The sequence below is a fragment of the Bacteroides clarus genome (assembly GCF_015555825.1).
Lineage (GTDB): Bacteria > Bacteroidota > Bacteroidia > Bacteroidales > Bacteroidaceae > Bacteroides > Bacteroides clarus.
On the sequence record NZ_JADNLF010000005.1, the window covers coordinates 230,687 to 273,618 of the forward strand.

At 43.8% G+C, this 42,932-nt stretch carries 25 protein-coding genes (1 of these 25 cut by a window edge); 18 read left to right on the forward strand and 7 right to left on the reverse strand.

From position 1 onward, the window contains the following. From I2F54_RS07880 to lpxA, 3 genes are all read left to right on the forward strand, one after another. Positions 1-2,828, forward strand: partial view of an efflux RND transporter permease subunit gene (locus I2F54_RS07880; protein ID WP_148360078.1) — the 3' portion only. The gene continues 589 nt to the left of window position 1, outside the view; the window shows 2,828 of its 3,417 coding nt (coding positions 590-3,417); its start codon lies beyond the left edge, outside the window; its stop codon occupies positions 2,826-2,828. 103 nt (positions 2,829-2,931) lie between these two features. After that, entirely contained in the window at positions 2,932-4,314 is a 1,383-nt protein-coding gene (locus I2F54_RS07885) for a TolC family protein (protein ID WP_009120241.1), read from the forward strand. Positions 4,315-4,413: 99 nt separating this feature from the next. After that, positions 4,414-5,181 (forward strand): acyl-ACP--UDP-N-acetylglucosamine O-acyltransferase, encoded by a 768-nt coding sequence (gene lpxA, locus I2F54_RS07890; RefSeq protein ID WP_009120240.1) that lies wholly within the window; start codon positions 4,414-4,416, stop codon positions 5,179-5,181. A gap of 310 nt (positions 5,182-5,491) precedes the next feature. Here lpxA and I2F54_RS07895 read toward each other — a convergent pair whose 3' ends face one another. After that, a complete protein-coding gene (locus I2F54_RS07895) occupies positions 5,492-6,193 on the reverse strand; it encodes a carbohydrate-binding family 9-like protein (protein WP_410518263.1) in 702 nt (233 codons plus the stop codon). 23 nt (positions 6,194-6,216) lie between these two features. Then, on the reverse strand, positions 6,217-7,299 hold the full coding sequence (locus I2F54_RS07900; RefSeq protein ID WP_195500911.1) for a phosphotransferase enzyme family protein: 1,083 nt from the start codon (positions 7,297-7,299) through the stop codon (positions 6,217-6,219). A 188-nt stretch (positions 7,300-7,487) separates the two neighbouring features. On the opposite strand from I2F54_RS07900, the gene I2F54_RS07905 reads away from it, so the two are divergent. The 6 genes from I2F54_RS07905 (at position 7,488) to I2F54_RS07930 (ending at position 20,301) form a co-directional block, all read left to right on the forward strand. Next, positions 7,488-11,558, forward strand: coding sequence for a hybrid sensor histidine kinase/response regulator transcription factor (locus I2F54_RS07905; protein ID WP_195500912.1), 4,071 nt, complete (start codon positions 7,488-7,490; stop codon positions 11,556-11,558). A 112-nt stretch (positions 11,559-11,670) separates the two neighbouring features. Further along, entirely contained in the window at positions 11,671-13,230 is a 1,560-nt protein-coding gene (locus I2F54_RS07910; RefSeq protein WP_087426136.1) for a sulfatase-like hydrolase/transferase, read from the forward strand. A gap of 171 nt (positions 13,231-13,401) precedes the next feature. Next, complete coding sequence (locus I2F54_RS07915) at positions 13,402-16,494, forward strand: SusC/RagA family TonB-linked outer membrane protein (protein WP_195500913.1); 3,093 nt, start codon at positions 13,402-13,404, stop codon at positions 16,492-16,494. 26 nt (positions 16,495-16,520) lie between these two features. Then, positions 16,521-18,056, forward strand: coding sequence for a RagB/SusD family nutrient uptake outer membrane protein (locus tag I2F54_RS07920; RefSeq protein WP_195500914.1), 1,536 nt, complete (start codon positions 16,521-16,523; stop codon positions 18,054-18,056). A gap of 142 nt (positions 18,057-18,198) precedes the next feature. Continuing rightward, the gene (locus tag I2F54_RS07925) at positions 18,199-19,332 is read left to right on the forward strand and encodes a glycoside hydrolase family protein (RefSeq protein ID WP_195500915.1); all 1,134 of its coding nucleotides are present in this window, start codon (positions 18,199-18,201) and stop codon (positions 19,330-19,332) included. A gap of 18 nt (positions 19,333-19,350) precedes the next feature. Beyond that, the gene (locus tag I2F54_RS07930) at positions 19,351-20,301 is read left to right on the forward strand and encodes a tRNA-dihydrouridine synthase family protein (protein ID WP_195500916.1); all 951 of its coding nucleotides are present in this window, start codon (positions 19,351-19,353) and stop codon (positions 20,299-20,301) included. A gap of 63 nt (positions 20,302-20,364) precedes the next feature. On the opposite strand, the gene I2F54_RS07935 is transcribed toward I2F54_RS07930, so the two are convergent. The 4 genes from I2F54_RS07935 to I2F54_RS07950 all read right to left on the reverse strand — a co-directional run bounded on the left by I2F54_RS07935 (position 20,365) and on the right by I2F54_RS07950 (position 26,867). Continuing rightward, positions 20,365-21,723: a sulfatase family protein gene (locus tag I2F54_RS07935; protein ID WP_195500917.1), complete on the reverse strand. Its 1,359-nt coding sequence runs from the start codon at positions 21,721-21,723 to the stop codon at positions 20,365-20,367. Positions 21,724-21,744: 21 nt separating this feature from the next. Then, positions 21,745-24,831 (reverse strand): chondroitinase family polysaccharide lyase, encoded by a 3,087-nt coding sequence (locus I2F54_RS07940; RefSeq protein ID WP_195500918.1) that lies wholly within the window; start codon positions 24,829-24,831, stop codon positions 21,745-21,747. A 165-nt stretch (positions 24,832-24,996) separates the two neighbouring features. Further along, the gene (locus I2F54_RS07945) at positions 24,997-25,506 is read right to left on the reverse strand and encodes a DUF4348 domain-containing protein (RefSeq protein ID WP_195500919.1); all 510 of its coding nucleotides are present in this window, start codon (positions 25,504-25,506) and stop codon (positions 24,997-24,999) included. Between the two features lie 86 nt (positions 25,507-25,592). Further along, positions 25,593-26,867, reverse strand: coding sequence for a DUF2851 family protein (locus I2F54_RS07950; RefSeq protein ID WP_195500920.1), 1,275 nt, complete (start codon positions 26,865-26,867; stop codon positions 25,593-25,595). A 96-nt stretch (positions 26,868-26,963) separates the two neighbouring features. On the opposite strand from I2F54_RS07950, the gene dapB reads away from it, so the two are divergent. Genes dapB through I2F54_RS07970 form a run of 4 tightly spaced genes read left to right on the forward strand, consistent with a single transcriptional unit; the run spans position 26,964 to position 30,859 of the window. Next, on the forward strand, positions 26,964-27,728 hold the full coding sequence (gene dapB / locus I2F54_RS07955) for a 4-hydroxy-tetrahydrodipicolinate reductase (RefSeq protein WP_009120227.1): 765 nt from the start codon (positions 26,964-26,966) through the stop codon (positions 27,726-27,728). A gap of 6 nt (positions 27,729-27,734) precedes the next feature. Then, positions 27,735-29,219, forward strand: a complete 1,485-nt coding sequence (locus tag I2F54_RS07960) for a S26 family signal peptidase (protein WP_195500921.1) — start codon at positions 27,735-27,737, stop codon at positions 29,217-29,219. Between the two features lie 34 nt (positions 29,220-29,253). Further along, positions 29,254-30,192 carry a signal peptidase I gene (gene lepB / locus I2F54_RS07965; protein WP_087426146.1) on the forward strand — a complete coding sequence of 313 codons (939 nt, stop codon included), beginning with the start codon at positions 29,254-29,256 and terminating at the stop codon, positions 30,190-30,192. A gap of 34 nt (positions 30,193-30,226) precedes the next feature. After that, positions 30,227-30,859: a WbqC family protein gene (locus I2F54_RS07970; protein ID WP_195500922.1), complete on the forward strand. Its 633-nt coding sequence runs from the start codon at positions 30,227-30,229 to the stop codon at positions 30,857-30,859. Between the two features lie 4 nt (positions 30,860-30,863). Here I2F54_RS07970 and I2F54_RS07975 read toward each other — a convergent pair whose 3' ends face one another. Beyond that, positions 30,864-33,713 carry a ligand-binding sensor domain-containing protein gene (locus tag I2F54_RS07975; RefSeq protein WP_229097153.1) on the reverse strand — a complete coding sequence of 950 codons (2,850 nt, stop codon included), beginning with the start codon at positions 33,711-33,713 and terminating at the stop codon, positions 30,864-30,866. 296 nt (positions 33,714-34,009) lie between these two features. Between I2F54_RS07975 and I2F54_RS07980 the strand changes: the two genes are divergently transcribed. The 5 genes from I2F54_RS07980 to I2F54_RS08000 all read left to right on the forward strand — a co-directional run bounded on the left by I2F54_RS07980 (position 34,010) and on the right by I2F54_RS08000 (position 42,879). Then, positions 34,010-37,138, forward strand: coding sequence for a SusC/RagA family TonB-linked outer membrane protein (locus tag I2F54_RS07980; protein ID WP_118045469.1), 3,129 nt, complete (start codon positions 34,010-34,012; stop codon positions 37,136-37,138). A 25-nt stretch (positions 37,139-37,163) separates the two neighbouring features. After that, positions 37,164-38,837: a RagB/SusD family nutrient uptake outer membrane protein gene (locus I2F54_RS07985; protein WP_118045472.1), complete on the forward strand. Its 1,674-nt coding sequence runs from the start codon at positions 37,164-37,166 to the stop codon at positions 38,835-38,837. Between the two features lie 20 nt (positions 38,838-38,857). Continuing rightward, positions 38,858-39,427: a hypothetical protein gene (locus I2F54_RS07990; RefSeq protein ID WP_009120220.1), complete on the forward strand. Its 570-nt coding sequence runs from the start codon at positions 38,858-38,860 to the stop codon at positions 39,425-39,427. Positions 39,428-39,623: 196 nt separating this feature from the next. Continuing rightward, a complete protein-coding gene (locus tag I2F54_RS07995) occupies positions 39,624-41,999 on the forward strand; it encodes an alginate lyase family protein (protein WP_195500923.1) in 2,376 nt (791 codons plus the stop codon). Between the two features lie 70 nt (positions 42,000-42,069). Then, positions 42,070-42,879, forward strand: coding sequence for an SDR family oxidoreductase (locus tag I2F54_RS08000; protein ID WP_118467575.1), 810 nt, complete (start codon positions 42,070-42,072; stop codon positions 42,877-42,879). The last annotated feature ends 53 nt before the right edge of the window (positions 42,880-42,932 follow it).

Below are 42,932 nucleotides of genomic sequence, written 5' to 3' on the forward strand. Positions count from 1 at the left end.
ACAAGTTGATACCTAATGACATAGCCGGTGCATTGGCCGAGCAGAACATTGAAGCCGCTCCCGGTCAGTTCGGTGAACGCGGAAACCAGAGCTTCCAATACACAATCCGTTATAAAGGCCGTCTCCAACAACCGGAGGAATTTGAGAACATCGTTATCAAAGCCCTTGAAAACGGTGAAGTACTTCGTATGAAAGACATCGCCGACATCGAACTCGGACGTCTGTCATACAACTTCAACAATAAGGTAAACGGGCACAAGGCTGTATCTTGTATCGTATACCAGATGGCCGGAACCAATGCCACACAGACCATCAGTGACTTGGAAAAAGTACTTGACGAGGCTTCCGAAACGTTGCCTTCCGGTTTGAAAATCAATATCGCGCAAAGCGCCAATGACTTCTTGTTCGCTTCTATCCACGAAGTTATCAAGACCTTAATCGAGGCGTTTATCCTTGTGTTCATCGTAGTATACATCTTCTTGCAGGATATGCGTTCTACGTTGATTCCCGCCATCGCCATTCCGGTAGCGTTGATCGCGACGTTCTTCGTGCTGAAACTGATCGGATTCAGTATCAACCTGCTGACCCTCTCGGCCATGGTACTTGCCATCGCGATTGTGGTGGACGATGCCATAGTCGTCGTCGAGGGTGTCCATGCCAAGCTCGACCAGGGATATAAATCGGCAAGGACGGCATCTATCGACGCCATGAGTGAATTGGGCGGCGCCATCATCTCCATTACGTTAGTGATGATGTCTGTGTTCGTGCCGGTAAGCTTCATGGGCGGTACCGCAGGTACGTTCTATCGCCAATTCGGTCTGACAATGGCCATCGCCATCGGTTTCTCCGCACTGAACGCCTTGACGTTGAGTCCGGCTTTGTGCGCCATCTTCCTGAAACCGCATAACAGTGATGCCGGCATAAAAGAGCGGATAGGCGTTGCCACGAAAGAGGCCCGTAAAATCATGGTGGCCCGCTATGCCGATTCCATCGGTAAAATGATGCGACCCGGTCTGACACTGCTCTTTACCGCAATTGCCATTTTAGGTATGATTTTCGGTTTGTTCAGCTTCGAGAATCATCCCGTACTTTGCCTGGTTATGATTGTAATCAGCGTATTGGCACTGGCCGGTATGACGACAGACAAGTTCAAACACTCTTTCAATGCATCTTACGACTCCATTCTGGGTAAATATAAGAAACAGGTACTTCGCTTCATCCAGAAGAAATGGCTGTCCGGCGGCATCGTCGCAGGTTCCATTGTACTGTTGATAGTCTTTATGAACATCACGCCCACAGGTATGGTGCCCAATGAAGACACCGGTACCATCATGGGTGTAGTGACACTTCCTCCGGGTACTTCGCAAGAACGTGCCATGGAAATATTAGACCGCGTAGACAGCCTTGTGGCGGCCGACCCTGCGGTAGAATCGCGTACGGTGATTTCCGGTTTCAGTTTTATCGGCGGTCAGGGACCTTCTTACGGTTCGCTCATTATCAAGCTGAAGAACTGGGAAGAACGTTCCACGATGCAGAATTCAACGGTGGTTTACGCCACGCTTTTCATGCGTGCGCAAAAAATCATCAAGGAAGCGCAGGTATTGTTCTTTGCTCCGCCTATGATTCCGGGTTACTCCGCATCCAGCGATATCGAATTGAACATGCAGGATAAAACCGGCGGTGACCTCAGTCACTTCTTCGATGTGGTGAACAACTATACCGCCGCTTTGGAAGCACGTCCGGAAATCAACTCCGCAAAGACCAGTTTCAACCCCAACTTCCCGCAGTATATGCTGGATATCGATGCGGCCGCCTGTAAGAAAGCAGGTCTCAGCCCGAGTGACATCCTCAGTACCATGCAGGGATATTTCGGCGGTCTGTATGCTTCCAACTTCAACAGCTTCGGTAAGATGTACCGTGTCATGATTCAAGCCGAACCGGACGCAACCAAGAACCTGGAATCGCTCTCCAGCATCAAGGTGCGCAACGGCAACGAGATGGCTCCCATCACTCAGTTCGTATCTATCAAGAAGGTATACGGCCCGGATATCATCAGCCGTTTCAACCTTTACACATCCATGAAGGTGATGGTAGCTCCCGCCAGCGGTTACACATCCGGTCAGGCATTGGCTGCCATCGCGGAGGTTGCCAAAGAAAATCTGCCGACAGGTTTTGCTTACGAGCTCGGCGGTATGGCGCGTGAAGAGGCTGAAACCAGCGGCAGCACCACAGGCTTGATTTTCATACTCTGCTTCGTATTCGTCTACCTGTTGTTGAGCGCGCAATATGAAAGTTACATCCTTCCGCTCTCCGTACTGCTCTCCGTGCCGTTCGGTTTGCTGGGTAGCTTCCTGTTTGTCAGCGGTATAGGTTCCTTAGGCAACATACCTGCACTGAAAATGATTCTGGGTACCATGTCCAATGACATCTACATGCAGATTGCCCTTATCATGTTGATGGGTCTGTTGGCCAAGAACGCCATTCTGATTGTAGAGTTTGCCCTCGACCGCCGCAGGATGGGTATGAGTATCACATGGGCTGCCGTACTGGGTGCCGCCGCCCGTTTGCGTCCTATCCTGATGACATCTCTGGCTATGATTGTCGGTTTGCTTCCGCTGATGTTTGCTTCCGGCGCAGGCGCCAACGGTAACCGTACATTGGGAACTTCGGCCATCGGCGGTATGTTAATCGGTATGATATTGCAGATATTCATCGTACCCGCTCTGTTCGTTGCCTTCCAATACCTGCAAGAAAAGGTGAAACCGATGGAATGGGAAGATGTGGATAACTCGGATGCAGAACCTGAGATTGAACAATACACTAAATAAATGCAGAATGAAGAATGATGAATGAAGAATTTTGGCTGCGACAAGCACGCTGCAAGGTAATTCTTCATTCTTCATTCATCATTCTTCATTAAAAAAAACGATTATGAAGAAAGAAATAATAACTCTGATGTGCGCAACTGCTTTATTGAGCAGCTGCCATATCTACAAATCATACGACAGACCCGAAGATATTACTGTGGAAGGTCTGTATCGCGACACCGTCGCCGGTGGCGATACGCTTGCCGCAGATACCGCCAATTTCGGTAATCTACCCTGGAAGGAAGTGTTTACAGACGCCCGGTTGCAGGCGCTTATCGAACAGGCGTTAATCAACAATCCCGACTTGCGCAGTGCGGCACTGACCGTAAAACAGGCTCAGGCTGCATTGATGTCCGCACGTTTGGCTTATGCTCCGATGCTGTCTCTCTCTCCGCAAGGAACGGTCAGCAGCTGGGATAAGGGTAAGGCTACGCAAACCTATTCGCTTCCGGTTACTGCAAGCTGGCAGATAGACCTGTTCGGCCAGTTATTGAATCCCAAGCGCAAGGCGCAGGTTTCCCTGAAACAGACGCAGTTCTATGAGCAAGCCGTACAGACGCAGGTGATTGCCAACGTAGCCAACATGTACTATACATTGCTGATGCTCGACCGTCAGCTGCAAATCAGCGAAGCGACTTGTGACATTCTGAAACGTAACCTCGAGACCGTAGAAGCAATGAAAGAGGCCGCTATGGCAAACAGCGCGGCCGTAGAGCAAAGCCGTACCGCCTATGCGCAAGTACTGGCTTCCCTGCCCGATATACGCCAAAGCATTCGCGAAACGGAGAACGCACTATGCCTGATGCTGAACCAACCGGCGCAAAGCATTGCACGCGGCGCATTGGAGGAACAACAACTGCCGTCTGAATTTTCCACAGGCATTCCCTTGCAACTGTTGTCCAACCGCCCTGATGTGAAGGCCGCCGAAATGTCGTTGGCCGCAAGCTATTACGACACCAACAGCGCACGCGCCGCATTCTATCCGCAGATTACTTTAAGCGGTTCCGCCGGCTGGACCAACAGTGCCGGTTCCGCCATCGTCAATCCGGGCAAGCTGCTGGCATCCGCCATCGGTTCGCTGACGCAGCCTTTATTCTACCGCGGCGCCAACATCGCCCGTCTGAAACAGGCCAAAGCACAGGAAGAACAAGCTAAAATCCAATTCCAAACCACACTGCTCCAAGCCGGAAATGAGGTAAGCAACGCCTTGTATCAATACCAGATGACTTCGGATAAAGCGGTTTCACGCGAAATTCAAGTGAATTCTGCCCGTAAAGCTGCGGAAGATACAAAAGAATTGTTTAACTTAGGCACGTCAACCTATTTGGAAGTCCTGTCCGCCGAGCAGTCCTACCTCAGCGCGCAGCTTTCGGAAGTGGCCGACACCTTCGACCGCATGCAGTCTGTAATCAGCCTGTATCAAGCGTTGGGCGGTGGGAGAGAATAATATCAGTTATGAGTTATGGGTTATAAGTTATTCTTGACGGCTCATCTCCCATAACTCATAGCTAATAACTCATAACTTATAACTCATAACTAATTACTTATGATTAGTCCATTAGCATCTGTAGATTCTGCCGCAAAAATCGGTAAGAATGTAACCATTCAGCCTTTCGCTTACATCGAAGGAGATGTGGAAATCGGTGATGACTGCGTGATTATGTCAAATGCAAGTATCCTCAAGGGTACTCGCTTAGGTAAAGGAAATAAGGTACATCATGGCGCCGTACTGGGTAGTGAACCGCAAGATTTTCATTACACAGGCGAAGCAAGCCGGTTGATTATCGGTGACAACAACGACATTCGTGAAAATGTGGTTATCAGCCGTGCCACGCACGAAAGCGGATGTACGCGCATTGGCGATAATAACTATCTAATGGACGGTGTTCACCTCTGCCACGACGTGCAAATAGGCAATCACTGCGTACTGGGAATTAAGAGCACGGTGGCAGGCGACTGCCGCATAGACGACTGTACAATCCTGAGCAGTAACGTTATCCTGCATCAGAATTGCCACATCGGCAGTTGGGTATTGATTCAGGCAGGTTGCCGCATCTCGAAAGACGTACCGCCTTATGTTATTATGAACGGTAATCCGGCAGAATATCACGGTATCAATGCGGTGGTACTCCAACACAAGCATCAGGTTACCGAGCGTATCCTGCGTCATATCGTAAATGCGTACCGCCTGGTGTATCAGGGAAACTTCAGCATACAGGACGCTTTGCAGAAAATCGAAGATCAGGTTCCGATGAGCGACGAAATACATAACATCATCAACTTTATCCGCGACTCGAAAGGTATTGTAAAGTAGCCTCCGGTACATAAGGAAAGAACATACAGAGTGTAGCGAACGCCGTTCCCCGGCGAATTCGCTACACTCTTTTTTTATTGGGATGCGACCGGGTAAAAGTATATTTCCCCATATCGCAAAGTACTTATGGCTGCTACGCAATCTTAGAATAAAAGTTTCATTTATAAAAACCAAAGCTTTATTCTTATAAACCAAAGTCTAATTTATAAGAATAAAAGCTTTGTTTTAAGATTGCATGGCATCGGAACGGACTTTCCATCCCGGTACGGCAAGTTCTTAACAGGGAAAGTGGCGATTGCCACCTTATACTTTATTCAAAGCGTAACGCTCCAAAAAATTCCGGACAGTGGAAGTTCGGTTTTTCCAAATCAATGGGATTCCATGACAGAAAATGGGGAGTTTGCAACTTATCACCGCATTTATAGAAATTGGCACGGATAGTCTTACCGTCCAATGAGGTAATGTTATGCATAAAGAAAGCGGAATAAGGTATTACCAAGGCCACCTCCCAGCTGCATTCTCCTACCCGTTCCTCAAAATCCTCACGCCCCAAGGAAGACCAACGTTGCACTTTATCAAGAATTTCCTGCGACGCATGCCGGCGATCGGAGCGTCCGGCTCCCGCGCCGACAAGCAGCCGCCCCGCACAGTTACATTCCATATTGTAATATACTCCGTCTCCGGCAGGAATGGAGAAGAACTCCACACAGGCATCTTCCCAAACCGGTCCGTTGTCTTTGCCCGCGACCGCGCGTACGCTGGCCTCTTTCACTTTATAGTGAATCAGGATAGCATTGTCCGTATGGGCAATACGGAATTTAACGTCCGGGCAATATGGATATGCCGCCCAGTTCACCGTACTAATCGGCTGAAAAGCCACTTTTTCTTCATCCAACAGAGCAGGCACCGCTTCTACCGGTATATTTGCCATACTCACTTTCTTGACATCCAGTTCTTTCATTGTCTTATTTTTGGGAGTTAACGCGAATAAGGGCAAGACACAGCAGCCCATCATCGCCGCCATTATATACCTCTTTAAATGCATGAAGCTATGAATTTCTGCATTTCCGGAGTATGTTCCTCTACGCTTTGAAGCAGTTTGAATTGCGCCTTCGTGCGTACCAGGTTATGTTCCGGATATTGAATCTTATAATATGTATCGCCGTTGATATAATCGGCAAGGAAGCGTACGCACTGCATATAGGGGAACAGAGCGGCAGCATAGGGCAAGTTCTCTATCTCTATCGGCAGCAGGAAAGATTTGGCCGACTCCAGATAACCTTTTGTGAACGCCTTGAATATTTCCATATCGAAGTTCACATTCGCGAGGTCTTTATCATCTTCCAGTCCTGTATTGGCTCCCGAACGCAGGAAATCGCCAAAATCAGAAAAGACAAAGCTGGGCATTACGGTATCGAGGTCGATGACGCAAAGGACATTGCCGTTTTCATCAAACATCATATTATTGACTTTCGTATCGCAATGGCAAACGCGTTTGGGCAGCTTGCCTTCGCGATGCAGGCGTTCCGCCTTGCACATTTCATCGGCACGACGCTCTATCTCATCCAGAAAATACCGTACTTCCTTTACACGTCCGGCAGCGTCGGCCGCCACGGCATCGCGAAGTTGTTTCAGGCGGAATTCCATATTATGGAAATCGGGAATCGTCTCGCCCAGCTCATCGGGAATATCGGCAAGCATGGCCTGGAAATTGCCGAAAGCTACACCTGCATAATACGAATATTCGGGGTCGACCGTTTCGTATGTCCTGGCATTGGGAATAAACGCCATGACACGCCAATAATTCTCTCCGTCATGCCAATAAGTTTTTCCGGTATCGGCGGGAAGGAAACGCAACACTTTACGTTCAATGTCCTTCTCGCCTTTCTCTTCCAGTTTCTTACGGATATGAGTGGTTACGGCATCGATATTGGCCTGCAACATTTCCACATTTTGGAAGATGGCATGATTGATACGCTGCAATACGTAATCGGGGGTATCGGTTCCGAGCGTGCTTACTTTATAGGTGTCATTAATAAGGCCAGCCCCTAAAGGCTTGATTTCTTGAACTGTACCCTGCAATTGAAAATGAGATACGATAGATAAAAGGTCTTTCATGATAATAAATAGATTAATTTATGATACAAATATACGTTCTTTGCCACATATAATAAGTTTATTATTGTTCGATGAACATCCAAAAATATACATTTAAGCAGACATAACCGCAAAATCCAAATAATAAATGAGAATCTTTGTATAAAATATTCTTATATTTGTGACTGAAACCTTAAAAACAACTCAACGTGCAGAAGCTTATCATCAGATTATTCTTCATTTTAGCGAGCGCGGCTTTCGCAAATGTACATGGGCAGAACATCACCTTCAATCATCTTACCACCGACGACGGACTATCGCAGTTCTCTGTAAACAGCCTGTATGTCGATGAAAACGGAATTTTATGGATTGGTACGCGCGAAGGGTTGAACCGCTACAACGGAGAAGATATAAAAACCTACAAGCTACGGAAGAATGACCCCAACAGCCTTTTCTGTAATACGGTATCGCGCATTGTAGGCAATCACAACGAAAGAATCTATCTGCTCTGCACCGAGGGGGTGGCCGAATTCAACCTTTCCACCCAGAAATTCACAACTTTGCTGCAAGGTAATATCAGCAGCATTTACTACAATAACGGCCTTTTCATCGGTAAGAAAAATGAAGTCTACCGCTATAACGAGGAGACGGGCAATTTCGACCTTTACTATCAATTGCCCGGCGAAAACCTGGAAATCATTTGCATGCACATCTATAAAGGTTACTTATGGATGGGCACTACCACCAACGGCGTGTATCGCTTGGACATAGATAAAAAAGAACTGACACACCCCATTAAAAAAGGGAATATCACCAGTTTCTATCGCGACAGCGAAGGAGAACTTTGGATTGGCAGTTGGGAGGAAGGATTGTTCCATGTAAAAACAGACGGGAAAATCGAGAACTTCAGGTACGACGCCAAGAATCCGCACAGCCTTTCTTCCAACTTCGTACGAGCTTGTTGTGAGGACAATCTGGGCAATATATGGATAGGTACTTTCAACGGACTGAACCGCTACAACAAGAGTACCGGATTATTCCAGAACCACACCGCCAATGACATACAGACCGATGGCCTCACCCACTCTTCCATCTGGTGCATCGTAAAGGATAATCAAGGTACGCTCTGGCTGGGAACTTACTTCGGCGGTGTAAACTACTTCAATCCGGAATATGAAATCTACACCCGCTACTCCTATTCCTCCAACGAAAAGAAAGGGTTGAGCAATCCGGTTGTAGGACGTACCATCGAAGATAAAAACGGTAATCTGTGGATAGGTACCGAGGGCGGCGGACTGAATTATTACAACCGCCGCACACGCGAATTCAAATGGTACCGTCCTCAGGAAGGGCGCAACAGCATTTCGCATAATAATGTGAAAGCGCTTTATTATGACGCCGATAAAGAAATTATATGGATAGGTACTCATCTGGGCGGTCTTAACAAACTGGATATACGTTCAGGACATTTTACCCATTACCGCATGGAAGGGAACAATCCGCAATCACTCCCGTCGGATATTATCCGCGACATCACCCCCTACAAAGACCTTCTGATTATTGCCACGCAAAACGGCGTATGCCTCTTTAATCCCGCCAACGGGCAATGCCGGCAACTGTTTAAAGACAGTAAAGAGGGAAAATCCATTAAAATGGTAGCGGATGTCGTATTCGACTCGGAAGGTACATTATGGATTGCCGCCACCGGAGAGGGAGTATTCAGCTATCGTTTCGATACCCGCAAACTGACGAACTACCGTCATGATGCCGCCAATCCGAACAGCCTCAGCAATAATAATGTGAACAACATAACACAAGACAGCAAAGGAAACCTATGGTTTTCCACCTCCGGTAGCGGCCTCGATTTATACCGCCCTGAAACCAATGACTTCGAGAATTTCGACAAGGGGAAAAACGGCCTGGCCAGCGACTGTATCTATGAAACGCAGGAATCTCCCACCAGCGGTAAATTGCTGCTCATCACAAACGAAGGTTTTTCCATCTTTGATTACCGGAATAAAGATTTTAACAATTACAGCGCCGAGAACGGCTTCCCGCTGACAGCCGTCAATGAGAACGCGCTCTGCGTAACCCGTGACGGTGAGATTTTTCTGGGTGGTGTACAGGGTATGATTTCTTTCCACGAAATGGAGCTGAACTTCACCCCGAAACCCTATAAGATTATCCTCTCACGCCTCATCGTCAACGGGCAGGAAATCCATGTAGGAGACGAAACCGGCATCCTGCAACGCTCCTTGTGCCATACCGAAGAGATAACTCTCGATGCAGACCAGACCATGTTCAGCATAGAGTTCGCCACATCCAATTACATTCCGGCCAACAAAGACGATATTATTTACAAACTGGAAGGTTTTTCCAATGAATGGACAAGCACGCGCGGACTGCATACCATTACTTACACCAACTTGAATGCGGGCACCTACAAACTGCTCATTAAACCGGAAGGAAAAGATGAAAGCCTTTGTCCGCAAGTACCGCTTATCATCCATGTATTACCGCCATACTATAAAACAACGCTCGCCTACTTTATATATTTTATCATAACGGGAGTGGTTTTATGGTATTCGGTGCGCGCCTACAAGTCAAGAATCAAGCTGCGTGAGTCTTTGAAATACGAACAGAAGCATATTCAGGATGTAGAAGCGCTGAACCAGTCCAAATTGCGCTTCTTCACCAACATCTCGCATGAGTTCCGCACTCCGCTGACTCTTATCGTGGCTCAGGTGGAGACTTTGCTGCAATTACAGAACTTCACCCCCGCTATCTATAATAAAATATTGGGTATCTATAAGAACAGTATCCAGCTACGTGAGCTAATCACCGAATTGCTCGATTTCCGCAAGCAGGAACAAGGGCATATGAAAATTAAAGTCGGCCCGCACAATATCGTGAATTTCTTGTATGAAAACTATTTATTGTTCCTTGAATATGCCAGCGCAAAGCAAATTAACTTCAATTTCGAGAAAGGAACCGATGAACTGGAAGTGTGGTACGACCAAAAGCAGATGCAGAAAGTCATCAATAACCTCTTATCCAACGCCATCAAGCATACGGAAGCGGAAGATACCATTACGCTCAGCGTGAAGAAAGAAGAGAACAACGTCGTAATCCGCGTGAAAGATACGGGAAGCGGTATCGATGCCAAGGAAATCGATAAGATATTCGACCGTTTTTATCAGATAGACCCGATTAACTCCACCGATGCCGGCAAGAGCGGTACAGGTATAGGACTGGCTTTGACCAAAGGTATTGTGGAATTACATCATGGTACTATTCGTGTGGAAAGCGAGCTGGGTAAGGGCACGAGTTTCATCGTTACACTTCGCTTAGGCAATGAGCTCTTTACGGAAGAACAAATCAGCCGGAACCCGGATTGTGTGCGTCAGATTGAAATTCCCAAGCCGGAAACAGATGCCTTCCTGAAAACAGAACTGGAAGAAAATGCGCCCATCACACGCATTCCGGATGCCAAAATGTTGATTGTAGAAGACAATGAGTCCATTCGCGAGATGCTCGCCAATATCTTTAAGCCATTCTACCAGATATTGACGGCCGCCAACGGAGAAGAAGGCTGGCAGCTGGTACGCAGTGAGATGCCTTGCATTGTGGTGAGCGATGTGGTTATGCCCAAAATGTCGGGAACAGAGTTGTGCAAGCTCATAAAGAGCGATTTTAACACCTGTCACATCCCTGTGGTATTGCTCACCGCACGTACCGCCGTCGAGTTGAATATCGAGGGCTTGCGTATCGGCGCGGACGATTATATCACCAAACCGTTCCACACGAACTTACTGATATCCCGTTGCAACAATCTGGTGAACTCCCGCATCCTCTTGCAGGAAAAGTTCAGCAAACAGCCGCAAACAGCCGCACAAATGCTTGCCACCAATCCGATTGACAAAGACATTCTGGACCGTGCCATGGCTATCATCGAGCAGCATCTGGACGATACGGAATTTAATGTCAACGTCTTTGCCAGGGAAATGGCTATGGCGCGCACCAATTTGTTCACCAAGCTAAAAGCGATTACAGGACAGACCCCGAACGACTTTATACTGACTATCCGCTTGAAAAAAGGCGCTCTGATGCTGCGCAACAATCCCGAGCTGAACATTACGGAAATTTCCGATAAGATAGGATTCAGTTCCTCACGCTACTTCAGTAAGTGCTTTAAGGACATCTATCATGTCAGTCCGCTGGCTTATCGTAAGGGGGAAGAATCCGATAAAGACGAGGAAGAAGTAACAAGCGGAAGGTAAGGAGCGTATCTTTTTGTACTTTTTATGCTTCCGTGTGTACTCCTTTATACACACAGACCGGAAGATAGCGCATATCTTTGGACACAGAATCAAACTTTAAAGTCCAAAGGCTATGAAACATTTATCTAATCTTTTACCGTATCTTCCAAGTACGGTCCTTCTGATAGGATGTGGCAGCCCATCCAAACAGGAGGCGAAGAACGACCAACCCCAAAAGCCTAATGTTATCTATCTTATCGCTGACGACTTAGGCATCGGCGACCTTAGCTGTTATGGCGCCACTAAAGTAAGTACTCCGAATATCGACCGCCTTGCCGGTCAAGGCATGCAGTTTACCAATGCGTATGCCACCTCTTCCACAAGTACCCCCTCACGCTTCGGACTGCTGACAGGCATGTATCCCTGGAGACAGGAAAATACAGGTATTGCCCCCGGTAACTCCGAACTGATTATTGATACAGCCTGTGTCACAATGGCCGATATGTTCAAAGAAGAAGGCTATTACACCGGAGCCGTAGGCAAATGGCACTTGGGATTAGGCCCTAAGGGCGGAACGGATTTCAACCATGAAATCAAGCCGAACACGCAGGATATCGGCTTCAACTATGAGTTTATTATCCCGGCTACGGTAGACCGGGTTCCCTGTGTTTTTGTAGAAAACGCGCATGTTGTAGGACTTGACCCCAAAGATCCCATCACCGTCAATTATGACCATAAAGTAGGCGACTGGCCCACCGGACTTGAAAACCCCGAATTGGTAAAGATGAAACCCAGTCAGGGACATAATAACACCATTGTCAACGGTATCCCCCGCATTGGCTGGATGACCGGTGGAAAATCCGCTCTTTGGGTGGATGAGGATATTGCGGATGTCATTACCGGTAAAGCAAAAGATTTCATCGTTTCACATAAAAACGAACCGTTCTTCCTGTATATGGGCACGCAGGATGTGCACGTTCCCCGCGTTCCTCATCCGCGTTTTGCCGGAAAGAGCGGCTTAGGTCCGCGCGGTGACGTTATTCTGCAACTGGATTGGACTGTCGGAGAAATTATGCATACCCTCGACAGCCTGAATATTGCCGACAATACAATCTTCGTATTATGCAGCGACAATGGCCCTGTCATCGACGACGGCTATCAAGACCAAGCCTTTGAGCTCCTGAACGGACATACCCCCATGAAGCATTATCGCGGCGGCAAGTACAGCGCGTTCGATGCCGGAACCCGTATTCCGTTTATCGTCCGCTGGCCGAATGGAATCAAACCGGGCAAACAACAAGCGCTATTCTCCATGATTGATGTGTATGCCTCATTCGCAGCCCTGTTAAATCATGAACTTCCCGCAGGTGTAGCTCCCGACAGCCGTGACCAGCTAAACAACTTCCTCGGCACAGATACCATCGGATGTGACTATGTGGTACAACAAAACCTGAATAACACCCTATCCATCATTCAAAATAATTGGAAGTACATCGAGCCAAGCGATAAACCCGCTTTGGAATATTGGACAAAAATGGAAATGGGGAATAGTCCTAAGCCTCAGCTCTATAATCTATCTACCGATCCTTCAGAAAAGGAGAATATAGCCGAAGCTCATCCGGATAAGGTGAAAGAACTGTCCGCTTTGTTGAATGAAGTAAAAGGTGCGAAGGAACAGCAGGACAGCAAATAACAGGAATTCAATCTGTCCGTAGATAATGTACGAAATCAGATTATTTGCGGACAATTAGTGAATGTTTTCGCCTCAAATACTCTATACATTTGCGAGGTGATTTTCACTTTGATTCGAGTAAATCCAACTAAAAAAACAACCTTTTTTCAATAACCAATTAAATTAATATTTATGAAACAGAAATCTAAGCTACTAAAGACATTAGGTATTATGTTACTTTTTGTATTATTTGCCACCCAAGCAAATGCGCAAAATATTACAGTAACAGGTACAGTAAGTGACAATCTGGGCCCGGTCATCGGCGCCTCTATACAAGTGGAAGGAACCAGCAACGGATGTATCACGGACATTGACGGTAATTATAGCTTACCCAATGTTCCTTCCAACGCAACTCTGGTATTTTCGTATATCGGTTATCAGACACAAAAAGTGGCAGTAGCCGGAAAAACAAAAATCAATGTAAAACTGAGTGAAGACAGCCAATTACTGCAGGAAGTTGTAGTAGTAGGTTACGGCGTTCAGCGCAAGAGCGACTTGACAGGCGCGGTAGCTTCCGTGAAAACTGCAGATGCGTTAAAGAGTACTCCGACAGGTAACGTATCCGATGCCCTCCAAGGACGTATGGCCGGTGTGTCTGTTCTCTCCGGTTCCGGTGACCCGAGCGGTGACAATACAATCCGTGTCCGTGGTATTAACTCTATTACCGCAGAAACCGGTCCGTTGGTTGTTATCGACGGTTTCATCGGTGGTTCCCTTCAATCATTGAATCCTGCGGATATTGCTTCCATAGAAGTATTGAAGGATGCTTCCGCAACAGCTGTTTATGGTTCGCGCGGTGCCAACGGTGTTATTTTAGTAACCACCAAAAATCCTGAAAAAGATAAACTGACCGTATCTTTCAATGCATTCGCCAATATCAAAACCGTTGCCAAATATCCGGACAACCTATCTCCCTATGAATATGCCAACTTAGTAAATGATTACGGAAAAGAATATTTCGGTAAGGGAGATAATTATTATTACAGTCCGGAACAACTTGCGGCTTTCAAGTCCGGAAAAGCAGGCTTTGACTACTCGAAAGAAATATTCCGCAGTCCTGCCGTTACTCAAAACTATGAACTTTCTATTGCCGGCGGTGGTGAAAAAACAACATTTCTCGCCTCTCTCCGTTACCAAGACGATCAAGGTATCATTAAAGAATCAAGCAGCCAAATCTATAGCTGGCGTTTAAAAGTAGATACCAAAATTAAGAAATGGTTGAAAGCGGGTTTGAATATGTATGGTCACTACCGCGAAACAAGCAAGCCCCGTATCAGTGAATATGATGGATTGATACAACAAAGTATGTATTTTCCAAGTACCATCGAACCTAAAAATGAAGAGGGAGAATATAACAACAACTTCTTTGATGGCGGTAAAGCATATAATCCGATGGGGTACATATGGGAAGCCGACAATTCCAACAAAACTATAAATAACCGCATACAAGGCTATGTTCATTTTGACATTATAGATGGCTTGAGCTTCCGTTCTCAATTGGGTGTACTCTTCGACAACAGACTGAACACATCAGTAGAAAACGAACAAGGCTATTATTCTTACAAGAATAGTCTGACGCAAGGACAGGCACGCAGTTACTGGAATACTTCATGGTTAAACACCAACACGCTAAGCTATGTAAAAGAGTTTAATGAAAACCATCGTATCAACGCTACGGCGGTATTTGAACAATCGTATGATAACAACTACAACCACACCGGTACAGCCTACAATTTAGACTATATCGATATGATTGGCATCAACAATCTGGCATGGTCCGCATCAGATTTGGCAGCTATTGCATCCGACCGTACAATCAACACCTTGATGTCCGGTATGTTGCGCGTCAACTATGTATTCATGAACCGTTACATGCTTACCGCCTCTATCCGCGCCGACGGTTCTTCACGCTTGAAAGACAAGTGGAGTTATTTCCCCTCTGCCGCATTGGCTTGGGATCTAAAACAAGAAAGCTTCTTGAAAGACAATAGTTTTATCGACCAATTGAAACTTCGTTTAGGCTATGGTTCTGTAGGAAACCAGGCGGTAGAAGCGTACCGTATTTATTCCAAAATGGCTCCGGTGACTGTAACAAATGCAAGTGGAAACTCTGCCACAGCTTATAAAATAGACCGCCCGGCCGCTTCTTTCCTCAAATGGGAACGTAACGACCAATTCAATGTAGGAATTGATTTCGGAATTCTCAACGGCCGCATACGCTTAACCGCAGATTGGTACAGCAAATTATCCAAAGATATTCTGCTGGAAGTAGCGCGTCCTTCTCACATGGGTTATACTTCTATTCTTGACAACGCGGGAGAAATCAAAAACACCGGTGTTGAATTTACAATCAGTGCAGATCCGTTTACCGGTAAAGAATTCAATTGGCACACTGACTTAACTTTGTCTCACAACAAAGGTACATTCAATAAGATTCCGACAGCCAACCACCGCCAACAACAAGCCGGAAACTATCAAAACCAGATATTCCAGATGATTGAGGGAGAAAAATTAGGTTCGTTCTGGGGCTATACATTCGCAGGTATATGGCAGGAAGATGAAGTAAACGCTCCTTTCGTAGACGCCAACGGACAAACAAACGGTAAGACCAACGGTGAAGTTTATAAAGTAAAACCGGGTAACTCCAAATATGTAGACATCAACAAAGACGGAGTTTACAACGACGCAGACCAAGGAATTATAGGTTGCGGACAACCGACCTTTAACTGGGGTTGGAACAATACGTTCAATTATAAGAACTTTGACTTCTCGTTCTTCGTTGTAGGTTTCCACGGATTCGATATTTATAATGCCACTCACCAAATGGGATATAACTTAATTAAGAGCCAACAAGTAGCCGGGGTAACGCCTATGCGCGAATTATTGAATCGTTGGACACCTACCAATACCAACACCAACATACCGGGTTTCGTCAACGGCGGAACAGAAAATAAAGATTTCTTCAGCACACGCTTTGTTGAAAACGGCAGTTTCATCAAAATGAAAAGTATCACTTTGGGTTATACTCTCCCGGAAACAGCTTGCCGTGCATTAGGTATCACAAACCTGCGTGTATATGCTTCCGTACAAAACCCATTCCATATTACCAATTACTCAGGACTGGATCCGGAAGCTACTATGGGCAGTCCTTTGGTACAAGGTGTCGATTGGGGTTCCTATCCTAACAGCCGTAACTATTTGATCGGTCTGAATTTCTCATTCTAATGATTAACCTACTAAATAAGACTAATATGAAGAAATTAATATATTTAACAGCAATCACAGGTAGTTTGCTATTGACGACTTCTTGTGTAGACCTTACCCAAGAACCAGAATCATTTATCACAGAAGAACAATATTGGACTGCAATAGACCAAGCAAGTCTTCAAAAAGCCGCAGATGCTCTTTATAGCGATTTATGGCAAGGTAACTACGGATTTAACAGCCGCCTGCAACGTCTTAACGTATGTGCGGACGACATTACGTACCGTGCGGCCAAAGCCAATAACGAATTGGCATATTACGGAAGATTAACTCCTAATCTTACGGCCAATGATGCTGATTTCTCAACCACCTGGACACTGTTCTATAAAGTTATCAGCAGTTCCAATAAAATCATTAAAGGAACAACAATTCCGACAACAGAAGAGGAAGCCAAAGCATTCAAAGAGATTTTAGGTGAAGCCTACTTTATGCGCGGTCTTTCTTATTTCTATTTAACCCGTTTGTATGGTGACGTACCTTTGTTGATGGAAAACGATGAAATAACCATTACCATGCCACGAACTGCCGTTGCCGAAATCTATGACAAAGCCATTGTTCCCAGTCTTAAAACTGCAGCGGAATGGTTGCCTAACAAAGGACGCAGTAACAACTCCACACCTTCCAAATGGGCTGCAAAAGCTTGCTTGGCCGACGTCTATATGACAATGGCCGGATGGCCCTTGAACAAAGGAACCGAATATTACGGTCTGGCAGCAACCGAGGCCAAAGATATCATAGACAACGCCAATACCGCCGGTCTTAAACTGACAACCGAATATTCCGATTTATGGCTGGAAGCCAACAAAACGAAGAGTAACGAAGTAATGTTTGCCTTGCAACACAGCTCTAAGCATAAAATAGCAAGTAATTACGGTAAATCTTATTATCCGAGTGATTATGCTCCCAACGCCGGTTGGTCTGACTACTACGGTGACGAAGATTTCTTCCTGAGTTATCCCGAGGATGCACGCAAGGATTGGAACTATATGACGGAATGGCCCGTAAAAAGCGGGAAAAAAGATCCGGATGGCAAAGACATTCTTAAAACAATTCCTTATACTGAAAGCGCAGATAAGCTACCCGCTATCTCCAAATACTACAATTATGACGAAGGAGATCCCGGCAAAAGCGCGCAGGCAAACGGTATAACCTGTATCTACCGTTATGCCGAAGTACTCCTGATGTACGCCGAAGCTTCTACACGCGCAACCAATACGGTTAGTACAGATGCTTTGAATGCGATTCAGGAAGTACAGAAACGCGCAGACTATCCGGACAGAGGGATAGCATTAACTACGACTACCGATGCGGCTACCTTCCTGACAGCCGTATCCAATGAACGTGGTTGGGAATTCTTCGCTGAAATGAAACGCTGGTTCGAACTGGTTCGTCTGGAGAAAGTAAAAGACGTGCGTGCCGAGGAATGGGATGCTTCTCTTTTCAATGCGAATCATCATTATTACTTCCCTGTACCTTACCAGCAAATAGACCTTGCCGGTTGGACAAACAATGCAGGATACTAATTATACCACAAAACTTCTAACCTTATTTTTTATATCGGTAATCAAAAAAACAGACCTTAATTAATTTAACATGCAGAAAGGGAAGAGTTGTGAAATTCTTCCCTTTTTTCTAACTTTACATCCTCACTAACAATACACATTTATGAAAAAATACGGTTTATCCCTTCTTTGCTGTATATGTATATCTATAACAGCAATTGCGCAAAAAATAGAAAACCTGGTGGAATTAAAAAAAGAATCCGGCAACTGCTTATTTCATCACTTGGATAAGGCATCCCGCACACCGGCTTTCGAGTCTGAAGACTATTGGGTTTGGGGAAGTTCGGTGGTAAAAGGTGATGACGGAAAATACCACATGTTTGTATCTCGCTTTCCTAAAACATTGCCATTCCATCCGGGATGGATGGTAGCCTCCGAGATTGTACATGCGGTATCCGATGTACCACAGGGACCCTACCACTTTAGCGATGTAGCTCTGCCCGCACGCGGCGCACAATATTGGGATGGACATTCTACACACAACCCGCGTATCTTAAAACAAAACGGCAAATATTACCTTATTTACATGGGTTCCACTCATCCGTTTGCAGAGCCGGAATATGACCAACTTACCCTGGACAGCCCTTGGTGTACGGTCGCCCGCGCCAATAAACGGATAGGGCTGGCTATTTCCGATTCTCCTTATGGACCATGGAAACGTTTGGACGAACCAATCCTAAAGACCCAACCCGGTACATTCTACAGTTTTCTTACCTCAAATCCCTCTCCTATCATACAGGAAGACGGATCGATAATCATGATTTTCAAAGGGCGCCGCTACATCAACGGCTATCAACATTCAGCGATGAGCCTTGGAATAGCTTATGCTCCTCAAATAGAAGGTCCGTACAAAGTATTGAATAATAACCAGCCTATCTTTGAAGTAAACGGCCAAGGTGAGGCCGAAGACCCTTTTCTTTGGAAAGATTCTAACGGTTATCATATCATCTTCAAAGACCACGTAGCCAAATTTACAGGTGAACAAGGCGGTGGAGTCATGGCACATTCCAAGGATGGCATCCAATGGACCGTGGATAAAGCTCCCAAAGCCTATTCCCGCAGTGTGGAATGGGAAGATGGAAAGATAGAGATGCAAGGGCAATTGGAACGTCCTTTTATCCTTTTCGAAGACGGGAAACCCATTTATATCTTTTTCGCCACCATGGATGGTCCCGGTGGATTCGAAAATGCATCGCGCTCCTGGAATATGGTTATTCCTATTAAAGATAAGGAATAAAAGCGTATCTTTGCCCTTATGAACAATTTATTACCCATTCATTTCGCTCCGCTTCAAGGCTACACAGACGCAGCCTATCGGCAAGCCCATGCCCGCATTTTCGGTGGAATAGACACCTATTATTCCCCTTTCGTACGTGTGGAGCACGGTGAAATACGCCGGAAAGACGCACGTGATATACATCCGGAAAATAACCGGAACATACACTTGATTCCCCAACTGATTGCGTCGTGTCCCAATAAGTTAGAGCAGATAATGTCTCTTCTTACCGAGCATAATTATCAAGAAGCAGATATCAATCTGGGATGTCCTTTCCCCATGTTAGCCAAACGACATAACGGTGCCGGCATGCTGCCATATCCCGAAGAAGTAAAAGACCTGCTTACCGCCGCAATTGAACAATATCCCCAGATCCGTTTCTCCGTCAAACTTAGATTAGGTTGGGAAAATGCCAGCGAATGTATTGCGCTCTTACCGTTATTGAACGCACTCCCTCTGGCCCACATCATTCTGCACCCGCGTTTGGGAAAACAACAATATAAAGGAGAGGTGGATTTAAACGGATTTGAGGCTTTTTATGACGGATGCGACAAACCCTTGCTATATAATGGGGACTTGCATACAATAGAAGATATACAGATTATTACCGAACGTTTCCCGAAGCTGGCAGGGCTTGTAATCGGACGCGGCTTGCTCGCCAACCCGGCCTTGGCATGGGAATATCGACAAGGAAAGAAACTTTCTCCCGGCGAAATGGCAGCTAAAGTAAAACAGCTGCATACAGCAGTGTATAATAGCTATGAAGAGCAACTGCAAGGCGGTGAAATGCAGTTATTAATGAAAATGAAAAGCTTTTGGGAATATTTGCTACCCGATGGTGATCGCAAAGCGAAGAAAGTCATACACAAGACCGGTAAATTGGCCAACTACCAGGCGGCAGTAGACAGTTTACTCGCCTCATACAAATAAAACGAACAGAATCAGCAATGAACCCTAAAAGTTTTTATCCGGCTTTTAGGGTTCATTACCGATTTACATGCCCGGAATCAAATGTACCTCAGGACGAATTTGGGCTACACGATGCAGCTTCATCCACTCATTCAAATAAACGCGATGTTGTAATAGAATCTTCTGATACTTTTTTTCTATGGCTAAATTCCGCATTTCTCCGCGGTCATTGACCATATCATAAAGTTGCTCACGATAGAGCCCCTTATCATATAATACATATTTATAACGTGAAGTACGCAAAGCCCAACCACGGGCAATACCTTTATCGAATGTTGTTTCAGTAACTACGTAAGGCTGGTGTGCTTGCTGAGGATCAGCACTTTCAACTAAAGACTTAAAAGAAACGCCATGTAAGTTTCCGGGAAGAGAGATACCTGCCCAATCACATACGGAAGCGAAGAAATCAACGCCGCCATTAATGAGTTGGGGCATCTCTTTACCTGCATTTTGCTTTCCGGGAAGAGTCACTATCAAAGGTATATTCACCACTTCTTCATATAAGGCCGACTTCTGATTCCAATGATGCGCCCCTACGCCGTCACCATGATCGCTCGTAAAGATAACCACGGTGTTCTTCCACAATCCCAGCCTATCAATAGCATCAACAATCTTACCAATCTCGGCATCTACTTTCTCTACCAACCGAAAGTAAAGACTACGGTAACGCCGCCAATCATCAGGAGAATAGTGGCGGGTAGGATAAGCCGGATAATTCAATGTTTGCTCATAGTCGATGACATCGGCATCATAAGGATTACGGGCAAAATTAAGCGGTAGCCCGGGCCATTCATCTTGAGGAAGCTCAGGCAAGTTACCGAATGGCAGATTCTGACTACGTGCATATTCACAGATGTTATGAGGATTATCAAAACCTACCACCAAAAAGAAAGGTTTGGAATGTTTCTGTCCAAGAAAAGAAACGGCAGCCTCCGCCAGTCCATTATCATTATGCGGATGAATAGTAGAAAATCCGAACTCTTTATCAGGCATAGAAGGAGTATGTACGTACCATTTCCCGGCATAAGCACATTCATAACCGGCATGTTGCATCAACCAGCCTAAACTATTGGTACGCAAGGAGTCGGCCATAGGTACATTGTTGCGGGACAGACCAACCTCATGAGATGTATACCCTGTAAACATAGATGCTCTGGAAGGTCCGCTCAAAGGAGCGGAACAATAAGCATTCCTAAACAGAACTCCCGACTGTGCCAAGCAATCCATATTAGGTGTATGCAAATCCGTATTCCCCACACAGCTCATGGCGGAAGCAGTCTGCTGGTCGGTTACAATATAGATGATATTCGGCAAGTCCTTTGCCCCTACCAGAGAAGGGGCAAAGGCGGTTGCACACAACATGATATTTTTTAATTCTGTCATAGTAAAGAAACCGATTAAAGTTTATTTACGTAATAACTCTACATCAAAACTTGCCGCATCCTTACATGTAAAACGTAGCACGGTTTGTTTTTTATCTGCTGAAACAAGTTTGCAATACGGCGTTTCCGCTACTTGCCACAAGCCTTTCAATGTAACGGTTACAGGAATTTCTCCACTCTCATCATCAATCCACGGACGTGAATAGATGCTCCGTTCAATCCGTTTGCCGTCTTTATCAAAGGCCTCATCACTCGGACCACGGTACAATGCCAAGTCCGGTTGAGAAACAGTCAGTAACAATTTCTCTTTATTCTCACGAATCATGACCAAGCAGGAAGTATCCGCCTTTTGTAACAAACCGTCCGCTGGAAGCATTTGGGGAGTTTCAAACAAAACATAAGAAGTAAGATTATCCGTCAGTGAACGAACGATATGCGCATTACGGTCTTGCTGAAGAACTTTATAAGAAGGTTTCTTCGCAAATGCTTTCAAAGAAACGGCATCCGTACGAGGTAATACGGCATATTCGTAAGAAGCGCCCTTCGGAGCCTTGCCATGTTGCAACGTCAAAGAAACCCAATCGCCTGAAGTAGGCTTCGTACTGCGTTCTCCTACGGTAACTTGCGGAAAATTCTTTTCATATTTCGCGCTTGCCACAGAGGCTTTGGCAAGGTAATACCCTACCCCGTTCGGATCAATATAAGTCTGCCCGTCACTCTTGTAATTATTCCAGTATTGATGGTTTTCGGGAGTAATAGCCGCTAACTGGAAAACGGTAGTCTCTGTAGGAAACTCTGCATTCGTATTCTCAATGTCTGTACCCAAACATACTATCGTACCATCAAAAAAGTGGAAAGACTTACGAGCACGATGCGAACCATTGTACTTGTCATGCTCGTGCAATTTCATACCGAAGTTACCGTTCAAGCGCGCTTGGGACAAGCCACCGGCAAAAGCCTCATCGGAATAGAGCATTTCTTCCATACCCGAATAGATGTCCACGTTCAATACGTTGGCGCGCAACTGTTCAAAAGGCAGATGAATACTCGTCGTACCCGGAATACGGTTCCAATCAAAACCATTCTCCTGCCAACCACCGGTAGCAAAAGTCACCATTTCATCGGGTTTGCCTGTCAGTATCTGCATACTGCCATGCGCCAGATAACGACCGTAAAAATTGGCAGGAAGATAATGCTCGGCAGCCCACAAATAGCGGGAATGTCCACGTACGACAGCCGCCCAATTATCCCGGCGCTGTACAGAAACACAACCGTAGCCTAATGCAAGATTACCCTGCGGGTCAGGTTCAGGACGAAAACCTTGCGCTTCAAGTAATTCTTTCATCTTCAACTCCTGCCGGGTAGAAGCCTTTGGCAAATAATCGGGGGCATCCTTATCCGACGTATTGGAATAAGCCGTCAAACGCAGATAGGCAGCCGCCATATCGGCATCGTATTTCTGCTTGCCATCCGGTGTACCGGCAATAGCCATAGTGGCATACTGAATAGGTATCAGCTCTCCTTTTCCGTTAGGGTGACGACCGGACATAGAAAGAGACCATTGCTTCAAATTACAATAAAACCGCATCGTGAGCAATACATTCTTGACCGTGGAGTGTGCCAGTTCGGAAACCTTGAACTCAGTTCCGCTCAACAGATAAATCATATTCGTAGCCCCGTCCAAGCCGCCAACAGCATAGGCAGGATAGTTGTTACGATGATGGAAACAAGCCCCATCTTTCTTGAAAGAACCGGACAAACCTTGAGCCGGCCGGCATCCATAATCCAACCAGCGCGAGAAAGAACGCAGATATTGCAGTTTTTCCGGGGTATCTTCCATAATCAGAATACTTGCCATACGTCCTTGAGTCTGCGTATTGAAAGAGTCTATATCTATACCGTTTACGGTAGGTTTAGGATAAACCTCGTTAGTGATGGCATACCAGCGCAGGGTACGTTCGGCTTCATTCAACTTACCGGCCTCATTCAATACCTCTTTCATCAAGAAATAGGCCACATACAGACCGCGCATGCTGTAACCGTAGTGGTGGATATTTCCCCAGCAACTGCCGTAGGCCACACCCTGGTCGGTAATATGATCGTACATAGCGAGGAACTTTTGCTTCAACTCATTCTGTATAGCGACATCCGTCGCATTGTTATAAGCAACGGCTATGCGCTTCATCAGTTTGAAGTATTCATCCATTTCCATGCCCAGTTTGGTAAACATATCCTTATCCCAATCCGGTATCATACGTTCGTAAGCTTCCGACTGACGTACCATGAAGATAGGCAGACCGCTCACCTTACCGTTTCTATATGTAATCTTGTAGAAGTCGTATTGCTTACGAATAGCCGCCATTTCCTTATCCGACAACTTGCCGGGTGTATAAAGCATATCTCTGAAGCGTTTCTCTATCACCCTCATTTCCTGTTTCTGCACATCGCTTACCGGAGTCAAGGCTATATCCGGTTTCCATAAAGAATGTTCGTAAATAACAAGCCAATGATTGGTAGTTCCCTTATTCACAAAAGGGACTTGCACGTCAGCCGTCTGCTGGCGGGCATCCACCTTGCTGGCGGGTATGATATGATCCAAATACAGCTTCCCTTCACTATCGGGAGCAATAATACGGATTTCGTTCATCCCCTCTTCCGGTGTCCCCACCATATCACGTTCATAACATACCCACGCTGCACGCCAACCGGTAAAGTTGATTCCGAACGGGAAAGAAGTGCATTTCTTTCCGTCCTTTAAAAACTCAAACTCTATCTTTTTGTCTTGTGCCTGTTCATTGTACACCCATACAATGAAAGCGGAGAGATAGGTATCCTTCCCGGTAGGATCTTTCTTCTCGAACTTCAAATCCTTTTTGATAGAGAGCACAGCCCCCGGATTAAATGTCCAGCTCAAACTATGCAAACCGTCTTTATAATGTTCGTCACTGATTTCTAAACGGGATTCCGTTCCCGAAATAAACACCGGTATTTGCCGGTCTTCAAAAGAAAGTAGTTTTTCGTTCTTTACTACCTGAGCTTCTACACTTACCGGCAATAAAGTTCCAAGGAGCATCCCCACTCCCATTGTCCATTTACTAAATTGCATCATATTTATTCATTTAAGGTTACTATAATACCGTTTACAAAGAAAACCCTCTTTCAGGAAAAAGAGGGGCATAAATCGTACAGAAGAGGTCTAAAAATGTTATAGCCTCTCCCTGCAAAGTACAGAACAGCGATTACTGTTCTGTGTACAAAAGCAAAAATTAATCAGTTAGGGATGAAGTTCCTCGAAGCTTTTATTTTCTTCCTGCATTGTGCGGACAGTTTCTTCCAGTTCGCTGACAGGCAAATCAAAGTTATACCAATCGTTATAGCAGTCGGTGACGTACCATTTACCACCTATCAATTCAAAAACAACACGAAGCGAAGGTTCCGACTCATCATACCCCGCTTCAAACTCTTTATGGGCCGGTTCATCACGGGTGAAACGGGAAATATAGATTCCCCCTTCCTCCTCCGTAATCCTTCCCTCTTGCAGAGTTTCGCTATCCAGCAATGCCCATTTATCGCGGGTAAAAGGAAATGTTTGCTCCGTCTCACCATCGTCTTTCAACAAAACAATAGGAGATTTTAAAGGAAACTTAATGCGGGAGTACTGAAATGAAGCGCTGGACGTGAATTTCCGGAGAAACGTCTTGAAATCCTCTCCGCCCGCCAGACTGTTGGCAGTCGAGAACATAAGCGCCGTACACAGACAAAAAACAAAGTAAATTGCCTTCATATAGATACGAATTATTTCGATTCAGGGTACAAATATACAACAAGTCAGGAATTTACAATGAAAAGCCGACAGGAATTTATATCATGCTACCGCTGACTCTTTAAATACTCATATCCGAAACGGCAATGCAGGCAATCTTTCTTGTCACAGTACTCCTTTTGGAGCTGAAGCAATGCTTGCGAGTCCGCCGCTGTATAGACGGGCAACCCTGCACCGCTCCATAAGCGGGTAACATGATTATTCTCCGCTTTCAACGTTTCAAGGAAACGGGTAGCACGTTCGCAAAGTTCCTTATCCACCTTATGCATTCCGTAAGTATAAAGAAAAGGTATGACGGTGTTGATAAGAATAAGGTTCAAGGCATTCTCCCCCAACCGTTTTTCCCGGTGAGGCGAAGCCTTTTTAAATGTGAAATGCTCTTCCCAATAAGTTGAGGTCTGCGCCGATAATATTTTCTTTACATCTTCCGGCGTTTCGGCCGCCATGACGCGTGAAAACAAAGACTGTTCCTTATGATACAACCAGGCAAGTTGCGCCAAACGCACATGAGGGAAATTACCGGGACGCAGTCGCAGAAAACTCCACAAGTCGCAGGTCATAGGTACAGGCAATTCGAATTTATGTTGCAAATAATGAAATTCTTTTCGAAGTTTCTGATGGTAACTATCCTCTTGAAAATCTTCTTCCAAAAGTCCCGCCTGTCCTAAAAAGAACGCCTCTACCTGAAAAAGGCTGTCCCGATGTTTGTCCACCGCACGGAACGGCAGATGATTGGCCCATGCTTCAAAGGCATCACCATTCAACCCGAAACCCAAATTACGGGCAAGGGTAATAAAAAATACGTCCTCCCAATGATTATTGCAACGTTCCAAGCGTGCGATAACGGCTTGCGCCTTCTGTTCAAAACGCTCTACCTGCAAAGCCGACAACCAAGAATGAACAGTCAGTTTCGGAAGGGAAGCAAGGATGGAATAGCAAGGAGGATATATCTCCGCCTGTTGCAACTCATCATAACGCTGCCGGACATTGTCAGGGCAGCGCAACAATAGCTGAGGAACAATATCACCGTTCGTATGATACACCTCGCAGTCCGAACCGCCCACCACATACAGGATAACATTATCGTAGGCTTTATCCCGGTCGTGTCCATGACGAAACCAGTCCGAAGCCTGCGTATGCAACTCGACGTTACCTACCCAAAGCGTACCGTCTATTTTTAATTTCGCGTTAAAGAAGTCGGGGCCTGCATCAGTATTCGGCAAACCGGGTTCTATCACTTCGACCGGCTGTCCGGAGGTCGTCTGGAGTGGCATTAAAGGAAATATCTTATGCTTCCAGACGTAATGCAGCAATTGTTCCATTGTTAACAAGACGTTAATGTTGTGTACAAATGTAAGAAAAAGATTACCTTTGCGACGTATAGTTTGTTGATAAACTGAATAAAAACCAAAGAAACAATGAAAATAGCACTAATCGGTTACGGAAAAATGGGCAAGGAGATTGAGAAAATCGCCTTGAGCCGCGGACACGAAATTGTCAGCATCATCGATATCAATAACCAGGAGGATTTTGAATCGGACGCATTCAAGAGCGCCGACGTTGCCATAGAGTTTACCAATCCAATGGTAGCCTATAACAATTATATGAAAGCTTTCAAAGCCGGCGTAAAATTGGTTTCGGGCAGTACGGGCTGGCTGGAGGAGCACGGCGAAGAGGTCAGGAAACTCTGTACCGAAGGCGGCAAGACACTGTTCTGGTCATCCAACTTCAGTTTGGGAGTAGCCATATTCTCGGCTGTCAACAAATACCTGGCAAAGATTATGAACCGTTTCCCCGCTTATGACGTAACGATGAGCGAAACGCACCATATACATAAGCTGGACGCTCCAAGCGGTACTGCCATTACCCTTGCCGAGGGTATTTTGGAAAACCTCGACCGCAAAGACCGTTGGGTGAAAGGCACGCTGCAAGCACCGGACGGAAGCGTATCGGGCTCTGCCGAATGTGCAGCCGACGAGCTGCCTGTCAGCTCTATCCGCGAAGGAGAAGTACCGGGCATTCACAGCATCCGCTATGATTCCGAGGCGGACAGCATCACCATCACCCATGATGCCAAAAACCGCAGCGGCTTTGCCTTAGGAGCCGTATTGGCTGCAGAATATACCGCCGGCAAACAAGGTTTCTTAGGTATGAGCGATTTATTCCCATTTTTAAAAGACTAAAGTAGTATGAGAAAAGCAACACGCGCCCAATGGATTAAGTTCGGCATAATCACCTTACTTTATCTTATTTTCCTTGTCTGGGTAAAAAGTTGGTGGGGACTGGTTATCATTCCTTTCATATTTGACATTTATATCAGTAAAAAGATACCTTGGGGATTTTGGAAGAAATCCAAGAATCCGGCAGTACGCGGTATCATGAGTTGGGTGGACGCCATTGTTTTCGCATTGGTAGCGGTCTACTTTGTAAATATCTACATATTCCAGAACTATCAGATACCTTCATCTTCCCTGGAGAAATCATTGTTGGTAGGCGACTTCCTTTACGTAAGCAAGATGAGTTACGGTCCGCGCGTACCGAATACACCGCTCTCCATGCCGCTGGCACAACATACGCTGCCGATATTCAATACCAAATCGTACATTGAATGGCCGCAATGGAAATATAAACGCGTACCGGGCTTCGGAAAGGTGAAGCTGAACGATATTGTCGTGTTCAACTTTCCGGCAGGCGATACGGTAGCGCTCAACAGGCAGCAAGAAGACTTTTACAGTCTGGCTTACAGGGAGGGACAACGCGTATATCCCAATAAAATCAATATGGACAGCCTGACGCGCGACCAGCAGCGTACCGTCTACGACCTCTACTACAATGCCGGTCGCAATCTGATCCGTACCAATCCGCAAATGTATGGCGATATTGTAGTACGTCCAGTGGACCGCCGCGAGAATTATGTAAAGCGTTGCGTCGGTTTGCCGGGAGATACCTTGCAGATAAAGGATACACAAGTGTATATCGATGGAAAAGCCATTGAGAATCCGGAAGATATGCAGCTCAACTATTTTGTGCAGACCACGGGTCCGTACATACCGGAAAATATGTTCCGCGAACTGGGAATCAGCAATGACGACCAGATATTGATGACCGATGACTTCAATTATGAGGAAGGGCTTATGCAGATGGGGCTGGACCGCCGTGATGCCCAAGGCAGGCTGACTCCCGTTTATCACTTGCCTCTTACCAAGAAAATGTACGATACGCTTATCGGCAACAAAAAGTTGATCAGCCGTATCGTTATGGAACCGGAAAACCTATCGGGACAGATGTATCCGCAAAATCTCCATACAAAGTGGACGCGAGACAACTACGGTCCTATATGGATACCGGAAAAGGGTGCTACCATTACCTTGACCAAAGACAACTTACCGGTTTATGAACGTTGTATCGTTGCCTATGAAGGCAATACACTGGAACAAAAACCGGACGGCATCTATATCAACGGAGAAAAGACGGATACCTACACTTTCAAGCTGGATTATTACTGGATGATGGGCGATAACCGCCATAATTCTCTCGATTCCCGTTATTGGGGCTTTGTACCGGAAGACCACGTGGTAGGCAAACCTATCGTCGTTTGGCTGTCGTTAGACAAAGACCGCGGCTGGTTCGACGGAAAAATCCGTTGGAACCGAATCTTCAAATGGGTACATTGATACAGTAATTAAGAGTTAGCGATTGGTACATACCATGAGAGGAAGGAACCGGAAGATTGCAGCTACTATAACAGGAGTGATACTGATAGTGGTATTACTCCGGAGCTGTGTTGCGACTTCCTATTTAATACCTTCCTCGGGAATGGAGAATTCACTGTATCGCGGCGAACGTATCTTAGTAAACAAATGGAGCTACGGGCTACGGCTTCCTTTTATGAGTTTATGGGGTTATCACCGTTGGACGGATAAGCCTGTGCGCAAGGACGACATTCTTGTATTCAACAATCCCGCCAACCTTTCACAAGCAGCAATCGATCAAAGAGAAATATTCATCAGCCGTTGTTTGGGAGTACCGGGAGATACTTTGTTGGTAGATTCGCTATTTTCCGTAATTCCTTCGGAAAAGAATGCCCCCGACCAGAAATATCTTTATATGTATCCCCGAAAAAAAGAAAAGCAGCTGGACTCCTTACTCACCATTCTTTCCATCCGCCCCAACACGTTGTTGGGGCAAGATACGGCAAAGAATGTACGCAGTTTCAGCCGATATGAATATTATTTATTGGAACAGGCCTTAGGAGCCAATAACTGGATAGAACCCGCCGATACAGAAGATTCCGTTGAAGCACTGAAACCGCTCATTATTCCCGGTAAAGGAAAAGCCGTACGCGTATATCCCTGGAATATGACACTGCTGCGAAACACACTGGTACTGCATGAACAGAAACGGGCGGAAATCAAAAACGATACATTATACATAGATGGAAAACCTGTACAGCATTGTTATTTTACGAAAGATTACTATTGGGTTAGCGCTAACAACTCCATAAATCTGTCAGACTCCCGCCTGTTCGGCCTTGTACCCAAAGACCATGTTATCGGTAAGGCAGCCCTTATATGGTTTTCCAAAGAACAGGAAACGGGGCTTTTCAATGGTTACCGTTGGGACAGAATGTGGAAAAGGGTGAGATGATTTTTTAATATTTAATTCTTAATTCTCAATTTAAATGACTGTCTATCTTTCTTCCGCCTATCTGGCTCCGGTTGAATACTACACCAAGTTGTTGGCATACGGCCAGGTGTATATCGAACAGCACGACCATTATACCAAACAAACGTATCGTAACCGCTGCACCATTGCCGCACCGGACGGAGCACTCGCCCTTTCCATCCCTACGGTCAAGCCCGACACTTTAAAATGCCCGATGCGCGATATCCGCATCTCCGACCATGGCAATTGGCGCCATTTACACTGGAATGCCATTGAATCAGCATACAACCATACCCCGTTCTTTGAATATTACAAAGATGACTTCCGCCCTTTTTATGAAAAGAGATATGAGTTTTTAGCCGATTTCAACGAAGAACTCTGCCATCTCATCTGTTCGCTGATAGATATACAGCCCGTCATGAAACGTACTTCAGAATATAAAACCGAGTTTGCTCCCGGCGAAACAGACTTCCGCGAGCGTATTCATCCTAAGAAAGACTTCCGCCTGGAAGACCCGGATTTCTCCCCGCAACCTTACTATCAGGTATTCCAAGAAAGACACGGTTTCCTGCCTAATCTGAGCATTATCGATTTGCTGTTCAATATGGGACCGGAAAGTTTATTGATACTACAACAAAGTAATCAATAAGTTACTATTTTGAGAACTTCTGCAAAAACTCTGCTAAATTTTCTCCTTCTGCCAAATTTAATTTTTTGCGCAAACGATAACGACTAATCTCCACACCACGCAAAGAAATATTCAATAGTGGAGCTATCTCTTTAGAAAGCAAATTCATCTTTATATAAGCACAAAGCATTTTATCTTTATGGTTCAATTCCGGATAAGCCGCTTCTAACCTTTGAAAGAAATTATGATGTACCGTATCAAAAGTACTTTGAAAGGCTTGCAAGTCATCATCGTGCTCAATATTCGTCTCTATTTGTCCCAACAGTCGAAGTGCCTTACGACGCAATGAAACAAGATTTTCTTCACTGATAGAATGCGAAATGCCCAACACTTCTTTTTTGATTTCTAATAGCATTTCATTTTTCCGTACAATATTTAATGTACTACGAATTAATTCCTCAGACTTATATCGTAATTCAGACTGTAATTTTTCTTCTTTTAAAGAATTAATTTTCTGATCTTTTAAATCGCTCTCTTTTTTAAACTCTTGTTTTTGTCGATAAAGTTCAAATTCTTTTTGCATAAGCAAACGTTTCCGTCCGGGCACAAGTCTATGATAAACATAAAACAACATTAGTATTATAAGACAAGCATACAATAAATAACTCCACCAAGTACGATACCAGGGCGGTAATATCTCAAAAGAAAAAGATGTTGTTACCGGTTCTTTCTGATCGATACTCGTACGAACATAAAATGTATACTTCCCTTCGGGCAAAGCTGCATATTCTTTAGTAGTACTTCCTCCGAATTGACTCCAAGGCTCAGAGAATGGTCCTTCCAATCTGCAAGAGTACAATAAAACAATAGATTTATCATAATTATTAGCACAATACTCTATACGAATAGAATTATGCTTATATGGAATCTTTAAATACTTATTATGGGGAAGATAATTATGCCCATATATTAAAGAATCTTCCACTCCTCGTAAATATACATATCTAATTTGTAAGTTCAACGGGTATTTTTTTATCCGTTCCTGTTTGAAATGTAATGAGGAAAATCCTTCTTCCATGCCAATTATTGCTTCATCTTCAGATATGACATTAATATCCTCAAAGTCTTCTATCAAACAATCTTTAAAATAAACTTCATTCCCATTACGATAGTATTGCTTTTGTCCGGAATCATATCGTAGTAACTTAAGTGCACCATCTACCGTATACCAAATATTCAGTAAGGAATCCTGCATAATATATGTATAGGCCGTCCTACCATCTAATTTATTCTCTAAAGAATCATATCTTTCTAAACAATCTCTTAGTTGATTATAACGAAAGAGCCCTTGACGAGATGCGATTACAATCTCGTGATTAATGGAATTTATACATACATTATCACCCGCAGGTAATTCTTCAAAGTTATAGCATTTTTCCCTTATAATAGAATCTCCATCTACAGACAAAAGAATACGATGTAACCCGCCTTCTTTATTGGCAGTCCACAAAGCATTGGTCAACGGCTCTATATATAGACTTTTAGAAGAATACATACGCCCTGACACTTTTTTGTCAACCTGCCAGCGAGTACCAACTTTCTTTAATATATAAAATCCAGTATAGGTAGCCACTAATAGCTTATCTTTCAGCCGTAACGATTTCACCCACCATCCTCCACGTATATTGGGTATAATATAAAATTCATTATCATCTAATACTCCTAAAGAGTTACTTCCCGCACAGAATAACTTGTCATCATAGACAGATAATGAATAAATTTGCCCTACCATTCCCTCAAGAGGCTTTATTTCTTGCTCTTTATTCAGTCCTAAAGGATAATCTGCAATAAAAACACCTTGATTCGTTCCTAAATAAAGCTTATTTTTATATAAACATGAAGTATACCCACTTCCTATTGGCGTACTATTTTGAAAAGCAGGTGAATGTAAATGAACACAATCGATGCCGTTGTCTAATCCCAACCAAAGATTTTCTTCTCTATCAAAAAACAAAGAAAGTATAGCTTTATTTTGCAAACCGTTATGCGTAGAAATATGTTCGGTACTCCCTGTATCCAAATTCAATAATAACAAACCATTCTGAACTGTTCCCAATGCTAATAAAGGCCCTTTCATCGTAGCGCAGCGAAGCCGGTTTTTTTTCAAGAATTCATCTGCGGTCGAACGAAACGGAACAAATGTACCATTCTCATAGAAAAACAATCCATGCTGATTACTCACTAATAAGAGTTTATTTTGATAAGGGAATATGCCAACAATCCTTTTAGACATATTATTTATATATGATGTAGAATTCGGTAACTGCAACAATGTATCACCATTTAAAACTGACAATCCATTTCCAGCTACATAGAGACGTTTATCTACCAAAGCAGAATAAATTATGTCACGACAAGCTATTTGATGAAGACGTTCTTTCTCTAGATAAAAAATAGCATGATCTGACTGAAAATATATTCTATTGCCAGCAATATGTATATTCCATATATTACCTATCATATGCTTATCAATACTGTCTGAAAGACAAACATAATCTAAACGCCCTAATTTATTCGGAACAAAATAACCAAATTGTTGAAGGCCGCCTACATAAATACGTCCATCCTCTCCAGCTTTTACAGTACGCATCTTTGCATTATGAATAGGGTAAACAGCCCAATTTACTCCATCAAACTCTAACAATCCTTTGTTGTTGGCAAAATACATCCAACCGGTTTTACTCTGCATTATCATCCAATTCTGAGAGGCTGCCTTATACGAATGACGGGCATAATTTGTAATCGTACGTTGCCAACTGGCTTTGGCCGGCAAGCACAATAGTAATAATATATAAAAAAACATCAATCTCCTCATAATATTAGATTAGTCTTACTTCTACAGAGCAAAAATAATAATAAAGAAAGAGCTTATCAATAAAATAAAGTAAAAACATATAACCTACTCAAAAATCGGGAAGTCAGACGTATTATTTATTTTATATAAATCACTATTTATCAATAATATATAAAACACAAAAGAAAGTATTGATGTAGTTAATAACACCTTAAGAGAAATTTTTGATGTAGTAGCTCATCACACATCTATCACTATAGAGTCCTATTTTTGTTCCATGCAAATGCAAAATTTATAATTAATTAAATCTATGTATCATGAGAAAAAAAATCTTCTCCCGGGAAGTTATACAGCTACTGTCTCTATGCTGTATGTTTTTCCTTTTTAGTGCAGAAACCTTTGCTCAAAACAGCATTAGTATCAAAGGCAAGGTTATAGATGCAACAACTAATGAAAGTCTCATTGGTGTTTCTATCCAAGAGAAAGGAACTACTAATGGCGCCATCACTGATATGGATGGCAATTATTCATTGCGAGTAGCCAATGAATCTACTATTATCTTCTCTTATATTGGATACCAAACAGTAGAATTACCATCATCCGCTGCACAAGGGATCATTAAATTAAAAGAAGATAGTGAAACTTTGCAGGAAGTTGTTGTTGTAGGTTATGGTGTACAAAAGAAAGTCAATTTGTCTGGTTCTGTATCGGCCATTGACGGTGATCAGATTGCAGCCAAACCTTCTTCTGATGTTATGTCGGCCTTGCAAGGTGAAATGCCAGGAGTCGCTATCCTGCGTAATAGCGGTCAACCCGGTAGTGAATCATCCGGTATGCGTATCCGTGGTTTTTCTTCCGCCAATTCCACGTCGACATTAGTGTTAATTGATGGTGTAGAAGGAGATATGACTTTATTAAATCCTAATGATATTGAGTCCATTTCCGTTCTAAAGGATGCCGCTTCTTGCGCTATATATGGTGCCCGCGCAGCGGCTGGCGTTGTATTAATCACAACAAAAACAGGAGAAGAAGGAAAACCAAGAATCAGCTATAACGGCTATTTCGCTTTCAACACTCCTGGAAACATGCCAGAGCGTTTGCCTGCTTGGGAAGAACAATATTTCATTGACCAAAGTCGTATTGCCGCCAGTGGCGCGCCTGAATGGACTGCAGAAAAAGCATCATGGGTTGGAAATCCAAACTTCAATTACCGTCCACTGTCTAATGGACGTTGGGACTATTTTGATGCTTACAACTGGTTAGATGAAGGAACTAAAGATTTTACTACACAACAGAGCCATGCAGTATCTGTAAGCGGTGGTAGCAAAAATATCAAGTATATGTTATCAGCCAATTTTTTCACCAAAAATGGTTTACTAAAATATGGACCGGACAGCAGTGACCGCTATAATTTACATGCCAAAATAGATACACGCATTAACAAATACATAGATTTAGGTATTAATGTACAATACCAATCTAGAACAATAGAATCACCAGCTACCGGCGCCGATGATATATTTAAAATGTTATATGGTAATCGCGGACGTCAACCGGTCTATGTTCCCACTAACTATATCGATGTAATGGATGAAAGCGGTAGCATTTATAATGGAGATTTACACAAGAATCCAATTGACATTATGCAACATGGTGGCGGTAAAGATACGAAATATGAAGCGTTCATCGGTAAAGCTAATTTGACCATAAAAGATTTTATCAAAGGACTACGCATTAATCTAAGCGCATCTCGTAAGGCCGGCTATAGTTCAGAAGCTACGGTTAAACGTACACTTTTGTGGTACGATAGAGTGCATGTCAAAGAACAACAAAAATACGAAACTAACAATTCTCTGAATAAGAAAAAAAGTTCTAACTATCATGATGTATTGGAAGCGACTGTAAACTATACTTTCGATTTGCAAGGCATACATAACTTCAACATCTTAGCAGGTACATCTTATGAAAATTATCGTAATGATGAAATGTCCGCAACAGCCAAAAACATGAATTCCAATGACTTTTTCTCTTTTAATGCTTATGATACTTCCATAGCGACTAATTCAGAACTGAGTGATAAAATAGAACCTTGGTCTATGATGTCTTATTTTGGACGAGTAAACTATAATTTTAAAGAGCGTTACCTCTTAGAGGCCAATGTCCGCTATGATGGCAGTTCACGATTGGATCCCAGTAAGCGTTGGAGAGCATTCCCCTCTGTTTCGGCAGCTTGGCGTATGAATGAAGAATCATGGTTTAATTTAGACTTTATCAGTAATTTGAAAGTGCGTGCATCATGGGGACAGCTTGGCAACGGCGCTGTTTTAGGATTATACGACTATATGCCAATGTTAAAAGATGAAAGCTACATTGCCGAAAAAGCCTATTATCAAGAAAATCTTGCCGCAAAAGATAAAACTTGGGAAGTCATTGAAACAACGAACTTAGGTATTGATTTCGGTTTATTCAACAATCGTTTAAGCGGAAGTTTCGAATACTATTGGAAATACAACAATGACATGCTTTCTTCACTTCAATTACCCAGTCAAATTGGCATCGGTGTGCCCAAAATGAACGTAGGAAAATTGAAAACCTGGGGATGGGATTTCAACATCAGCTGGAAAGATAAAATTAAAGATATAAACTATCAAGTTTCATTCAATATCTCTGATAGCCAAAACAAATTGGTACAATATGACGGTGCAAGTACTATTAAAGCCGGTACTGTAGACCTGTTAGAAGGTTATGAGATGAATTCTTTATGGGGTTATGTCACTGATGGATACTGGACAAGCCGTGAAGAGTATCTACAATATAAAAAAGACCACCCTGGCTATAAATCATTCAATGATGGTAAGATTGCAGGCGGTGATGTCAAATATGTAGCACAAGGCAAGGCAGACCATGAAATCGGTGTAGGTGGCGCCACTCCAGAAGACCCGGGAGACTTGGTTTATTTAGGTAATACCAACGGGCGTTATCTATACGGACTAAATTTGGCGGCTCAATGGAAAGGATTTGATATTTCCGTAATGTTCCAAGGAGTAGGCAAACGTTCCGTTTTGTTAGAAGGTTCTGCCATATGTCCACTTTACAACACCGCTGACATGCCTTGGACAATTCATCGTGACTACTGGACTGAAGATAATCCAAACGCATACTGGCCACGCATATATAACAACAAAGGTAATGATTTCAACTATAAAGCCTCAGATAAATGGATCCAAAGCGGCGCTTATATCCGTTTAAAAAACATAACATTAGGATATACGATACCTGTATTCAAGAAATATATTAACCGGTTAAGGGTGTATGTAACAGGAGAAGATATATGGGAGCATAGCAATCTGCTTTCCATTTACGACCCGGAAGTAGGTAATACACCCGGAAGGGATGTCTATCCTTTCTTCCGTACCTGGACTGTCGGCTTAAATGTATCATTCTAAAACACAACAAATTATAGACATTAACATGAAAAAGATATTTATACTATTAGCAGGAATATTCTTGATGACAGGTTGTACACTGGATCGAGAACCGGAAACTGATTTAGCCGATTCCAATTTTTGGAAATCAGAAACTGATTTACGAGGCGCCTGTAATAAACTCTATATTGATTTACCCGGTTTTTCACACGATCAACGTTCGGAAGAATTAGAGGGAAAGAGCCAAAATGGGGTCTCTAGTGGAAATCGTAGCGTACCAGGAACAGCCAGTGATTGGAGTGATCCATACGAAAAGATTGCTGTTTGTAATAATATTATCGCAAAAGGTAAAAATGTACCTGTTGAGCAAACCATAAAAGACCGTTGGTTAGCAGAAGCATTTTTCTTTCGTGCCTACCACTATTTTGACTTAGTAAAGAAATACGGTGACGTACCTCTGATTTTAAAAGCCTTCGATACAACCAGCGATCCGGATATTAAACGCGGACGTGATCCACGTGAGACCGTAATACAACAATGTTATGAAGATTTAGACTTTGCACTCCAACATTTGCCGGAAATTGATGATATTCCTGAAGGTGACTGGGGACGTGTTTCGCAATCGGCAGCATTGGGCATGATTGTGCGTATCGGATTATATGAAGGTACCCACAAAAAATATCATCAAACTCCCGGTGGAGATTATAAAGCGCATTTACAGAAAGCAATCGATGCAGCCGAAGAAATGATTTATATCAGAAAAGACCATGAACTTTATCAAAACGGATTTGAAAAATTATTTTTGCACGATGGAGAAGGCCGTCAGAATAAAGAAAACATATTTGTAAAAGTATACGGCCCATTAGGAACTATCAACCACAATAACTCCCGTGAATTGGAAAGTACGGTTTCCATGACACGCAACATGTTGGATAATTTTCTTTATACAGATGGACTTCCACGGGAAAAATCACAAGTAAGACCTCTTACCGATATTAGTATTGATGATATCTTTATTAACCGCGACCCACGTCTTGCTATGACCATCTACCATGTAAATGAGAAAGCCTATAAAGGCCCCTATAAACCCTTTGAAACAAATAGCCAGAACCATCCTTTTGGCTATGCAATCAAAAAAGGGTTCATACTTGAAGAAGACCAAAGCAATAGCGGAAGCAATGATAAAATGATTATCCGGTATGCGGAAATCCTCATCTCCTATGCAGAAGCTCTTTACGAACGAGATGGAAGCATTAGTAATCCCAAATTAGACGACACTGTAAACTTACTCAGACAACGTGTAGGGTTTAATGTAGATCTGACCAATGAGTTTGTATTAGCACATCAATTAAACATGCTAGATGAGATTCGGCGGGAAAGAATGGTAGAGTTTATCGATGAAAATTTACACTACGATGATATTATTCGTTGGAAAACAGCAGAAAAAGTGCTTCCCGTAACCATCCTAGGTCTTGTATATAAACCAGGTGAAAGTACTAAAACCGAGGCCGAAATGGTAGGGAAAATAACAGAAGCCAACGGTATGTTTAAAGGCGAAAAGGTATATGATCAAAGTAATATCTACGTTCTGGAAGAAGCTGAGTCCAGAAGTTTTGATCCCGAACGTGATTACCTGTATCCCATTCCAAGTGAAGAGATAGCCTTATCCGGAAATAATATTAAACAAAATCCCAAGTGGGGCAATGCAAAAAATGACTAACTAAAAACGTTATCAGAATTATGAAAAAGATAATAACTTTATTCGTTTATACTGTTATTTGCAGTTTATTTATAAGTTGTGACGAAGAATGGAGCAATAATAATCCGGCAATGGAACATATTTACTATTACGGTTTGGGGAATGTACAATTTCCTGGTGGAAATGAACTTCAATACAATGTAAACCAGGGAGAGACAGTAGCTATTCCGACTTATTTTTTCAGTGCCTATTCGCGTTCTTATAGCCCGGTAGTAGCTTATTATACCTCACCTATTCCACAAGACGAAGGTAATACCATTCCTCAGTTAGTATGTGGAACCGATTACCAGGTAGTAGATAAAGATGGTAATGTGTTGTCTCCGGATAATAATGGCGGATACAGCATGACTTGGCCTAATGCCATAAAAGGTAGCCAGAATGTCTATATCAAAGCTTTAAATGGAACAAAAGGGGCTATTCGCGTGCTCACTTATGATCCTAATAAAACAATTGACGCAACCGATGTTAGCTCTACGACTATTACCAAAACAAATGAATATGAAGTACGTGCATTTAGTGAAAACTACTATGTAACGGTCTATATAAAATAGTTTTGTAGGCCTTTTTTAAGATATAAAGATTGTACTTAGGGTTAGAGAGGCGGAAATTTATGATTCATCCTGATTTCCGTCTCTCTTTTTTAACCGAACAAATTAGATAACTTCTAGATGATTCTGCCCGACTGTTAGAACATACTTTTTAATGCACAAAATCATAGAAACGTACTAACTTTAAAACAAAAACAGCATGAGATTAAAAATAGAGCTATGGATAGTCGTTTTATTACTGTTGACTATCAAATTACAAGCACAATCCATTTGGAATACAGCACATCTTGAGAATGTAAAACAATCGTTACAAAATCCATTCTATGCAAGTGCTTATCAAGAATTAAAGTCTGAAGCTGATAAGTTATTGAACGTGCAACCTCTCTCCGTCATGATGAAAGAGAAAACGCCAGGAAGCGGAAACAAGCATGATTACATGAGCCAGGCACGTTATTATTGGCCCGATCCCTCTAAACCGGACGGCCTGCCATATATTAGCCGTGACGGAGTATCCAATCCCGAACTCGATAAATTGGATCGTAATCGTTTGGGAAGCACAGCCAGCCGTATCACGACCCTTTCATTGGCATGGTATTTTAGTGAAGATGAAAAATACGCGCAAAAAGCAACGGAACTGATCCGTGTATGGTTCTTCAACAAAGATACATACATGAATCCCAATTTGGAATACGCCCAAATGATACCCGGCCGTAATAACAACAAAGGACGCTGTTACGGTGTCATAGACACTTACTCTTTTGTAGAAATGCTGGATGCGGTAAAACTGCTGGAGCAATCCAAATCATTTACCTCAAAAGATGCTAAACGATTAAAAGTATGGTTTGGTAAATTGCTCCACTGGATACTAAACAGTCCGCAGGGACAAGAAGAAGCCAACCAAGCCAACAATCATAGTACAGCGCACGATGCTCAAGCTATCGCTTTCGCTCTATATTCGGGAAATATAAAAATAGCTACAGAAATTATCAATGCGATACCTGCAAGACGGATTTTTACTCAAATAGAACCAGATGGCCGGCAACCGCAAGAGTTGCGACGTACTCTTGCCTTTGGATATTCTCAATACAACCTGACACACTTAATTGATATCTTCCTCATGGCACGGAAAATCAATATTCATATTGATAACGCTACCTCGGCAGATGGTCGTAATTTTTATAAAGCCATGGACTTCCTTGTACAATATGTAGGTAAAGACGTTAAAGAATGGCCTTACCAGCAAATCAGCGAATGGGATTACAAACAGCAGGAATTCTGTAAAGACCTATATCGCTGTGCCGTTTATTTGAACCCGGAACGTCAAGATTATCTTCAGTTATATAATGCCAACCGCATCATTGATTGGAAAGATCGTTTCAACCTGCTTTACATGCAGCCTGACGAAGTGGATAATGCATATGCTTTCGCTTGTAAACAGCTCCACTTTGCTATAGAGTGCGCAAACAAAGCTAAAAAAGAGCAAGAGAATCAATGTAAAAAACGTGTAACACCACGTAGTATCAATAAAGACGGTTCGTTACGTATGATACATCCGCATGACTGGTGCTCAGGATTCTTTCCCGGCTCTTTATGGCAAATATATGCCTACACCCACGATGATTACTGGCGTCAGCAAGCCATCAGCTTCACCTGGCCTATAGAAGAATCCAAATGGCATAAGGGTACACACGATCTTGGTTTCATGATAAACAACAGCTTCGGAAAAGCTTGGGAACTGACCGGAGAACGTTCTTATAAAGACGTAGTGCTACAAAGCGCCAAAACACTAATTACACGTTATAATTCAAAGGTAAAATGTATCCGTTCTTGGGATCATAACCGTGACAAATGGCAGTATCCTGTTATTATTGATAACTTAATGAATCTTGAGATGCTTTTCCAGGCAACACAAGAAACAGGAGACTCCATTTACCATCAGATAGCAGTAAATCATGCCAATACCACTATGAAGAATCATTTCCGCCCGGACTATTCTTCCTATCATGTAGTAGATTATGATTCTAAGACAGGTGCAGTCCGCGCCCGGCAAACTGCACAAGGTTTCTCTGACGACTCTTTCTGGAGCCGCGGACAAGGCTGGGGATTATATGGATATACCATGTGTTATCGCTTTACCAAAAACTCAGATTACCTGAAACAAGCACAACATATCGCAGACTTTTTCTTCGGACTTCCTAACCTACCAGAAGACCTGATTCCATATTGGGATATGAAAACTCCTGATATACCCAACACACCAAGAGATGTATCGGCAGCAGCCATTATGGCATCCGCCTTATATGAGCTTTCCACCTACGTATCCGCAAATGACAGCCGGCGATATAAAAAGCTTGCAAACAAAATAGTAGACAGCCTCAATAAAGATTACCAAGCTCAATCAGAAACGGCCTATGGATTCCTATTACTTCATTCTACCGGACATTATCCGGGAGGAGATGAAATCGATGTACCACTCTCCTATGCTGACTACTACTATTTGGAAGCACTGGCCAGAAAAAGAATGCTTGATACAAATCATATAAATTCTGATACACTTCCAATAGTAAAAGAATAATTAATTCCATATCTTTGCAACACAAACCAAAAGAAATGCGCATCCATATAATTAACTAAATACATAAATCATGAAAAACTTATTCGACATCAAAGACAAGGTAATCGTCCTGACAGGCGGTTGCGGTATTCTGGGAAGAAACATCGCGAACTATCTGGCCGAGCAAGGAGCCAAAATCGTAGTTCTGGACCGTGTGGAAGAAGCGGGCAGGGAACTGGAAGCCGAACTTAACCAAAAGTCCGAAGCGCTGTTCCTCGTAACCGACGTACTGAACAAGGAAGTGCTGGAAGAAAACAAGAAAGCCATACTCGAACGTTTCGGCACCATCGACGTGCTGCTGAACGCCGCAGGCGGCAATATGCCGGGCGCCACCATCGCTCCGGACAAGACCGTGCTCGACCTGGATGTGGACGCATTCCGCAAAGTCGTAGACCTGAACCTCTTCGGTACGGTACTCCCCACCATGGTGTTCGTAGACGTCATGGCAAAGAACAAGAAGGGCGCCATCGTTAACTTCTGCTCCGAATCCGCTCTCCGTCCGCTGACGCGCGTGGTAGGTTACGGCTCCGCCAAGGCAGCCATCGGCAACTATACCCGCTATATGGCAACCGAGCTGGCAACCAAGTTCAGCCCTGAGCTCCGCGTGAACGCCATCGTTCCGGGATTCCTGCTTACCAACCAGAACCGTGCGCTCCTCACCAATCCCGACGGTTCGTATACAGACCGCGCAAAGACCATCATCGCGCACACACCGTGCGGACGCTTCGCGGAACCGGAAGAACTCTTCGGAACCATTCACTACCTCATCAGTGACGCTTCCAGCTTCGTGACCGGAGCGCTCTCGGTAGTGGACGGCGGTTTCGACGCCTTCTCAATCTGATAAAATCCGTCCCGCAAGACGATGCCTTTTGTCTTGCGGGATGAAATATTTCA

Coding starts and splice junctions, on each gene's coding strand:
- I2F54_RS07885 (WP_009120241.1), top strand. CDS start 2,932: ATGAAGAAAGAAATAATAACTCTGATGTGCGCAACTGCTTTATTGAGC.
- lpxA (WP_009120240.1), top strand. CDS start 4,414: ATGATTAGTCCATTAGCATCTGTAGATTCTGCCGCAAAAATCGGTAAG.
- I2F54_RS07895 (WP_410518263.1), bottom strand. CDS start 6,193: ATGGGCTGCTGTGTCTTGCCCTTATTCGCGTTAACTCCCAAAAATAAG.
- I2F54_RS07900 (WP_195500911.1), bottom strand. CDS start 7,299: ATGAAAGACCTTTTATCTATCGTATCTCATTTTCAATTGCAGGGTACA.
- I2F54_RS07910 (WP_087426136.1), top strand. CDS start 11,671: ATGAAACATTTATCTAATCTTTTACCGTATCTTCCAAGTACGGTCCTT.
- I2F54_RS07915 (WP_195500913.1), top strand. CDS start 13,402: ATGAAACAGAAATCTAAGCTACTAAAGACATTAGGTATTATGTTACTT.
- I2F54_RS07920 (WP_195500914.1), top strand. CDS start 16,521: ATGAAGAAATTAATATATTTAACAGCAATCACAGGTAGTTTGCTATTG.
- I2F54_RS07925 (WP_195500915.1), top strand. CDS start 18,199: ATGAAAAAATACGGTTTATCCCTTCTTTGCTGTATATGTATATCTATA.
- I2F54_RS07930 (WP_195500916.1), top strand. CDS start 19,351: ATGAACAATTTATTACCCATTCATTTCGCTCCGCTTCAAGGCTACACA.
- I2F54_RS07935 (WP_195500917.1), bottom strand. CDS start 21,723: ATGACAGAATTAAAAAATATCATGTTGTGTGCAACCGCCTTTGCCCCT.
- I2F54_RS07940 (WP_195500918.1), bottom strand. CDS start 24,831: ATGATGCAATTTAGTAAATGGACAATGGGAGTGGGGATGCTCCTTGGA.
- I2F54_RS07945 (WP_195500919.1), bottom strand. CDS start 25,506: ATGAAGGCAATTTACTTTGTTTTTTGTCTGTGTACGGCGCTTATGTTC.
- I2F54_RS07950 (WP_195500920.1), bottom strand. CDS start 26,867: ATGGAACAATTGCTGCATTACGTCTGGAAGCATAAGATATTTCCTTTA.
- dapB (WP_009120227.1), top strand. CDS start 26,964: ATGAAAATAGCACTAATCGGTTACGGAAAAATGGGCAAGGAGATTGAG.
- I2F54_RS07960 (WP_195500921.1), top strand. CDS start 27,735: ATGAGAAAAGCAACACGCGCCCAATGGATTAAGTTCGGCATAATCACC.
- lepB (WP_087426146.1), top strand. CDS start 29,254: ATGAGAGGAAGGAACCGGAAGATTGCAGCTACTATAACAGGAGTGATA.
- I2F54_RS07970 (WP_195500922.1), top strand. CDS start 30,227: ATGACTGTCTATCTTTCTTCCGCCTATCTGGCTCCGGTTGAATACTAC.
- I2F54_RS07975 (WP_229097153.1), bottom strand. CDS start 33,713: ATGAGGAGATTGATGTTTTTTTATATATTATTACTATTGTGCTTGCCG.
- I2F54_RS07980 (WP_118045469.1), top strand. CDS start 34,010: ATGAGAAAAAAAATCTTCTCCCGGGAAGTTATACAGCTACTGTCTCTA.
- I2F54_RS07985 (WP_118045472.1), top strand. CDS start 37,164: ATGAAAAAGATATTTATACTATTAGCAGGAATATTCTTGATGACAGGT.
- I2F54_RS07990 (WP_009120220.1), top strand. CDS start 38,858: ATGAAAAAGATAATAACTTTATTCGTTTATACTGTTATTTGCAGTTTA.
- I2F54_RS07995 (WP_195500923.1), top strand. CDS start 39,624: ATGAGATTAAAAATAGAGCTATGGATAGTCGTTTTATTACTGTTGACT.
- I2F54_RS08000 (WP_118467575.1), top strand. CDS start 42,070: ATGAAAAACTTATTCGACATCAAAGACAAGGTAATCGTCCTGACAGGC.